Source organism: Marinobacter sp. E2 (assembly GCF_055755345.1).
The window spans coordinates 3380112-3436254 of the sequence record NZ_CM146911.1 but is presented as its reverse complement, the minus strand read 5'-3'; the positions used below and the strand labels follow the sequence as shown (position 1 = coordinate 3436254).

Here is a 56143-nt window from a genome sequence, read left to right as displayed (position 1 = left end):
CAGCTGCCCAAGGAATACGCCTACAGCCTGCACATGACACGCTGGCTGTTCGCGCTTGAATCCGCGCCCTCCGAGCGCATGCAGATTGCCTGCCGGGCCCAGCACATCGAGCGCTGGACCATGCCCCGCAGCGACTACCCGGAAGGTCGGAAAGCCTATTACCAATGGCGCCAGGCCTGCGGCCGGATGCACGGCAAGCGCGCTGCGGAGATCATGGCCGGCTGTGGCTACCCGCAGGAGGAGTGTCAGCGGGTAGAGACCATCCTGACCAAACGGGAGCTGCGCAAGGACGCCGATACCCAGCTGCTCGAAGATGTGGCCTGCATGGTGTTCCTGGAGAAGTACTTCGCGGATTTCTACGAGGAAAAGGCGGACTACGACCGCGACAAATGGCTGCGCATCGTGCGCCGCACCTGGGGCAAGATGTCGCCCCGTGGACATGAGGCCGCGCTAAAGTTGGCCGAGGGCATGCCGGCGCATCTTCTGGAACTTTTGCAGGAGGCTTTAGCTGAACCTGGGGCCTGATTGGAGTATGCAAGTCGGCGGGTAGAGCTTTCCAAAATACGCTGTGAATACCTCCCTGTACGCTCGGCTCCGCCCTTTAGCGCTTATTGCTCCTGCGTCGCGCTAAAGGTCCTGGGCAAGCCGTCCATGGCTTGCCCGTAAAGCCCTGCGGGCTTTACCCTTGGCTCCGCACGATTTTGGAAAGCTCTACCCGCCGACTCGCCCCATCTGATGGGGTCAGGCTGCGGGGAAAAACAGTTCCCGTAATTTTGAACCAGGCTCTTCTGCTCGCATAAACGATTCCCCCACAAGGAAACCGTAAATCCCGCGAACAGTCATCGCTTCTACGTCGCTGCGCGTCATGATGCCGCTCTCGGTGATGGTCAGCCGGTCCTGTGAAATCCGCTCGTGCAAGTCAAAGGTGGTGTCCAGGGACACTTCGAAGGTGTGCAGATTGCGGTTGTTGATGCCCACCAGAGGCGTCGTCAGCGTCAACGCATCATCCAGCTCCTCACCATCGTGCACCTCCACCAGCACATCCAGCCCAATCTCGTGGGCAATGCCTTCCAGCTCCTGCATCTGGTCTTTGGTCAGACAGGCGGCAATCAGCAAGATGCAGTCGGCGCCAATGGCCCGGCTTTCGTAGACCTGATAGGGGGCGACCATGAAGTCCTTACGGATGACCGGGAGGCCGCAGGCGTTGCGGGCGGCCACCAGATAGTCCTCGTGGCCCTGGAAGAAGTCGCGGTCGGTGAGTACCGAAAGACAGGCGGCGCCGCCGTTCTCATAGCTCTCTGCGATGACTGCCGGTTCAAAGGGATCCCGCAAGATGCCTTTGCTAGGTGAGGCTTTCTTGATCTCGGCGATAACGGCAGGCGTCTGCTGCTCAATTCGCTGACGAAGTGCGTTGGCAAAACCACGTGCCTGAGGTTGATCTCCGGCCATGGCTTTCAGGTCCGCAATGGAAACCTTCGGTTTCCGCTCGTCAATTTCTTCCCATTTCCGATCGACGATTTTACGAAGGATGGTCGGCGTCTTGTCTAAATGTCTGTCAGTCATATCAGGCCCGTATAAAGTTTGCGAGAGCCGGTGGGGCGTCCCTTCCGAAACTGTCTGCAGCCATGGATGGCTGCAGCCAAGCCCTACAGGGACGTATTCACGGGCGTGTTTCGGAAGGGACGCCCCACCGGCTCGTCCGGCACCGTAATCAACAGGCCGAAATTAAAAACACTGAGAAAAATCAGCCAGCTCCGACATCTTGCCGGCGGCGAGGCCTGACCCCATGGCGTCCAGGGCCAGCTCCACCCCCTCTTTCGGCGTCTTGGCCAGACCCGCCACGTAAATCGCGGCGCCGGCATTCAGGGCGATCAGGTCCCGGGCTTTCTCGGCCATTTCGTCGTGGCCACGGCCGAACGCGGCCCGAATCAGCTTCAGGGATTCTTCCGAGGAGTCCACGGTCAGACCCACCAGGCTCTGACTCTTGATGCCCAGATCCTCCGGCGTGATGTCGTATTCGCTGATGTTTCCGTCTTTCAGTTCAGCCACGTGGGTAGCGCTGGCCAGGCTGATTTCATCCAGTCCGTCCTTGGAATGCACCACCATGATGTGTTCTGCGCCCAGCCGCTGCAGTACTTCAGCCATGGGACGACACAGTTCCCGGGTGAACACGCCGATCAACTGGCGTTTAACGCCCGCCGGGTTGGTCATGGGCCCCAGGATGTTGAAAATAGTACGGCAGCCCAGCTCCTTGCGGGGGCCGATGGCGTGCTTCATGGCACCATGATGGGCTGGCGCAAACATGAAGCCGACGCCGATTTCCTCGATGCAGCGGGCCACCTCTTCGGGTTTCATGCCCAGATTGATACCGAGCTTTTCCAGCAGGTCGGCGCTCCCGCTTTTGGAGGAAACACCCCGGTTGCCGTGCTTGGCCACGAAACCGCCGGCGGCCGCCACCACGAACGACGCGGCCGAGGACACGTTGAACAGGTTGGCGCCGTCACCGCCGGTGCCCACGATGTCGATCAGCGGCTCAGCCTTCACCGTTACCCCGGTGGCCAGCTCGCGCATGACTTCGGTGGCGCCGGTAATTTCATCAATGGTTTCGCTCTTCAGGCGCAACCCCATGAGAAACGCGCCAATCTGGGCGTCGGTGGCCTCGCCGTTCATGACGATGCGCATCACATCCTTCATTTCCTCCCGGGACAGGTCCAGGTTGGAGGCAATGCGGTTGAGAGCTTCTTTCATGTCCATGTGTCGGCCTCTTCGTGTGTTCTCAGAAAGTTGCGCAGCAGCTCGTGGCCCTGTTCCGTCATAATAGACTCTGGATGGAACTGCACGCCCTCGATGGGCAGGGTCTTGTGGCGAACGCCCATGATTTCCTCAATGGACCCGTCGTCGTTGCGAGTCCAGGCGGTCACCTCCAGACAGTCGGGCAGGCTGGTCTTGTCGATCACCAGGCTGTGGTACCGGGTGGCCTGCAGCGGGTTGCTCAGCCCCCGGAACACGCCGGTGTCCTTGTGGAACACCGGGGACACCTTGCCGTGCATCACCCGACCGGCGCGGATGATGTCACCACCGTAGACCTGCCCGATGGCCTGGTGCCCCAGGCAGATTCCAAGAATGGGCAACTTGCCGGCGAAATGCCGGATGGCGTCCATGGAAATGCCGGCTTCGTTTGGGGTGCAGGGGCCGGGGGAAATCACCAGTCGCTCAGGGTTCAGTTCCTCGATCTGTTCGATGGTGATCTCATCGTTCCGGTAAACCTGCACATCCGCGCCTAGCTCCGCCAGGTACTGCACCACGTTGTAGGTGAAGGAATCGTAGTTATCGATCATCAGCAACATAATCCGTTCCTCCGCCTCAGTGGTCGAAATCGTTGTAGGTCATGGCCACCGCCCGGAAAATGGCGCGGCCCTTGTTCATGGTTTCCTTCCACTCGAGGCGGGGCACCGAATCGGCCACCACGCCCGCGCCGGCCTGGATGTGCAGGGTGTTGTCCTTGATCACGGCGGTACGGATGGCGATGGCAGTGTCCATGTTGCCGTTGAACGACAGGTAACCTACGGCGCCGCCGTAGACGCCGCGCTTCACCGGCTCCAGCTCGTCGATGATTTCCATGGCCCGGATCTTGGGCGCGCCGCTCAGGGTGCCGGCGGGCAGGGTGGCCCGCAGTACGTCCAGGCAGCTGGTGTTTTCCTTCAGTCTGCCGGTGACGTTGGAGACAATGTGCATCACGTGGGAATAGCGCTCGACGATCATCTTGTCGGTGAGCCGCACGGTACCGGTTTCCGACACCCGGCCGGCGTCGTTGCGGCCCAGGTCGATCAGCATCAGGTGCTCGGCAATTTCCTTCGGGTCGGCCAGCAGCTCCGCTTCCAGGGCCTTGTCCTCGGCATCGGTGGCGCCGCGTTTGCGGGTGCCGGCGATGGGCCGCACGGTAACCTCTTCGTCTTCCACCCGGGCCAGGATTTCCGGGGAGGAGCCCACGATGTGGAAGTCCTCCAGATCCAGGAAATACATGTAGGGCGACGGGTTCAGTACCCGCAGTGACCGGTACAGGTTCAGCGGTGGCGCCTCGAAGGGAATCGACATGCGCTGGGAAATCACGGTTTGCATCACGTCGCCGTCCAGCACGTAGCCCTTGATCTTGTCGACGGCAGCCTCGAATTTGTCCTGGCTGAAACCGGAGACAAAATCGCTCTCGTCGACGACGTTTCCACGCAGGTGTTCCGGCGTGCGCGGGGCATCAGCGGTCTGGCGGTGCAGTCGGCCCTCCAGTTCATCGATACGGATCTGGGCCTTGTCGAACGCGCCTTCCACGGCGGGATCGGCGTGGACGATCAGGTGCAGCTTGCCACGCAGGTTGTCGAACACCACGATCTCGTTGGACACCATCAGCAGGATATCCGGCGTGCCGATTTTGTCTGGCGGGCAGCTCTGGCGCAGGCGCTTCTCGATGTAGCGTACGGTGTCGTAGCCGAAGTAACCCACCAGGCCGCCATTGAACCTGGGCAGTTCGTCCAGGTCCGGGGCGTTAAAGCGTTTCTGATAGGCCTCGACAAAGGCCAGCGGGTCGTCCACGTCTTCGGCTTCGACGATCTCGCCGCCGCGGCTGATTTCAACCCGGTGGTCAAAGACCTTCAGAACTTCCTGGCTGGGCAGGCCGATAATGGAATAACGGCCCCATTTCTCGCCGCCCTGCACGGATTCGAACAGGTAGGAGTAGGGCCCGCTGGCGAGTTTCAGATAGGTGCTCAGAGGCGTGTCGAGGTCGGCCAGCACCTCGCGGTGCACGGGGATGCGATTAAAGCCGGCCTCGGCGAGCTCGGCGAATTGCTCGGGTGTCATGGTACGGATTCCTGAACTCTGATCTGCGTTGTGGACGCAAGCCTGCGCCTGCATCGGGTGCGAGGCTCAGCGGACAAACGCCGCCGTGCCTCCGGGCTTGTTCAGCCGGTGCGCCATCGCCACCATCGGGTTGCGCGGGTGGTCAGGATGCCTCGCGCTGCAGTCAGATTCAGTCCCTGCACGGCAGGAATCTCCCGTAATGAAGTACTCAATGTAATTTCCTTGTGAGATTACAAAAGCTCGGCCAGCGAATCAACAACCGCATCGGCCCCCAGGGTATCCACGGAAGGCCCGTAGTTGTAGCCATAACGAACGGCCACGCACGGGATGCCGGCAGCCCGGGCGGCGTTAATATCCGCCGCCGAGTCGCCCACCATCACCGTGGTACCCCGGGTCCCCCCGAGTTTCTCCATGGCGTGGACCAGCGGCGCCGGGTCCGGCTTCTTCACCGGCAGGGTATCGCCACCCACGCTCAGGTCAAACCAGTGGGCCAGGTTCATCTGATCGAGTAGCGGGGCAACAAACTGTTCCGGCTTGTTGGTCACGATACCCAGCCGACAACCCTGGTTCTTGAGATGGGTCAGGCAGGCCTCAACGCCGGCGTAGACCACCGAGTGCCGGCCATTGATGGTGCCGTAGGCGTGATAGAAGATCGCCAGGGCATCCTTGAACAGGGCATCGTCTTTCGGCCGGGCCGGCTCCCAGTCTACCTGGCCGGCCAGGGCCCGGCGCACCAGCACGCTGGCGCCATTGCCAACCCACTGCCGCACCCGCTCAAGCCCTGCGGGCGAGCGGCCCAGGTGCGCCAGCATCTGATCAACCGCTGCAGCCAGGTCTGGCGCGCTGTCCACCAGGGTGCCGTCCAGGTCGAACAGGGCCACGCCGGGCCAGCGCGGGCTGAACAGCCCCGCCAGGCTCATTGGCTGATCACCGTGCGGGCCTGCTCCAGCTCTTCGCGCATGGCGTCGATGGTGGCCCTGTAATCGTCCGTGTTGAAGATGGCGGAGCCGGCCACAAAGGTGTCGGCGCCGGCTTCGGCGATCTCGCGGATGTTGTCGGTTTTCACGCCGCCGTCGATTTCCAGCCGGATGTTGTAGTTGCTGGCGTCAATGCGCTTGCGGGCCTCCCGGAGCTTGTCCAGGGTGCCCGGAATGAACTTCTGGCCACCAAAGCCCGGGTTCACCGACATCAGCAGCACCATGTCGAGCTTATCCATTACATGGTCCATGTAGTGCAGCGGCGTGGCCGGATTGAACACCAGGCCTGCCTTGCAGCCGCCGTCCCGGATCAGTTGCAGGGAACGATCAATGTGGTTGGTCGCTTCCGGATGGAAGGTAATGTAGCTGGCACCGGCGTCGATAAACATGCGGATCAGGTCGTCCACCGGAGACACCATCAGGTGGACGTCGATGGGGGCGGTGACGCCGTGCTTGCGCAGGGCTTCGCACACCATGGGCCCGATGGTCAGGTTGGGCACGTAATGATTGTCCATCACATCGAAGTGCACCACGTCGGCGCCGGCAGCCAGTACGTTATCGACTTCCTCGCCCAGGCGGGCAAAATCGGCGGACAGGATGGATGGGGCAATCAGGTAAGGGTTCATGACAACTCTCTCGCAACAATGGACGATTGGGGTAATGGCGCGTGGCCCGGTCAGCGGTCCCTGCCGCAATTTCACAATGGCTGCTAGTCTAACAGCTCAATCGGCTTTTTTCGCAGGGGAAGGGTAAGCATCTGTGCACACGATCAGGAATCGGGCGGGGGGCGTGACGGCAGCCGGGGCGGTGATCCTGCTGTGGATTCTGGCGTCGCCGCTGCCGGCCCAGGAACCGAAGGTCGAGAGCGATACCGCACCGGACGCCAGTAGCACCGCGGAACGGTCTATGCTCTGGACCGGCTCGGGCGAACAGGCCCTGAGCCAGACCTTTCCGGAGTCGTCGGTCTGGCTTGAACTGGAGAACGAGGGGCGTGCGCTTGCCCTGTTTCACCCGGAGGACCGAGCGCCGGCCCTGGGCGCTGTGGTTGTACTCGCTGATACCGGCGAGACCGCCGCCTCCGGTATTACCAGGGCACTGGCGCAAGGCCTGAGCGCCAGAGGTTGGGCGGTGATGAGCCTTGGGCTGGAGGCGCCGTCCCCGGTGCTGCAGCAAATACTGACACGCTCACCGACACCGTCCGGGGAGAAAGAGGCTGCCTCTTCAGAGCCGCCGTCGACCCAGTCCGTGATGATCGACGTCATGGCCGCAGAGAAGGCCGAAGGTCTGGAGGAGCGATATCGGGGCCGCATCAGCCAGGCACTGTCCGCTGCGGTGGCTGAACTGGGTGGCAGGGGATACGATGCGGCGGCCTTGCTGGGTATTGGCCAGGCAGCGGTGCACGTGGCCAATCATGCCCTCGAGGCCAATGAGGTGTCGGCGCTGATCTGGGTGGCCCCCCGATTCTATCCCGTTGACCGGCAGGCCCTGCCCGAACGGCTGGAAGGGTTGGCGCCCAGGATGTTGGAGCTCTACCCGTCGGGGGGTGTAAGCGAGGCCTCGGACCCGGAGCAGACCATCGGCCTGACCTTGCGAAGGGCCGGCGTGGCCACCGTGGACCGGCAACCGGTGCCCTGGCTGAGTCCGCCGCTCGAGCCCCTCGGCGACTCGGTGGCCAGCCGGGTGTCGGCCTGGCTGCAATCGAGGTGAACCCGGCCCCGGGCGGTCGGGCTCAGCGCGGGCTATGGTGGCGCTTTATCAACTCCCAGGCCTGCTGATAGTGCAGCAGGCGTTCCTTGGCCAGCGACTGCTCACTGGCGCTGATTTGCTGCTGCGCCAGTTTGTCCGGGTGGCATTCGGACACTTTTTTCCGGTATGCCCGTTTGATGATCTCGAGGGAATCCCGCCGGGTCACGCCGAGAATTTCACAGGCCTGCTGGTAGCTGGTGGGGCGGGCCAGGTTCTTGCTTTGGCGGGCCCAGACCTTGCTCGCGTAACTGTCGAAGATTTCCTCGGTGACACCAACGGGCAGGCCAATCTGATCGATGGCGTCTTCGCAGCGATACCGTCGCGGTTTGGCCGGGCGGCCATGAAGCTGGCTGGCGTGGCAGAGACAGATGGCGGTTTTCAGGGCCGGGGCCGGCCAGAGTCGACGGGAGAGTCGAAGAGCCAGGCCCCGGAGGAAGGGGAGCCGGTCGGCGGATTTGCCCTGCTGGAACCAGCCAATGGCTCGCCGACGCTGGCGCCGGGACAGCTTCATGGCCTTGATCAGCGACTCGGCGTGGCCAATATCGGCTTCGGTCACACGCCCGTCGGCCTTGGCGATATAGCCCAGGAAAAAGAACAGCGGCCGGCGGCACCAGCGGGGCAGGCGAGCCCGTTCGATCAGAGCCGGCGCCTGGTGGCCGCAGGCGGAGAGCTCCTGCATCAGGCTCGAGAACTCGGCTTCCATGCGAGCCGGCAGAACGGAGCGAGTGTCAGTGCTGGCCATGGTGGTCGTATGTCCTGCCGTGCAGTTGTCGATCCAGGGTCCGCAGCCGCTCCGGCGTACCCACATCCACCCATTGCCCCGGGTGGAACAGGCCTCGCACCCGCTTCCGCGCCATGGCCCTGCGCAACACCGGGCCGAGTTTGCCGGCCTGGTCGTTCAGACCATCGAACAGACGGCGATGCAGCAGGCTGATGCCGGTGAAGGTGTGCCGGCCCCGGTCGTCGTCGGTCAGCAGGCCTTCCGCATTGAGATGGAAATCGCCGGACGGATGGTGCGAGGGGTTGTGGGTGACCACGAGCACGGCGTCGGTATTGGCGGGCGGGGTCACGGCCAACGGCAGCAGCGTCGAGAGGTCGAAGTCGCACCAGATGTCTCCGTTGATCACCAGGAACCAGTCACAGTCGGGGCCTGTAAGCATGGGCAGGGCCCGTACGATGCCTCCGGCGGTCTCCAGGGGCTCGCCTTCCCGGGAATACTGTATTGAAACACCGAATGATTGGCCGCCGCCCAGGGTTTCCTCAATCTGGTCTCCGAGCCAGGCATGGTTGATGACCACGTTCTGAATCCCCGCATCGTGCAGTCGCTCCAGATGATAGGCAATCAATGGTTTACCGCCGGCTTTCAGCAGCGGTTTCGGGGTGCTCAGGGTCAGCGGCCGCATGCGTTCGCCCTTGCCCGCGGCGAGAATCATCGCTTTCACGAACCAGGCCGCTCCCGGCCGGGCGCCTTGCCGATGCTGGCCTCAATGCGGGGCATCACCGTGTCGCTCAGCCATTCGTGGAAATGCCGCAGGGCCGGTTGCCGACTGCTGGCGACCATCAGGTAGTGCACCGTACGCGGGATGTCATTCAGGTAACCGTGCTTGCCGTCACGGATGGAAAGCCGGGCGAAAATGCCCGCCGCCTTGAGGTGGCGTTGCATGCCCATCAACTCGAACCACTGCCGGAAGGTGTCGGGATCGGCCCGATGCAGGCCGGCCTCGCGGCTCCTTTGCCGGTAGTGTTCGAGCCATTCGCAAATCCGCTGCTCCGGCCACTGGATGTAGCAGTCTTTCAGCAGCGAGACGAGATCGTAGGTCACGGGCCCGGTCACGGCGTCCTGGAAATCAATGACGCCGGGCCGCTCCTGGTCCGTGCGAACCAGCAGGTTGCGGGAATGGTAATCCCGGTGCACCGTCACTTCCGGCTGGGCCAGCGCACTTTCCCGGAGTATCGCGAACGTGGTGTCCAGCAGCGCTCGATCGCTGTTATCCAGGCTCATGCCCAGTTGCCGTTCCAGCAGCCAGTCCGGGAACAGCGCCATTTCGCGCTCCAGCAGCGTGGCATCGTAGGGTGGCAGCGGGTAATCCGTTGGGGATGACTGGCCGGCAATCAACAGCAACTCGTCCATGGCCGCCCGGTACAGGGCATCCGCCGAGTGGTCGTTGAGCTGTCCCAGCATCAGCCGGTCACCGAAATCCTCAAGCAGCAGGAATCCCTGGGCGAGATCGGCCTGGAGGATCCCGGGCACGGACACACCCTTGCGATGCCAGTGCCGTGCAATAGCCACAAACGGCACGCAGTCCTCATGCTCCGGGGGCGCATCCATCACGATATGGGGGATACGTTGCCCGGCCTCCTGCCAGACCCGGAAGTAACGCCGGAAGCTGGCGTCGCCGGAAACCGGCTCGGCCTGGCAGTGTTCGAATCCGGGAAACTGTCTGACCCACTCGGTCAGCATCTGCAGGCGGGTGTCCATAGATTGGGGTTCGATCCTGTGAAGAGAGCGATCCTGTGGGTGAATGTACTGTCACGCACAGCGAAAGTTAGCAGAGGAGTATAAAGAGGGTAAAACAGTTTTGCAGCGGAGTTTCCGTTAACAACCCTGCGGGGCACGTGTAAACTAGGCCGCTGTTGATAGGCCCGTCGTTACAGTCACCCGGAACAGGATCCTGCCACCGTGCCACGCCCCCAATACCCACTGCAATCGCCGAATCGTCGGTGGCAGAGCCGGTGCGGCCGATGGTTGCTGATGGGTACCCTGGGTGTTGCTGGCAGTGGTCACGCCCAGACGCCACCGTCCGCAGCCGAGATAGACTGGCGGCCGAGGGCCGAGTTGCCGGAGGCGGTACGCGCCGGTCTGCCGGTGTTCTGTGAAGGCGGCTACCTGCCCTCTGGTGCGGGCGAGACGCAGATCGATTTGTTGCCGGGCGTTGCGGACAGCGAGCAGCCCCTGCATGCCAGCGGCCTGAATGCCCGCTACGAAATCGATCGGGAATTGTTCCTCCAGGGCGACGTACGGCTGCGACAGGGTGGCTTCCAGGTTTCCGGAAGTCAGGCCCGCTACAACCAGGCCGAGGGTGCGGTGTCGGTGCAGGGCCCCCTGGTCAGCCGGGGCGAAGGCTTTCTGCTCACCGGCGAGACCGCCGACTACGACGTGGACAGCGGCCACCTGGACATCAACACGGCAACTTTCCTCCTGCACGGTCCGGAAATGCGCGGTCGCGCTGACCGGTTATCCCGAATCAGCGAGCAGCAGGTGGTTATCGAGGAGGGGCTGATTACCACCTGTGCCCCGGGGCAGAACGATTGGGCCGTTGTCGCCTCGGAGATCCGGCTGGATCGGGCGGAGGGTTTCGGCACGGCCAAACACCTGCGTCTGGAGGTGCTTGACGTGCCGGTGTTCTACTGGCCCTGGGCCAGCTTTCCCATCGACGACCGGCGCAAGACCGGTTTTCTCTATCCCCAGTTTGGCTCCTCCAGTGCCGGCAGCGGTGCATTCATTGCGGTGCCTTATTACCTGAATCTGGCGCCTCACTACGACGCGACCCTCACGCCCCAGTACATCCATGGCCGGGGCCTGTTCAATGAGGTGGAAGGCCGTTACCTGAGCAGTCTGGGGGAAACCACGCTGCAGCTGGGTTACATCGGAAACGACAGCGAGTTCGAGGAAGAGAACCCCGGCGAATCGGGCGAGCGCTGGGCGCTGGACGCCACTACCCGCGCCGAGTTTGGCAGCGGCTGGCGCGGCTACGGAGACTTCTCCGTGGTCAGCGACGAAGATTACCTGAGCGACCTGAACCGTAGCCTCGAGATCAATCAGGCCACTCACCTGCAGCGCCGCGGCGGGGTGACCTACCGTAGCGACCAGCAGTACCTGGACGCCTACCTCAATGATTACCAGACCATCAGCGACCGGATATCCAACGCCAACCGGCCCTATGCACAGCTGCCGGAGGTGATCTACGCCGGCGAGGCCCAGGCCGGTGTGGTGGAGGCCAATCTGGAAACCCAGTACACCAATTTCTACCGGGACAACGAAGGGCTCACCGGCCTGGACCGCGCCAACGGCCAGCGCCTGAGGGCGCGGCCGGAGCTGGCGTTGCCGATGCGGGCGCTGTGGGGCTTCAGTCGCCCCTCCGTGACCCTGGATTACACCCGCTATGAGCTGGAGGATTACACGCTCGGGGATGGCAGCCTGGATCGGACGGTGCCGGTGGCGGAGTGGGATAACGGCCTCTATTTTGATCGCCAGGGCAGCCTGTTCGATGTGCCTTACAACCAGACCCTGGAGCCACGGCTGTACTATGCCTGGGCCGATGCCGAGGCTGACCAGAACGATATCCCGGATTTTGACACCGGCCTGCAGACGTTCCGGTTTGACCAGCTGTTCCGCCCGGACCGGTTTACCGGGGGCGACCGGGTGGGCGACGCCAACCAGTTGACCGTCGCCGTGACCAGCCGTTTCAATGATCTGCTGACAGGGGCGGAGCGGGCCCGGTTCAGCATTGGTCAGGTACAGTATTTCGACGACCGGGAGGTTACCCTGTTTGGCCAGGGTGCCAGTACCCGTAGCCGCTCACCGCTGGCCGGTGAGGTGGTGCTCAATCCGCTGGAGAGTCTGGAGATCCGCTCCTCGGGGCTGTGGGATCCAGACACCGGAAACACCGAAGAGGGCCGCAGCCAACTGGTGTTCCATACCGACGATTACCGCTACCTGGCATCACTCGGACACACCTACAGCCGCAATGAGCTCGAGCAGTCCGACATTGCCACGGTGTTTCCGGTAACGGACAGTGTCAGCCTGATCGGCCGCTGGGTCTACGACTCGAACCTGGATCGTACGGTGGGGTCTCTGGCGGGACTTGAATACAATAACTGTTGCTGGAGCGTTCAGGTGGTGCATCAGAACTATCTGACCGATGATCGGCAACTGGAAGGGCGGATCCTGTTCCAGGTTCAGTTGAAGGGCCTGGGCGGCAGCGACGGTGCATCTTCCAGTATCTCCCAGGCTATTTACGGTTTCGATGAGCGTGAACGGCGCCGTTTTGGAACTCCCTGATTGAATCCGGGACTAAGGCCCCCACTACGCCAGGAAAGCTCACATTCAATTTGCAGAGGTGATTATGAAGGCGACTCTTCGCCAGGGTGTATACGTGTTACTGGTTCTCCTTGCTGCTCTGGCACCGCTGTCGGTTCAGGCCGAGCGAAAACTGCTCGACCAGGTGGTGGCCATCGTGGACGAGAGCGTCATTCTGCAAAGTGAGCTGGAAGCCCGCATTGGCACCATCACCAGCCGCCTGCAGGCCCAGGGCACCGGGTTGCCGCCCAGGCAGATCCTGGAGCAACGGGTGCTGGACCAGCTGATCACCGAATCGATCCAGATGCAGATGGCCGAGAGGGCCGGCATGCGCATCAGCGACAACGAACTGAACGAAACCATGGCCAACATTGCCGAGAGTAACGGCATGAGCCTGGCGGAATTCGAGAACCAGCTGGCCGCCGAGGGCGTGACCTACAACCAGGCCCGGGAGCAGATTCGCAAGGAAATGCTCACTAACCGCGTGCAGCAACGACAGGTGGGTAACCGGGTACGGGTGACTGATCGGGAAGTGCAGAATTACCTCGACAGCCTGGAGGCCCGTGGTGGTAACAGTGCCCAGTATCGACTGGCGTACATCCTGGTCAGCGTGGACGACCCCAGCGATGAGGCGCAGGTGGATGCGGCCCGGGAGAAGGCGGAACGTCTTCGCAACCAGATTGTGCAAGGCCGGGACTTCCGGGAAGTCGCGGTGGCCGAATCGGATGCCAGCAATGCCCTGGAGGGCGGTGACATGGGCTGGCGGGACGAAGGCCAGTTGCCTTCCCTGGTGGCACCGATCGTACCGGAGCTGGCGGTGGGCGAGCCTTCCCCTGTGCTGGAGAACAACAGCGGTTTTCACCTGGTAATGGTGATGGACAAGCGCGGTGGTGAGCGCCAGCAAATGATCCAGCAGCATCGCGTTCGCCACATTCTGATACGGCCCTCCGAGGCGGTGACCGACGCCCAGGCGGAAACCCGCATCCGTGAGCTTTACCAGCAACTGCAGGACGGGGCCAGCTTCAGCGCCCTGGCCCGCGAGTATTCCGACGATCCTGTTTCCGGTTCCGATGGCGGTAACCTGGGCTGGGTCAGTCCGGGCCAGATGGTGCCGGCCTTTGAGGAGGCAATGCTGGCCGCTGACGTGGGCGAATTCCGCGGGCCGTTCCGCTCCCAGTTCGGTTGGCACATCCTCCAGGTGCAGGAGCGCCGGACTCGTGATATCAGCGCCGAGGTGCGCCAATCAGAGGCGCGCCAGGCGATTTACCGTCGCAAGTTTGAAACCGAATTGCAGAACTGGCTCCGTGAGATCCGGGACGAGGCATTTATCGAATTCAAGGGCGAATACGCCAACGACAGCGCCTCTGCCGAGGAGCCGGTGTCCTGATGCGGTGGCGCCAGGAGTCTGCCCATGAATAACCCTGTAGTGCTGGCCCTGACTGCCGGCGAGCCCGCCGGTATCGGCCCCGAGCTCTGTCTGCAACTGGCCGGGGAAGAGCGCTCGACCGGTGTCGTGGTCGTCGCCAGCCAGGCGATGCTCGCCGAGCGGGCCCGTCAGGTCGGGCTGACGGTAACGCTGCACCCCTGGCAACCGGGGCAGCCGCCGCGTCTTGCCGCCGGAGAGTTGTCGGTACTGTCGGTGGATGGCTGTTTCAGTCATGTGCCCGGACAGCTCGAGCCCCGCAACAGCGCCTATGTTCTGCGGACTTTGGAAGTAGCTGCCAGAGGCTGCCTGAATGGGGACTTCGACGGCATGGTCACGGCGCCGGTGCACAAGGGCGTGATCAACGATGCAGGCATTGCCTTCAGCGGCCACACCGAGTTCCTGCAGGAGCTCTGTGGCGTGGAGCGGGTGGTCATGATGCTGGCCACCGAGGAACTGCGGGTGGCGCTGGTGACCACCCACCTGCCCCTGAAAGACGTATCCGCAGCAGTGACACCGGAGCGCCTTACCCAGGTTGCCCGAATCCTCAATGCCGACCTGAAGCGTTTCTTCGGCATTGCCCAGCCACGCATTCTGGTGGCAGGCCTGAATCCCCATGCCGGGGAGGGTGGCCACCTGGGCCGGGAAGAGATCGAGGTTATTGAACCTACCCTCAAGCAACTGAGGGCCGAAGGCCTGACGCTGACCGGTCCGTTGCCGGCCGATACCCTTTTTACGCCGCACTGGCTTGATCAGGCCGATGCGGCCCTGGCGATGTATCACGACCAGGGCCTGCCGGTACTCAAGTTCCAGGGCTTTGGTCGGGCCGTGAACATCACCCTGGGACTGCCGATCGTTCGGACCTCCGTGGACCACGGTACCGCTCTCGATCTGGCCGGAACCGGGCGCGCCGATGCCGGCAGCCTGCAAACGGCCATCCGGGTTGGATCGCACATGGCCCGCTGCCGCCAATCCGCCAACCAGGAGGCGTCGACGTGAGTAACAAAGCCGGGCACCAGGCACGCAAACGGTTTGGCCAGAACTTCCTGCACGATCCGGGCGTGATCGAGCGTATCGTTCGCTCCATCAATCCCCGGCCGGACGACGCCATCGTGGAGATCGGTCCTGGCCTGGGCGCACTGACCGAGGAAATCCTGGCGGTGAATCCGCGCTTGCAGGTGGTTGAACTGGACCGGGACCTGATTCCGGTATTGCGCACCAAGTTCTTCAACTACCCGGAATTCAGGATTCACGAGGCCGACGCCCTGAAGTTTGACTTCAGCCAGCTGGCCGCCGACCGGCCACTGCGGATCATCGGCAACCTGCCCTACAATATCTCCACGCCGTTGATCTTCCACCTGTTGGGACAGGCGGGTGTGGTGCAGGACATGCATTTCATGCTGCAGAAGGAAGTGGTGCAGCGCCTGGCCGCGGTACCCGGCGACAACAATTATGGTCGTCTGGGTATCATGGCCCAGTACTTCTGCAAGGTTCAGCCGCTGTTCGAGGTTGGGCCGGGCGCCTTCCGTCCGGCCCCGAAAGTGGATTCGGTCATCGTGAGACTGGTGCCTCACGCCACCCTGCCGCACCCGGCCAAAGATCTGTCGATCCTGCAGTCGGTGGTAAGGACGGCGTTCAACGCCCGCCGGAAAACACTGCGCAAGGCGTTGGGTGGTCTGGTGTCCGTGGCTCAGCTCCAGAGCCTGGGCATCGACGATGGCCTGCGCCCGGAGAACCTGGCCCTGGCCGACTACGTGGCCATCGCCGATCTGCTGGCGGACGACAAAAGCACAGCCAAACCGGCAAACGAGGTAAGTGATGACTGACTACGCCATTGGCGATATTCAGGGCTGTTACGAACGCCTGCGAGAAGTGCTGGCCAAGGTGGATTTCTCGCCTTCCCGGGACAGGCTATGGGTAGCCGGTGACCTGATCAACCGGGGGCCGTCGTCCCTGGAAACCCTGCGCTACGTCGAGAGCCTTGGTGATTCGGCGGTGGTGGTGCTGGGCAATCACGATCTGCACCTGCTGGCCGTAGCGCTCGGCGGCCACGAGCCCCGTCGCAAGGATACCCTGAAAGAGATCCTGGAGGCGCCGGACCATGACCGCCTGGTGCACTGGCTGCGGCACCAGCACCTGTGTGTCCACGACGCGGACCGCAATCTGGTGATGGCCCATGCCGGCCTGCCCCATATCTGGTCGGTCAGCCAGGCCCTGGAATGCGCGCGGGAAGTGGAAGCGGTTATCCGGGGTGATGACGCAAGGGAGTATTTCACTCATATGTACGGCAACGAGCCGGAGCGCTGGGATAACAGCCTCTCGGGCATCGGGCGCTGGCGGGTGATCACCAACTACTTTACCCGGATGCGTTTTATCGCCGCCGATGGCACGCTGGAGTTGGCCACCAAGGAGTCGGCTGGCAACGCGCCCGAGGGCTTCGAGCCCTGGTTCAGCTTTCCCCGCAACGACGATGTGCAGGTGGTGTTCGGTCACTGGGCCTCCCTGGAAGGGCGCACCGGTAGCGACCGGTTCGTCGGCCTGGACACCGGGTGCGTGTGGGGCGGTGCCCTCACCATGATGAACCTGGACTCGGGAGAGAAGATCCACTGTGACTGCTGAGCCCGTACAACACAGTCCAGCCCGGTTGCACGCGCTGCCTCTGGTGCTGGGCGGCGGCCTGGCGCTGCTTGCTGTGATGGCCGGCGCCTTCGGGGCCCATGGCCTGCGCAGCCTGGTCAGTGAGCGGGGTCTTGAAGTTTTCCAGACCGCCGTCACATATCAGATGTATCACTCCCTGGCGCTGGTGCTGGTGGCCGTCCTGGTCGGGCAGGGCCTTTCGGCCAGACTGCTTTGTTGGGCATCGGGCTTTTTCCTGGCCGGCATCCTGCTGTTCAGCGGCAGCCTGTACCTGCTGGTATTGACCGATATTCGCTGGATTGGCCCGATCACGCCCCTGGGCGGCACCTGCTTCATGGTGGGCTGGGCATTGATAATTGCCGCCGGTTTGCGCCGTGTGCGGTGAGCAAGATTGAGGTGAGAACACATGATGCAGGTTCAGGTAAATGGCGATGCGATGGAGCTCCCGGCAGGGGCAACCGTTGCCACGCTGATTGAAAAAATGGCCCTTGCGGGCAAAAGGCTGGCAGTGGAGGTTAACGAAGACATCGTGCCCCGCAGCCAGCACCCGGAATTTACACTGAGCGATGGCGACCGGGTAGAAGTCGTTCACGCCATCGGTGGCGGCTGAATACCCAAGTCGGCCACCTCTTCACCCGTTGCAGCGGTTTTCATTCTCCCGAATCCCGACGATCCAGGAACACTATGACAGACGCACCTGAAACACAGCTCCCCGAAGACAAACCCCTCGAAATTGCTGGGCGTATCTACAAATCCCGGCTGCTGGTGGGCACCGGCAAGTACCGTGACATGATGGAAACCGGCCACGCCATCGAAGCCAGTGGCGCCGAAATCGTGACCGTGGCAGTGCGCCGTACCAACCTCGGGCAGAACCCGGATGAGCCCAACCTGCTGGACGTGATTTCCCCGGACAGCTACACCATCCTGCCCAATACGGCAGGCTGTTACACCGCCAAGGACGCCGTGCGCACCTGCAAACTGGCCCGGGAACTCCTCGATGGCCACGATCTGGTAAAACTCGAGGTGCTGGGGGAGGAGAAAACCCTCTACCCGAACATGACCGAAACCCTGGTGGCCGCCGAGGAGCTGATCAAAGATGGCTTCAAGGTGATGGTCTATTGCTCGGATGACCCCCTGCTGGCCAAGCGCCTGGAGGAGATGGGCTGCGTGGCCATCATGCCCCTGGGTGCGCCCATTGGTTCGGGCCTGGGCATCCAGAACCGCTATAACATACGGCTGATTGTCGAGAACGCCAGCGTTCCAGTGCTCGTTGACGCAGGTGTTGGCACCGCGTCTGACGCCACCATTGCCATGGAACTTGGCTGCGACGGCGTTCTGATGAACACCGCCATCGCCCAGGCCAAGGATCCGATCCGTATGGCCAACGCCATGCGCCTGGCCATCGAGGCCGGTCGCGAGTCCTATCTGGCGGGCCGCATGCCCAAGAAACTCTACGCCAGCGCCTCATCACCCATTGATGGCACCTTCTTCTGATCTCGGGCACAATCCGGACTATCAATAACCGAGGGCCGGCGTAAACGACCGGCCCCGACAACGATAAAACAGAGCGCTGCTGTCCTGCCATGACTGACCAGAAACCCAGTCGCCGCGAGGCGATTCTGCATGCCCTTGTGGAACTCCTGGAGACGGACCCGGGAGCCCGAATTACCACCGCCGGCCTTGCCAAATCCGTCGGGGTGACGGAAGCGGCCCTATACCGCCATTTTCCCAGCAAGCGGAAAATGTTCGAGGCCCTGATCGAGTTTGCGGAAGAGGCCGTGTTCTCCCGCTGCCAGGTGATCCTGCAGGAGCAGGACGATGTGCGCGTGCGTCTGCAGCAACTGGTGCACCTGGTGCTGGTTTTCGCCGAACGCAACCCGGGCCTGTGCTGTGTACTGACCGGCGATGCCCTGATGGGCGAGGACGAAACCCTGCGCCGGCGGGCGTCACAGTTTTTCGAGCGCCTGGAAACCCAGGTGCGGCAGATCCTCAAGGAAGGCGAAATTCGCCAGGGGCTACGGCCCCGGACCACCTCGGCGCGGGGGGCGGATTTTGTGCTGGTGTTCGTGGAGGGGCGGATTCAGCGGTTTGTCCGGTCGTCGTTTTCCCGGGTGCCTTCTACGGATTTTGACGAGAGTTGGGGGTTGGTTTCGGAAGGAGTCTGGGGCTGAACGCGGAGTTGGCTTCTTAAGATCTTGTAGCCTGATGGTTCCGGTGGCGAGGCGGGGGCAGGAAGGCCCTTCCTGCCCCCGCCTATCTGGCCTTTCGATATCTCGCCCTAGAAACCAACCGTTTCTCTCGGGCCGGTGCTTCCAACTGGATGCTCTGAGCATTCTTTACCAAGCCGGATTACGACGTTGTCTAATCCGACCTACCAAGTTTTCTGTTATAGATTTGCAATATCACCGCAGCTCAGTCGGCAGGGGATGGGAACCTTCTTCCCGGAATGTCGACGGCCAAGGATGGCCGGCGTCAAGCGCACATGGATGTGCTCGTAGCGTTTCCGGGAAGAAGGTTCCCATCCCCTGCTAGCCCCGAAGCTATCAGGCTACGAAAACAAACTCCGCGGCCCGCAGGTTACTCATACCCTGAGGCCGACCGGAGGATAGCCCGAACTGGCTCCCACAGGGCCGGCGCCGAAATGAGGATGTCGCGTCCCCAGAGGTCGGCCGGGTAGCCGTCCGGTACCTCGCTGAAGTGGCCGGCGGTGGCGCCGGCTTCCAGGGCGATCAGGCGGGCGGCGGCGAAATCCCAGGGGCTGACGTTCTCGTAGTAGATGTCCAGACGGCCGCAGGCCACCCAGCAGATGTCCAGGGCCGCCGAGCCGATGCGGCGGAGGTCGCGGCATTGGTGGATCATGGCGTCCAGACGGCTGATCAGCGGTTCCAGGGCGTCCTTGGTATAGGGGAAACCGGTGGCAAACAGGGCCTCCCTGGGTACCGTGGCGCCGCTGTGGCGGATGGGGCGGTTGTTCAGGGTTGCGCCTTCGGAGCGGGTGGCCCGGAAGGTTTCGCCCGCAAAGGGCGCGTGTACCACACCCACCTGTACCTGTCCCCGTTCGGCGTAGGCAATGGAGACCGCCACCTGAGGGTGGCCGTAGGCGTAGTTTACGGTGCCGTCGATAGGGTCAACAATCCACAGTGGCGTGTCCAGTTCTTCGGCCTGGCTCAGGTCCGGCATGGTTTCTTCGGAGAGGATGCGGTGGCCGGCAAAGCGCTTGCGGATGGCGTTGGTGATGAACTCATCGGCCATCACATCGGCATGGGTCACCAGTTCGGTCTGGTGTTTGTAGTCGGTGCGCAGGGTCTGGCTGTCCCGTTCGCGGCGAATCAGCTCGCCGGCTTCACGGGCCAGGTTCTCGGCAAAATCGGTGATCTCGAGCAGAGAGACTTTGTCAGACATGGCGCCCCCATTGGTGTCTCGTCAGAGAATAAGAGCGCCAGTCTAACACGCCGGGATCAGAGGCTGTTGAGCCACTGCTCCATCTTGTCCATGGCGGCTACCAGTCGCGGACAGGCCTGTTTGACAAAATCGTCGCCCAGTTCCCGGTCTGCGTAGTCGCCACCGGCGAGGCGCAGGGACTCCGCGCCGTCAAAGTCCACGAACGCCAGGCGGGCGCCAAGGTGGTCCGGTACGAAGCCGAAATCGCTGGCCGGCAATATGGCGACGCCGGTGTTCTCCAGCAGGGCCTGGCAGAAGGCCTGGCTGGTCTTGATGTCCTTTTTCGCCAGCTTCTCCCGGAACCCGGAGAAATCCGGGAACAGGTAGAAGGCGCCTTCGGGTTTCTGGACCACGGCGCCCATGTCGCTCAGGCGGCGGTGCATGTACTCGCCCACCACCTTGAGCACCCGGCGGGACTGGTTCAGGTATTCCTCGATGTCGTCGCCGCCATTGAACGCGGCGATGGCCGCATGCTGGATGGGCGCACTGGTGGCGGTGTAGGTTTCGCTGGCAATGATGGCCATGGCATCCTGCAGCGGCCGCAGCTCGGGCGGGAAGATGAACGTGCCGAGGCGCCAGCCGCCGGCGCCGGCCCATTTGCTGAGGCCGGTACTGATGATGGTGCCTTCCGGATAGTACCGGGCAATGGATTTGTGCTTGCCTTCGAAATGCACCTCGCCGTAGATCTCGTCCGACAGCAAGATCAGTTTGTACTTGCGGGCCACGTTGGCGATGGCCAGCAACTGGTCGTCAGTGTAGGTACACCCGGTCGGGTTGGACGGGTAGTTGAGGATCAGGATCCGGGGCCGGGACGGGTCGTCGCGGCAGATGATGTCGAGCTCTTCGGCGGTCAACTGCCAGTTGTTCTCCGCGTGGGTCGGCAGCCAGTGCACCGAACGACCGATGATCCGAGCCTGGGGCGCGTAGGACACCCAGCTCGGGCGGGGAATCAGCAGGTCGCCGTAATAGGCCAGCTGCAGCATGAACAGCAGCTCCTTCGAACCCGGGCCAATCAGCACATCCTCCCAGGTGCAGCGCATGCGTTCGCTGCGATTGATGTAGCCGGCGATGGCCTCCCGCAGGCCTTTCAGGCCCTTCACCGGGAGGTAGTCTTTCTCGTGGGCATGCTCCTGGAGCGCCGCCACCACGCGATCGGGAACCGGGAACGGCGACTGGCCGAGCCCCAGTTTGATGATGTCTTTGCCTTCGGATCGAAGCTGGTTGCTCAGCTCGTTGATGCGAAGGGTGGCCGAGGGCTGGATGCCCCGTACATTCAGGTTGATCGCGTAACGGTGGTCGGTGTGGATGTTCATGGTCCCTGTCTGTTGGTTGGAAGTGACCTTCCCAGTATAGAAAACCCCACGGACTCTGTGAGCGCGGCATTGGTAGGTGATTGCCGCAGTGTTGGTCAGCGTTCCTTGATCCAGACTTCCACCCGGCCATTACGGGGGCTGCCCTGACCGCCCACGGGCATGTACTGACCGTAGCCGGTGTAGGCAACGTCTGGCACTCCGGTCTCCTGCAGCGCCTTGCGCACGGACAGTGCCCGCAGCTCGGAAATCATCTGCGCCCGGAGCTCATGGCTCTGGGTGTCGGCAAAACCGATCAGAAGCAGGTCGTCGGCCGAACGGCCCTGATCTGCAAGAAACTGCTGAAGCCGGGTCAGATCCCGCCGGGCCTTGTTGTCGAGTTTGGTGCGCCCCTCGGAGAACCGGAAGTTCACCGTCAGGCGTCGATAGTTGGCGGTCAGGTGCTGGAAGCTTTCGGGCGTGCCGGCATCAAACCGAGGTTTCACCGCCACCGGATTCTGGGATACGAAGCCGGAATCCGCCACCAGAGCCTGGCCATCCGGTCCCAGGGCAAATTCGACCAGTTCCCTCGCCATGGCGGGCGTACCGGAGCCGCCGGTGTACATGAACAGGCGCCTGGAGAGTGGGTAGTCCTCGCTGGCCACCGTCAGCTGGTTCGGTTTCAGTGCCGGTGCATTACCGTCGGAGACCGCCAGCAGTTTGCTGTCACGAACGGAGGCCAGCCCCGAGAAGCCGATGCCGGAGGGATCGCGGCTGACATCGTCCGACAGCTGGTCGTTCGACTCGTACCGTAACGCGTCCGGTTGGAGCGAGTAGGTTTCGCCCAGAACCAGGCTTTTGAAGGTGTCCCAGGTACCGGACCGGTCGTCCCGGGCGTACAGGCGGATGGGCCGATCCGGGCCGCCCAGCTCCGACCAGTTGCGGATCTGGCCGGAGAAGATCTGCCCCAGGGTGTCGATGCTTACCGCGTTGAGCGGGTTGGAAGGGTGCACCAGAATGGCCAGGCCATCGATCGCGATGACGTGCTCGCTGTCCGGGCTTGTCAGGTCGGCATGAGACCGCAACGCCTCGGCTTCCGAGGGTTTGACCGGGCGCGATGAGGCCCAGACATCCGCCTGCCCGGACGCCAGCGCCTTGAAGCCGGTGCTGGAGCCGTGGGCTGCTACCAGAACGCTCACCTTGCCGTTACCGGTTTGTACCAGGAGTTCCTTTTCGTTTTCCAGGCCGTTGCCCCTGGCCACGACCGGCCCGTCACCGATGCGCTCAAGGTAGCCACTCACCAGCATCGGCGCGAGGGTTGCGCCAACGGTGTTGGAGCCGTGGATTTCCAGTTCGTAGGCCTGGGCGACTGGGGCCAACAGGAAACCAGCCAGAAGGGCGTACAGGCCGACAGTTGTCGGTTTGGCTACTCGCATCGTATCGAAACCTTATGCAGGACAGTTGGTTAGGGAAGAGCTTGCTGGCTGACAAGAATGCTGCAGTTATATGACAGGCATGTTTCAGGAGTCCGGGTAGGCGTGCCAGAGGAGGCAGCTTTGTGTAAAAAACTGTTAAGCAGGCCGCGGCGCGGGCCCACGGGCTGCCTTATAGTGGAGGCGCCGCGGTAACAAAAACAAACACAGCGGGAAGAGGCACAGTATGCAAGCCACACCATCACGGCCAATGCCATCCGCGCGCCCGGAGCCGCCGTTGCCGCTGGGCAAGGTGCTGCTGGTTGATGACCACGCCCTGTTTGCCCAGGGACTGGCCGGTTTACTGAAACAGGAGAGCCTGGCTGCGGAGATTTTCACCGCCCCCACCGTTGAGGCGGCCACCCTTCTATTGGCGCGCCATCCGGACTTTCAGTTGATCCTCCTTGATGTTGCCCTGGAGGGAGAAACGGGATTGGCGTTGTTGCCAAGACTGGCGCCCAGCCCCCAGGCGCCTCCGGTGGTCATCATTTCAAGCAGTGATGACGCCGGCGCGGTTCAGGCTGCCCGGGCAGCCGGTGCCCGTGGTTTTCTGGCCAAATCCGCTGGTCGCGCAGCGCTGGTTCGCATGGTACGGGCCGTTATACGGGGCGACGGCTATTTCCCCGGGGGCGTTGCCCCGTTAGGGTCGGATATGCCGCTCACGCCCCGACAGCTGGACGTGCTTTTGCTACTGGCTCAGGGCTTTCCCAACAAACGCATCTGCCAGAGCCTGAACCTGACCGAGCACACCGTGAAAACCCATCTGAAAGCAATCTTCACCCAACTGGGCGTGCATAACCGGACGGAATGCGTGAATTTGGCTCGCGAGCGGGGCTGGCTGTAACGGCAGGCAGACGGACCCAGAAGATGGCGCCACCCTCCGGCCGTGACCTGGCGCCACAACTGCCGTGCATCAAGGCGATAAACTCCCGCACAATGGTCAGCCCCAGGCCCAGTCCCGGGCATTCGCTGGACCCGTGCCCACGCACGTAGGGCAGGAACAGGCTGTCCTTGAGTTCGGCTGGCAGCCCCCGGCCATCGTCCGAAACCTCCACAGTCACCTGGCCGGCTTCGACGCTGGCCTGCAGGCGGACCCGGCGACCACCGCTGTGCTCCAGCGCATTGAAGACCAGATTCTGCAGCACCCGGAACAGCAGGCTGGGGTCGGCCACCACCTGATGATGGCCTGACTCATGGTCGACCTCCAGAACCATGCTCTCTTGGCTTTGAGAGTCGGCGACCAGATCTTCGAGGTCCTGGTAGAGACCTGCCAGGCGAACCGGCTGCAGTTCCGCCGTGATCATGCCCTCGTTCAGCCGTGCACTGTCGAAGACGGTGCTCAGCAGTCGCCGGAGGTGCCGGACCCGGTCCCGCAACTGCCCGGCGACGGAGTCCGGTCCCGGGGCCAGCGTCTGCAGTGTGATGTCAATGACATTGAGAGGTTGCCGGAGATCATGGCTGGCGGCGGTGATCAGCTCGGTCTTGCGCTGGCTTTCCTCGCGGGCCGCGTGGTGCAGGTGTTTGAGCAGCTGGCGATCCAGAAAGTGTGCCCGGTGCCGGTACTCACTGGTCCAGGCCCCGATCATGCCGATCACGTTGGCAGTCGCCAGGAAAAACAGGTTGATGAGCAGGTCGCCGGCGGGCTCGGCGGTCCAGAGTTCTACCAGCAGGTAACTGGCCACCAGCACCCAGGACACCAGAGAGGCGCTGAGAAACGGCAGGCCCATGGCGAAATACCCGAACATCAGCATCAGAATCATGCCTTCGTACGGCAGCGGGAAAGCCATGGATCGGGCCACGCCGATGATGGCAACCACGCACAGCCCGCCGACCAGATACGCTGCCAGATAGATGTGCTCAAACACCCGGTCGGACGGCGTGGGTCGATAGGCCAGCCACACGACTATTGCGATCACAGGGCAGGTAATGGCCAGGCGAATGGATACCGTCACTCTGGCCAGGTCCGGGGGCAGGGTGACCAGATCCATGCCGGCGTAAACCAGGAACAGCAAAAATCCGGCGATAGACACCGGCCGGGCCCGCTGCCGAATCAGGGCGGCCCGGGCCAGCCGGTAGGGGGCTTCGAGCGCCGGCTCAAAACGCAGGTAGCCGAACCCGGACGCCTGCTGCTTTCTGATCTGCTCGGTATCCATGACCATTTCCGTGCCATCGTTACCGGGATTGTATCCGGCCGGCCCCGAGAGTTTCGGGAGTCCCCGCACATTCCTCAGCTGTTGCCGAGCATCTTCAGACGCGCCCAGGTCCGGTCCTGTTCATCCGGAAAATACTGCTCCAGAAGGTTTTCCCGATAGCGATCACGGTCGGCCGCCGAGAGACCGGAAGGGTCTTCTTCGTTCATGGCCTGCCGGAAGTCCTCGAACCGGCCTTCGAAGCGTTCCCGATTCTCGAGATAGTTCACCACGCTGGTGACTTCCTCGGCCGGCAGCCCCAGCTCGGCAAGGCGCTCGCCGGCATCGGAGGGTGAGCCAGCGGCGTCGATGGCCGCGACCCGGGCCTGCTGTTGACGGGTGCTGGCATGCAGGCGTTGTTCGGTGTTGCGGATTTGTTCCGGTAACTGGTTGCGATGCCATTCGATCAGTGCCTGTTTGCCCTGGCTGCTGAGGTCGTTCCGCTGCTGGATGGCCAGGCCGGCCAGGGTGTATTCACTGTAGGCTTCCTCCAGGCCGAAGAAGGCCTGGTGGGCTTCGGTATCGAAGGTGGTTTGTCGTAGCTGCTTGAGTCTGGCCAGTGCATCGCCCAGCGCACGCAGCTGATAGGAGGGGTCCTCCCGCAGGGCGGGATCCAGTTCGGTCTGCATCACAGAGAGCGCCGACTGCTTGTAGGCCAGGTACTGGTCGAGCAGTTCCAGGGCCCGGCTGGCGGCGGCCTCAGGCAGATGGGTGCGAGCCATTGACTCAATCTGGCCAATGGCGGTCTCCGGAGACACTTCCCCGACCGTGCTGAGGAAGTAATCAAAGAAATCGCGAACCCTCAGATCGACCACCAGTTGGCCGTTGACATCGGCCCTGAGCACACCGTCGATCTGGGTGCCCGCCAGGGACGGAGCGAAAGGCTCGGGCCCGAGGGACTGCGGTGTCTGGTATTGCTCTTCCTGTGTGGGTTCAGGGGCTGGCGCGGGCTGCAGTTGATCGTCGGTGCCGGCACTGGCATTCACCGGGGCAGATGATTGATCCGATGCCTGAGTGCCAGTGGTTGGCTGGTGATTGTCAGGGGGGAGGGTCGGCTGCATGTACCAGAAGGCACCGCCGACCAGAACGGTCGACAGTGCCCCGGCAATCAGCCATCGAGGAAATTCGATGGTTCTTGCTTTCATCGGAACCTCACAAGCCGCGGTTTTTCAGCCGGTTAGCCTGGGTGCGGTAGAGTGTGACGGGGTTGGTCCAGAGCGAACGGGCGCCCAGGAGGTGATTGATGGCATCCACGTGGTTCATGTCGTAGTGGGTGCCGATCACATTGCCCATCATGGTGGAGCAGACGCCGACCAGGCCATCGTTGGGCTCGCTGCCGAAGGCCAGCGAGGTGATGCCCAGGAACGGATCGGTGATGTCGAAGACGTTGGTCCAGACGCCCCGGCCTGTCCACGAGAAGAACTTGACGCGGTTACCGTTGATCCACACGTCTTCACTGGTACCGGCACAGTTGTAGCGGTTTACGCCTTTCCAGCCCAAGGCATTGTTCAGGCTGGTGGTGCCGGGTGTGGTGAGCGTTTCAAGGGCGGCCAGGCCATCCTGAGGGTTGCTGGCGCCAGACAGGGCGTTGATCAGCTCACCCAGGGCGTTGGCAATGGCATCGGCCCCGCCTTCAACGTAACTGCCCGGCGGAATGATGCCACGGATAACATCCGCCACTTTCGAGCCCTTGTTGACGCCGTCGATCGACGTAATCGAGGCGATCCGGTGGGGGATCAGGGCGGCGGCAACCCGGGAGGTGGGTGCCCCCTGGCTGTGGGCCATGAGGTTGACCTTGGAATGCCCCAGGGTATTGATGTAGTTGGCCAGTTGCTGGCCGCGCTGTTCACTGCTGTTCACGAAGGAAACGCTGGCGGAATACACCCTCGCGCCGCTTCGTTCGAGGTTCCAGGGAATGGTGTGGAAATAGTTGATCAGGCCGCCGATGGTGTTGAAACCGGTGACGCCATGAACCAGCACGATCGGATGTCGGGTCTGGGTGTAGCTGGCGTGACTGAAAAATGAGACTGACAGCAAGGCCAGCCCCAGCATGATTGCTGCGGTAAGTCGGGAACGCATGTTTGACTCCTGTTGTTTTTGTTGACGGCCACGTGAGGTGGCCGACGGTCGTCGATGCGTTGTCGATTATTCGTGCAGTTGCGGTGTTGAGAAATCGCCCAAATGGGGGAGGCCGGGTATCGGGGGAGTCAGGAAAACCGGTGTGGCTCCAGTTCCATGTGCTGGATGCGCTGTCCCAGCATGATGATGCGGCCGGTATAGCGTTCCTCACCGGTGGAGGTGAAATCGAACAGGAACCGCCGCCACACCCGAAGCCGGCCCTGTTCGTCGCGCTTGAACCAGAGCCCGCGCAGAAAGACGGCGTCGTCGAGCAGCATGACATCCATGCTCTTGCAGTAGCGGTGTGCGGCCTGGAGCACGAAATCCTTGATGGCCTTGGCGCGCCACCAGTACCAGACAGCGAAGCCGGCCACGAACAGCCAGAACAGGGTTCCGAGAGTCACAGCGTTGTTTTGCCTTTTTGCAATCGGGGTACAAAAAGCCCGGCACACAGAGTTGTGGCCGGGCCCTGATCCACCAGTCTAGTGTGCCGGAGCGGCTTTGTCCTGACTCTCTCCGCCGTTGCCATACTCTTCAGCGGCAGTGCCGTGATGATCACGGCCGAGCAGAATGTAGAACGCCGGCAGCACGAAGATGGTGAACAGCGTGCCAATGCCCAGGCCGGCACTGATGGTCAGGCCGATGGCGAAACGGCTCTCGGCGCCCGGGCCGATGGCAATCAGCAGCGGCACCATCGCAAAGATAAGCGCCAGCGAGGTCATGATGATGGGCCGCAGCCGGATGGCGGCCGCTTCCACCACCGCGTCAAACTTGTTGAGCCCCCGCTCTTTCTGCAGCTGGTTGGCGAATTCCACGATAAGGATGCCGTTCTTCGACACCACCCCGATCAGGGTAATGAGCCCCACCTGTGTGTAGATGTTCATGGAGGCGAACCCGAGCACAATGAACGCCATGGCACCGGCCACCGACATGGGGACGGACACCAGGATGATGAACGGATCACGCCAGCTTTCGAACTGCGCCGCCAGCACCAGGTAGATCACCAGCAGCGACAGGAAGAAGGTCACCATCAGGGCGCTGCCCTGCGTGGCCAGCTGCCGGGTCTGTCCGGTGTAGTCGTAGCCGAAGCCCTGGGGCAGCACCTCGGCCGCGGTCTGCTCCATGAAGTCCATGGCGGTCCCCGCCGCCACCCCGGGCATGACAACGCCCTGGAGCGTCAGCGAGTTCTGCTGATTGAACTGGGTTCGGTTCGATGGTTCCACGTCCCGGGTGAAACTGACCACGCTGCCCAGGGGCACCAGTTCGCCGTTATCGGCCCGGATGTAGTAATCGTTCAGCGCCTGAGCGTCCAGCCGGAACTGCTGGTCCACCTGTGGGATCACCTGGTACGAGCGGCCCTCCATGCTGAAGCGGTTGATGTAGCCGCCGCCGAGCATGCTCGACAGACTCTGGCCGACGTCCTGCATTGAAAGACCCAGGTCCGCAACCCGGTCCCGGTCGACATTGATGCGGGTAATGGGCCGGTCGAAGTTGATGGACTTCTGCAGGAACATAAAGTTACCGCTGGCCATGGCCTTGCCGAGCATTTCATCGGCCACCTGGTTCAGCTGCTCGTAGCTGCTGCCCGTGGTGATCACGAACTGGAACGGCAGGCCGCCGCCCGAGCCCGGCAGAGACGGACGGGGGAATACGGCGGTCTGCAGGCCGGTCACCTTCTTGAGTTCGGCATCGAGTAGCGGCTGGGCCTCAAACTGGCTGATCTCACGCTGGCTCCAGGGCGCCATCTTGAAACCGCCAAATACCGCATTGGGGCCGGTAATGCCGATGATCTGGAAATCCTCGTTGTAGCCCGGGACGGTTTCCATGCGCTCCTGGATCTCGTTGCCGTGCTCAAGCAGGTAATCCAGGGTAGAGGTCTGTGGCCCGAGGCCCTGGTAGAACAGGATGCCCTGGTCTTCGGTCGGCGCCAGTTCGTTCTGGCTCATGGTCACCATGAAGTAGATGGAGCCCAGAACCACCACGGCAAAGAAGATAACCACTGACTTGGTCTGCATCAGTGAGCTGAGCGCCCGCTTGTAGCTCGCTGCCAGGCCGTTGAAGGTTTTCTCCACCAGGCTCTCGAAGCGCCCCGGGTTGCCGTGGGGCTTGAGCACCTTGCCCGAGAGCATCGGTGAGAGGGTCAGTGCCGCGATCCCGGAAATCACCACGGTGCCGGCAAGGGTGAAGGCAAATTCGGTGAACAGGGAGCCAACCAGCCCACCCATGAAGCCGATGGGTGCGTACACTGCCACGAGGGTAGTGGTCATGGCGATGATCGGCACCGCCATTTCCCGGGCGCCGTGAATGGCTGCCTCGAAGCGGGATTCGCCCTGCTCGATGTGGCGATGAACGTTTTCCACCATGATGATGGCGTCGTCCACCACCAGGCCGATGGCAAGCACCATGGACAGCAGGGTCAGCAGGTTCAGGGAAAACCCGAACATCAGCATGATAAAGGCGCCGCCAACCAGTGACAGCGGCACCGCCACAGAAGGTACCACCGAGGCTCGAATGGACCCGAGGCACAGGAACACAACCACCAGAACGATCACCAGGGCCTCTAGCAGGGTCTTGATGACCTCGTTGATGGAGTCCTCGATGAAGTCGGACGCATCGTAGGCCAGGCGAACTTTCAGGCCGTCCGGCAGCTGGCTCTCAATGTCGGGAAGCTGGTCCTTCACCAGGCCAGCCACGGTCAGCGGGTTGGCTCCCGGGGCAAGCTCGATGGCCACGTAGGTGGCAGGCTGGCCCTTGTACAGCGCCAGCTGGTTGTAGGTTTCGGAGCCGAGCTCCACGCGGGCAATGTCCTGCAGGCGAATCTGGGTACCGTTGGCCTGTTTCACCACCAGGTTCCGGAACGCGTCCGGGTCGGCCACGTCAGTGTCGCTGGTCATGCTGATTTCGGTGTAGGTGCCTTTGGTGTTACCCACGGCCGCTTGATAGTTGTTGGCACGAAGCCGTGCCACCACTTCCTGCGGGGTCATGTCCACCGCCGCCAGGCGTTCCGGGTCCAGCCATACCCGCAGGGCAAACTTCCGGCCCAGCAGTTCCGCCTTGCCGACGCCGGACAGCGCCTGCAGACGGGGCTGCACCACTCGGGTCAGGTAATCGGTAATCTGGGGAACGGCCAGCTCTTCACTGTAGAACGCGATGTACATCAGCGCCGTGGAGTCGCCGGTGGTGGAGGTGATGACCGGATCCTGGGCCTCCGCCGGCAGCACGTTGCGCTGGCTGGCCACCTTGGCCTGAATCTCTGCCAGCGCCGCATTGGCGTCGTAGTTCAGGATCATCTTCGCTTCGATGGTCGAAGTGCCCTGGGAACTGGTGGACGTGAGGTAATCAATGCCGCTGGCCTCGGCAATGGCCTGCTGCAGCGGCGTGGTGATGAACCCCTTGATCAGGTCCGAGCTGGCACCGGGGTAGGCAGTGGTGACCGTCACCGTGGTGCTTTCAAGCTCCGGGTACTGCCGTATCTCCATTTCCATGGCGGCCCTGGCGCCAAGGAGCAGGATCAGCAGGCTGACCACCGTGGCCAGTACCGGCCGGTGGATGAAGATATCGGTGAAGCGCATTACTCAGACGCCTCCTGCTTGCTGTCCTGCGACTCGCTGCTCTCCTGGATGGTGACCTTCTGGCCGGCACGCAGACGCAGGAGGCCCTTGGAAACCACGGTTTCGCCGGCTTCCAGCCCGGACAGGATGGCCACGCGGGTGTTGCGGGTCTCGCCGGTAGTAACCGTGCGCCGCTGAACCACCAGTTCGCCGTTGTCGTTTTCCGCGACCACAAACACGAAATCGCCGTAGGTGTTGTAGGAGATGGCGGTGCGCGGCACAGTTACCACCTCATTATCTTTTGGCTGCTGGGTCAGCACCGTGGCAAACATACCCGGGCGCAGCAGATTGGCCGGGTTCTTGAGGGTTGCCCGGATGCGAACGGTACGGGTTTCCGGATTGACCGAGGTATTGATGGCGCTGACGGTGCCCTTGAACTGCTGCTCAGGCACGGCTGCGACCGTTGCGATCACCGGATACCCGGTGTCGATGTCCGGCAGATTCTTTTCCGACAGGGTGTAATCCACGTAAATCGGATCAAGCATGTTGATCTCGACAATCGGGGTGCCGGTGGCAATGTATTCGCCCTGATCCACCATACGGATACCGAGGGTGCCGTCGAAGGGAGCCCGGATGATCTTCTTGCTGAGCTGGGCTTCGGCTTCGTTGACCCGCGCGCGGGCAGCGTCGAAGTTGGCTTTGGCTTCGTCGTACTGGGACTGGGAAACGGCGCGTTTGGGCAGCAGGTCAGATACACGCTTGAATTCCTGTTCCGCCAGTTGCGCTTCGGCCCGTCGCGTGCGCAGCGCGGCTTCGTCGATGGCCGAATCGATCCGGATGAGTACGTCACCCTGCTTGACCACGTCACCGGACTCGAAATTGATGGTTTCAATCACGCCGGGCACTTCGTTGGCCACCTCGATGCCGTTGATCGCTTCCACACTGCCAACGGCCTTGATGGCAGGTGTCCAGCTCTCGGTGCGGGCTTCGGTGGCGGAGATCTGGGCGGGCGGCTGGGGCTGGGACATCTGCTCCTGCATCTGGCCGAACTGGTAGAACTTGTAGCCGAAGATGCCCCCAAGCACCACGCCAAGAAAGATAATGACAATCACAAAGCGGGAAGCAGTACGCATAGGTCGGATCCTGGAAATCTCTGTCCAGTCTGGGCGCTGCAACAGTGTCGGGCTTCAGGGGAGGCGGGTGATCTGCGTTCCCTTGCCGATCCATTACACGACAGACTGATTGAATACGGGAATCATTCACGTGTGACGAAACATAGCATCCTACAAAAATACGATTGCTATTGTCACCGGGTTGTAGGTATTTCTATCTAGTCTGGCCTGCCGATCTTGCCGTATTGCAAGGGGCTTTGGCCAGTACCGTTTTTCCACCGGGGTGCTGGTAATCTAATGGTTGTCGGTGACAGAATTACGACGGCATTCAGAGTAGGGATCAACCATGCAGTGGATTCTGGGAATCGCATTGGCCGCGGCGGTGTTTGTGATTCTTAAGCAGTGGGGCGCCTTGACGGCAGAAAAGAAGAAGGCGGCCATCTGGAAAATTGTCCTGGTGGTGGGCGGTGCACTGCTGGTCTTCATGGTGCTCACCGGCCGGGTTCACGTGCTGACAGCGGCCGTGGCAGCGGTCATTCCACTGTTGCGAAAGTTGCCGGCTCTCTTGAAGTACGCGCCTGCCATCAGCCGCCTTTTTGGCGTCGGGGACAGCGAGGGCGCCCGGGCAGAAGATCCCTTTGGCCGAAGGCAAGACTCCGGGGTTCCGGCAACCGACCGTATGTCGGTGCGAGAAGCCTGCGACATCCTGGGCGTAGACGAGGATTGTCCGGAGCAGGATATTGTCATGGCGCACCGGCGGTTAATGCAGAAACTCCATCCCGATCGCGGCGGCAACGATTACCTGGCGGCCAAGCTCAACGAGGCCAAGCAGGTGCTGCTGGCCCGGCGCAAAACCTGATCTCAGGGTAGGAGCTCCACTCTCACTTCAAAGCTGCGGTTGTCTGAGCGGCTGCTGTTCACCTGGTAGGTGATGCCGCTTCGTTGCTGAGATCTGCGGGTACTGGTGCTGCCGAGGCTGACCCATTGGCCCGGTTCCACCCTGCGAACGGTCACCAGTGCCTCGGTTTCATAGCCCTCGATCGATGCCGGGTCCTCCTCGAATGACACGATGCTCAGCTCCACCGCCTGGTCGGAAATGACCTGGGGGCTTACCAGGAAGCCGCTGCGTGTTTCCACCTGTTGCAGAAATGCCGCTGGATTTCTTCCGCCCTGAATGGCCACAGGCAGGGTGCGGATCTGGCCAGAGGTGATGTGGGCAGACTGGCCGTCCTGCATCACCAGGCTCCGCTCCTGGTTCTGTCCGGTAGTAGTCACCCGGCGTTCAGCGCCGATGCCAACCTGGTCGTTGGTCACCGATACGCCCGCGCCCGAGCGCTTGCCGCCGCTGTCGGTGCGGGAGCGAACAGTGATCCGCAGCTGCACCGGCGCCACGTCCAGGGTCTCCACCAGAGTGCCAATCTCGTCCAGCAGGTCCGGCTGACCGCGCACGATCAACTGCTGCCCCCGGGCAATAACGGTGACGGGCGATCCCTGGTAGAGGTCCTCAACCTGCCTGGCGACCTCCTCGCCAGCCCGGTTATTCAACTCGTAGGTCCGCGTTTCCGCCCGGGCCGTGGCCGGCCCGGTGGCCAGGAAGAGAGCCCAAACCAGAACCAGCAGTGAGATGAAACGTTGCGGTGAAACCATCAGTGTCTGCTCCCGATCTTGAGGGAAGAGGAAAAAAATCTCCGGCGCACGGGTTGCCAAGGGGAAAACCGGGGGTATATATTGAAAAGCATGAAGATCACACACGCGACCTGTCAATTGAATGTTTCGCAAGCTTTCGGCGCCAAGCCGGTGGCTGCGGTCGCTGCTGTGTTTTTCTGGTGGTTTGGTTATGGCTTTTATTTTAGCCAGAGCCAGGGCCGCCCATAGGATCTTCATCGAACGAACAACGAGGAAGGCAGCCCGGCAGAAAACCCAGGCTGCCACCGGACTCAGAAAGCCCCGACTGGTAGCCCAGCCGGGGCTTTTTTGATTCTGACCCAGGGAAACGGAAACACTGACATGAACATGCCGTTGAAAACCGAACTGACCCAGCAGGACAGCCAGGGCACGCCAGCCCACCGGGTTGAGACCAGACTGCCTACCCCGGCCGAACTCCGGCGGCAGATGCCGACGACCGATGCGCTGGCCGCCCAGGTGGCCGAACACCGGCAGGCTATCCGGGCTATCCTGCGGGGGGACGATCCGAGACTCCTGATTGTGATGGGCCCCTGCTCCATTCACGACGAAGTGGCGGCGCTGGAATACGCCGAGAAACTCAAAGTCCTGGCGGATACGGTGAGCGACCGGTTCCTGATTGTCATGCGGGCCTACCTGGAGAAGCCGCGCACCACCGTGGGTTGGAAAGGTCTGCTTTACGATCCGGAGCGTACCGGCGAGGGCAATCTGGGGGAGGGTTTGCTGCGATCACGACGCCTGCTGCTCAATCTCGCGGGCATGGGATTGCCACTGGCCACCGAGGCGCTCAGTCCGTTCGCCATGGATTATCTCGGTGATCTGATCAGCTGGACCGCCATTGGCGCCAGGACCACCGAATCCCAGGTGCACCGGGAGATGGTCAGCGGCCTGCCCATGCCGACCGGCTTCAAGAACGGTACCGACGGCGGCATTGCCGTGGCCACCAACGCCATGAAGTCGGCAGCGCATCCACATCACCACATGGGCGTTTCAGCCACCGGAGCACCGGTGATGATCACCACCCGCGGCAACCCCGACACCCATCTGGTGCTCAGGGGTGGGCGTGGCATTACCAACTACGACGCCGGGAGCATTGAGCAGGCGGTGGCTTCGCTTCGCAAGGCCTGCCTGTCTACCGCGGTGATGGTCGATTGCAGCCACGATAACGCCCGCAAGCAGGCGGAACGCCAGCTCGACATCGCCCGGGACGTGATGGCCCAGCGCCTTGCCGGCAACCATCACATCCGGGGGCTGATGCTGGAAAGTTTCCTGGAGCCGGGGCGCCAGGACGACGGCGAAGAGCTGCGTTACGGCTGCTCGATCACCGACCCATGCCTGGGGTGGGCCCAGACGGAGGCTCTGATCCGCTCACTGTAGAGAACAGGAGCTGGCCGGCAAGCAACAACAGCACGCCGCCCATCAACCGGTCGAGCCAGTGCCCGAACCGGTTAAAGCCCCGTCGGACCCGGGGCAGGGTGAAGAATACCGCCACCATGGCAAACCACAGTCCGGTCGCCAGCGCCATGTACAGGCCATAGCCCGCCTGCAGCGCAACCGGCGTGCCCGGGCTGATGACCACCGAGAACAGCGACACGAAGAACAGGGTCGCCTTGGGGTTCAGAGTGTTGGTCAGAAACCCCAGGCGCAGCGCCGCTGCACCGGATTGCCGGGTATCCGATTGCTGGCCAACGTGGATGCCCCCGGCCCGGGCTCTCAGGCACTGGACCGCTATCCAGGCCAGGTACAGGGCGCCCAGCACTTTCAGAATGCTGAACAACAGGATCGACTGCTGTATCAGCAGACCAATGCCCAGCAGCGAGTAGGTTACGTGCACCAGAATACCGGCGCCGATACCCACGGCACAGAGAAGGGCATTTCGACGGCTCTGGAACAGGGCCTGGCGCAGCATAACCGCAAAATCGGGCCCGGGGCTTGCCACGGCCAGCAGGTGCACCAGGGCAACCGTCAGAAATTCCGGCCAGTAAGTCTGCATGGTCTGTGTCTCCCCTCCCGCGCGTATCTGACTGGGTACCAATGATCGAAGCCTGACAGCATAGTGTGAAGCCGCGGGTTTTTCACGCGACGCGTGCACCTTGCCTGTGCTTCTATACTGAGGACACACCCGATCAAACCTTTCCTCCGTTCCCGGCTGTCGGGAGCGTCTGGCAGGAGGCAGTTCATGGATAAACGACAGGTTGATGTTGCCATCATCGGCGCCGGTACCGCGGGCATGGTGGCTTACCAGAGGGTACGGAAAGTCACCGACAAGGTGGTCCTGATCGAGTCCGACCAGTACGGCACCACCTGTGCCCGCGTGGGCTGCATGCCCAGCAAGCTGCTGATTGCAGCGGCGGAGAACGCCCACCAGGCCCGGATGGGTGAGCTGTTTGGCGTGTTCGCCCGGGAGGTTGCGATTGATGGCAAGCGGGTGATGGAGCGGGTTCGTTCCGAGCGCGACCGTTTCGTTGACGGCGTCATCCGGTCGGTTGAGAAATTTCCCCGGCAGCACCGGTTGATGGGGCATGCCCGGTTTGTCGGTCCTGATCTGCTGAAGGTGGGAGAAGACACCGAAGTGCAGGCCGACAGGATCATCATTGCCACCGGCTCCCGTCCCAATGTTCCCGGCTTCCTGAAAGACGCCAAGGATCGACTGGTGGTGAATGATGACATTTTCGAATGGCAGGATCTTCCCGGCTCTGTGGCAGTGTTCGGTCCTGGCGTTATTGGCCTTGAGCTCGGCCAGGCCCTCAGTCGGCTGGGTGTGCGCGTGCGCATGTTTGGCGTTGGCGGGAGTGTCGGCCCGATCCAGGACGACAGTCTCCGGGAATACGCGCTTGAAACGTTCAATGAAGAATTCCCCCTGGACCCGGATGCCGACGTCCGGTCGGTGGAGCGGGTAGAAGACGGCGTGGCCGTCACGTATATCGATAAAGACGCAGGCGAGACCCGGGAGGTGTTCGATTATGTGCTGGCGGCCACCGGGCGTCGTCCCAATGTCGACGGCCTGGATATCCAGAACGCCGAGCTCGAGCTGGATGACCGCGGCACGCCGGTCTACGATCCCCACACCCTGCGTTGTGGTCAGAGCCCGGTCTTCATCGCCGGCGACGCCAATAACCGCTTGCCACTGTTGCACGAGGCTGCCGACGAGGGACGGATTGCCGGCGACAACGCCGCAGCCTACCCGGAGGTGCGCGCAGGCCTGCGTCGGACACCCCTGGCGGTGGTCTTTACCGACCCGCAGATCGCGACGGTGGGGCTAACGATCAATCAGGTGAACGAACGCTGCCAGGGCTGCTTTGCGGTCGGCGAGGTGTCCTTTGAAGACCAGGGGCGGAGCCGGGTGATCGGCAAAAACCGGGGCTTGCTGAGGGTCTACGGAGAGCACGGCAGCGGCCTGTTCATGGGCGCCGAAATGTTCGGGCCGGCGGCCGAACACATTGGCCACCTGCTGGCCTGGTCGGCGCAGCGCCGGCTGACGGTGAGCGAGATGCTGGAGATGCCGTTCTACCATCCGGTCATCGAGGAGGGGCTGCGTTCTGCGCTCAAGGACCTGAACCGTAATCTCAGCATTGGCCCGGCCCCGGAGGAGGGCTGTACCGACTGCGGGCCGGGAGTCTGACACTGGCCAGTTGCCAGCTCAGCACGCCTGTGAAGACGGGTGTGGGGCGGGCGTCTTTCTGTCCAGTAATCCGCGCTGGCGCCTGGCCCAGATCTTCTCATGGAAGAAGTAGGCCACGGTGTTGATGGCCGGTTCCACCATGGCAATCAGACTGCCGATGATCAGGTCGCCGGTCAGCAGATACGCGACGGTGAACGCCACAGTGAAGTGGGTCAGGGCAAAGGTGACGGTCTTAATCAGCGACTGGTCGCCCCTGACACCGTGATGATGAACAAATAACTTCAACGCGCTCATGACCTGCTCCATTAACTAACTCCGAGAGGTTATTGAACAGGCTTGGGTGCTCATTGTTAAATAAATTGATTTCAGAAAAATGATAGGGAAGGGCTATATATTCCTCCCCGTCATTTCAGACAGCAGCTGACAGTGGCGGCACCTCCCGGTGCAGGAACCATTTTTCGGTGACTACCTTGCGGGTGAACCAGTGCGACCGCATAAGGGTGCTGGCCAGGGGCATCTTGACCCAGTCCGGCACCTGCCAGCCCTGGTCCGCGTCAGCGGCCCGGGTGCCGAATCGCTCGGCAATGGCATCGCCGTAAACCTGCAGTGACGAGGCCGAGTAATCGGCCGCGTTTCTGATGACGTCTGCCGCCATCAGGGCGGATTCGACGGCAGGTCGGATACCCTCGCCGCTCTGGGTATAGGCCAGGCCGGCCGCGTCACCGATCAGCATCACGCCGTCGTCAACCAGGGGCCTCTCGGCATGGGCATAGAGCAGGTATGCGTGACCTTTGAATCGCCCGGGCAGGTCTGCGGGAATGCGCCCCGCTGATTTCATTTCCTCGACAAACGCCTCCAGGTGACCAGTGAGTTTGTGATTGTCCTCCCGGCCCAGACCGATGTTCAGATAGTTGCCCTTGCGGAAAACCCAGGCGTAGCCCTTCAGGTCTCGGCAGAACCAGAGCTCCGGCGTGTCGCCCCGGGCCTGGCAGCTGGCTGCCTGATCCGGGGTCATTTCGAACTCAACCTCTTTGGCGGCCACCACGGTTTCATGGCCGCCGGGGCCGTCTCCCAGCAGCCGCGCTACCGGGCAGAAGTGGCCTCCCGCCCCGACCACCAGTGGCGCTTCCCAGGTGTCGTTGATCACCCAGTTACCGCCCCTGCGGACGATGGACTTGACGGGGGTGGCCAGCTGTTTCGGGCCCGCGACCCGCGCCAACAGGTAGTCATCGAACTCGCAGCGACGAATGCCGTAACTCACCACCTCGCCATGGTCGTTTTCCACGGCGGACTGACCCATCATGCCGATTCGGAACCGGCGAATGGGCTGAAGCGTCCGGCCGGTTCCGTAGTCTTTCTGATCAATACCGAGCGTTTCCATAACCGCGGGCGTCACCCAGCCCGCACAGGTCTTGTCCCGGGGGAAGTCCTGTTTGTCGATGATCAGTGCTTTCTTACCCGTGTCTTCCAGGGCTCTGGCCAGGGTGGAACCGGCGGGGCCGGCGCCAACGATGATCAGGTCGTAATAATCCATCAGGCCTCCTCGGGTGCGGCTGGAAAGGCATAGAGATCCTGGCGGCTCTGGGGCAGCCGGTTGTTGTCGCCGTGGGTAAATACCACCTGGAACAGCTGGAGCGATCCGGCCCGGAAGGCGGCGATGGAGCCGGCGAGATACATGCGCCAGGCACGGGTAAAGTGCTCGTCGTACATGGCGCTGACCTCGTCCTCCCGTGCTGTGAACCGTTCCATCCAATCGCTCAGGGTCTGGGCGTAGTGCAGGCGCAGGTTCTCCACATCGAGCACCGAGAAGTCGCTGTGCTCGCAGATTTCCATGAACTCGCCGATGCTCGGAGGGTAGGCGCCCGGGAAAATCCGTTTCTCGATCCAAGCGTTCATCAGCATCGGTCGGTTACGGCCGATGCTGTGCAGCAGGGCAATGCCGTCCGGTTTCAGGCTGCGCTTGATCAGCTCGGAAAGGGCCGGGTAGTTCTCCTTGCCCACATGCTCCAGCATGCCGATGGAAACAAAGGCGTCGTACTGGCCATCGATGTTGCGGTAATCGTCCTCAACGTACTCCACCAGATGGTCCAGCTCCTGCTTCCGGGCTTCTTCCCGGGCGTAGGCCAGCTGTTCCCGGGAAATGTTGTAGGCGTGCACCTTCACCCCGTAGTTGCGGGCCATGTAGCGGGCCAGTCCGCCCCAGCCACAACCGGCTTCCACAACGGTCATCCCGGGCTTGAGCCGGAGTTTTCGGCAGACATGCTCGAGTTTCGCCAGCTGCGCCTGTTCCAGGGTCAGATCGGCGGATTCGTAATAGGCGCAGGTGTATTGCATTTCCGACGTGTCGAGCCAGAGGCGATAGAACTCGTTGCCGAGGTCGTAATGGTGGTGAATGTTTTCCTTGGCCTCCGAGATGCCGGTTGAGCGCGGGTTGTGGTTGCGCCACAGCGCCTCAAGCCACTTCGGCCACTTCTGACGGGCCTGATGCACAGACCGGTACAGACATTCCATCAGCTCCGGCAGGTCACCTTCCACCTCCAGACGGCCGGCACTGTACAGATCGCCGAAAGCCAGGTTGGGGTTGGTAACCAGCGCGTACAGGGCCTTGGGATCGGTCAGCTTCAATGTGAACTGCGACTGCTGTCCTTCCGGCTCGATCACGTCGCCGTTCCAGAGCCGGAACCGTAGCGGCGGCGAGCCCGCCATGCGCATCAGCTTGGCAATCAGCCAGCGTTCGTAGGTGTGCGGTGACCGGTCAACGTGGGTGTCTTCCAGTGGCAGGGTCAGCACATGGGACTTGCCCGTCTGCTCGCTGTCCCGGGGTTTCTGGGCAGTACTCTGGTTCATGGACTCCGCTCTCCCTTGATAACCTTGCTTGCAGGCTTGTCAACATCACTGTTTTTGCACGATGTTCGCGTACCAGGGCTTCCCGACTACCATTCTGAGAATCGCCAGTTGTGTGTTCAGTATAGAAAACAGTGGCGTTTTGTCAGGTCAGGTGGAAAACGCGGGTTCAGAGAACGAACTGAGGGAGAGTTTGGCCGGATAAAAAAATACCGGGCCAGGGGCCCGGTATTTTCTGGGTTGCTGTTGCTTGTCAGTAGGATGAACTCATCCCGAACCACTCGGGGAAGATCACGATGAGGGCCAGCACCAGCATCTGCAACAGGATGAACGGTAACACCCCTCGATAGATGTCGGTTGTTCGCACCTCCGGTGGTGCCACTCCCTTCAGGTAGAAGAGCGAGAACCCGAACGGCGGCGTCAGGAAGCTGGTTTGCAGGTTCATCGCGATCAGGATGGCAAACCAGAGCATGTTGATGCCCAGGGCCTCGGCCACCGGCGCCAGAATCGGCACGATGATGAACGAGATTTCCACGAAATCGATGAAGAAGCCCAGCACCAGAATGACCAACATGGCCAGAATGATGAAGCCCCACTTCTCGCCCGGAAGCTGCAGCAGCCATTCCTCCAGCAGGTAGTCGCCGCCGGTGTAGCTGAACACCATGGAGAAGGCCGTAGCACCGATCAGGATGGCAAAAACCATGGCGGTGACTTTCACCGTGTCTTTGGAGGCATCCCACACCATTTTGAAGGAGAACTGGCGATAGATGATGGCCAGAACCACGGCGCCAACGCCGCCCAGGGCCGACGACTCGGTGGGTGTCGCAATACCGGTGAAGATGGAACCCAGTACCACCACGATGAGTGCCAACGGCGGAATAATGGCCAGCAGCGCGTCGAGGATTTCCTTCTTGCGGGACACGCTGTGGTCTTCCGGCATGACCGGCGCCGTTTCAGGCCGGAACCGGGTCAGTACCAGAATGTAGATGATGTACAGGCCGATCAGGACGACGCCCGGCCAGACCGCTGCCTTGAACAGGTCGCCCACGGGGAGGCCCAGTACGTCACCCAGGATGATCAGGATGATGGAGGGCGGGACAATCTGTCCGAGGGTGCCGGACGCACAGATGGTGCCTGTGGCCAGCCGCTTGTCGTATTTGTGTGCCAGCATCACCGGCAGGGAGATCAGGCCCATGGCAACCACACTGGCACCGACCACACCGGTGGAAGCTGCAAGCAGAGCGCCTACCAGGATGGTAGAGATGGCAAGACCGCCAGGCAAACCACCGAACAGGCGACCCATGGAGGTCAACAGCTGTTCTGCCAGCCGGGTCCGTTGAAGAACCACGCCCATGAAGATAAACAGGGGCACGGCCATCAGCACGGTGTTCTGCATCACGCTCATGATGCGGTAGGGCATGAAGGCAAACAGATCCATGCCTTCGGCGAAGATTCCGAAGAACAGCGCAACGCCCCCGAAGGTAAAGGCAACCGGGAACCCCAGCATGAGCATCAGCAGGGCCACCCCGAACATAATCATACCGATCATGACAGGCCTCCTGCGCTGTGTTCGCCTTCGTATTCCTTGTCGCCTGCCATGACCCGCAGGGCGTAGGTGATCATGTTAAGCCCGGCGATCGCGATGAAAACCGCGGTGACCGGAATCACCGATTTAATGATCCAGCGGTGCGGGAGGCCGCCCGGATCGCCGCTACCCTCGCCCATGTTGTAGGAGTCGAGGGCAAAATCGTAACCATAGATACCGATCAGGTAGGCGAACGGTATGACAAAGATCAGGGCACCGACCAGGTTGACCCATGCCTTGGCCTTGTTGCTCCATTTTGTGTAGAAGACGTCGACCCGCACGTGACCATCCGTGCGCAGCGCATAGGGAATGCCCAGCAGGAACACCACCGAATAGAGGTGCCACTCCATTTCCTGCATGCCGATTGAAACATTGTTGAACGCGTAGCGGGCCACCACGTCGTAAAAGACGTTGGCTGCCATCAGAATCATGGCAACACAGGCCACCCAGCCACAGAATGTGGACAGGCGCGCAAGCCCCTCATCCAGTTTGATAATCCACCGCATTGATGATCCTCCGCCAGCGAACTGGCGATTTTCGATTGCTCTAAACGACAAAACCGGGATCACTGCAAGAGCGATCCCGGCTCCGTTAAAGCCAATATCTTACTCGACTTCGGCCATGGTGTTGAGGTAGGCGCGCTCGGAAATGTTGGTGTAGGCGCGGCTCTTCTCCAGGTACTCCTGCTGGGACTTGATGATTTTTGCAGCCATCTCACTGCCTTTGGCAGCTTCGTCCAGCAGCTTGTTGTTGGCAGCGTACATGGCGTCGAACACGTCATCCGGGAACTGCTTGATCTGCACGTTCGGATACTCTTCCTTGATGTTGGCCCAGGCGTCGGCGTTGGCGTGCTGGGAGTGAACCAGCATGTCGTAGGACGCGGTCCGCATGGCCACACGCATGATTTCCTGCAGATCTGCCGGCAGCTTTTCCCATACCCGCTTGTTCACCAGGAACTGCAGCTCGGTGGCCGGCTCGTGCCAACCGGTGTAGTAGTAGTCAGCAATCTGCTGGAAGCCAAGACGCAGGTCCAGCGCCGGACCAACCCACTCGACCGCATCGATGGTGTTGCGCTCGAGGGCCGTGTAGAGCTCGCCCGGGGCGATGTTGGTCGGGCTTACGCCCACTTCGGCGAATACCTCACCCGCAAAGCCGGGGATGCGCATCTTGAGGCCCTGCAGGTCCTCCAGGGACTTGATTTCCTTGCGGAACCAGCCGCCCATCTGGACACCGGTGTTACCGCCGGGGAAGGACAGCATGTTGTGGGGCTCGTAGACCTCCTGCATCAGCTCCATGCCGCCGCCGTGGTAGAACCAGGCGTACTGTTCCATGGCATTCATGCCAAAGGGCATGCTGGTGAAGAACAGGGTTTCGGGAACCTTGCCTTTCCAGTAGTAGGACGCGGAGTGGCCCATGTCGTACTGGCCGGCCTTGACCATGTCAAACACGCCCAGGGGGGCCTTGTGTTTGTTGGCGGAATCGATACGGACTTTCAGGCGTCCGTCGGACATTTTTTCAACGTTTTCGGCGAAGCGCTTGGTGGTGTCACCGAAAATCGGGAAGTTTGGTCCCCAGGTTTCCGCCAGGCGGAGGGTGAAAGTCTCTTGGGCGAGCGCCTGTGTGGAGGCAAAGGTAGTTGCCACAGCCAGCACAGCCGCGGAAAGAACAGAACGGATCTTCATTGCTCTTCTATCCTCTTATCGTTTTTGTGGGTCGAGCGTCCCCCCCTTGTCAAGGGACTGAACTACTCTGAATGCTAGTTCATGTTAGCAATTATCGTTAACAAACTAAATCAAAAACCGCTGGTTGTACGACCTTGGTCTTACGCGGGATCAGAGATCTTCCATCCGGCCGATCTGACTCGAAAGTCGCATGGCCTCGTGTTCTTCCATGGACAGGAGGTCTTCCAGCAGGGCCTTGGCCTCGGAAATCTCGGCCTTGCCGATCAGGGAGTCGTAGAGGTCCATGACCTGATCATGGAACTGGAACACCTCGGCGGCGATGTCCCGGAAGGACATGGAGGCGTAATGGGTGTAGGAGTCGGCGCTGGGGCCAATCGGCTTGTGGTTCAGGTAGTCGTACAGGCGGGTGTCCATGGCCTTGCGGTCTGCCTGTTTCTCGAATTCGCCGACGGCCTTCTCCAGCAATGCCTCGTGGCCGGCGAGGTAGTCGAGCAATGCGCTGGCCCTCTCGTCGTTGTTGAGCTTGGCGGACTCGTGCAGGCATCTGGCGAGGTGGGCATGCAGCTGCCGCGTCCAGTCAATCAGGTCTTCAAAGGTTTTTATCTCCATCGCGCGCCTCCTTGAAGGGATCTGGCCATGCGGGACATGGATCGGTTTTCTGGTTGGCAATACTCACCAGTCTAGTCAAAATTGATGGTTATGGGTTGGTGAACCTCCAGCCCAGGAAACCGGAGGGGCGTGGCATCATGACAACGACACTGGGCATCATCGAAGGATTCTATGGCCCCATGTGGACCTGGGAAGAGCGCCGGCATCTGGTGCGAACCCTGGCCCCGCACGGTTATGGCTTTTACCTGTATGCGCCCAAGGCGGATCTTTACCTGCGACGAAAGTGGCAACAGCCGCACCCGCCGGCGGTAGCCGCCGAGCTTGCGGATTTCGCCCGTTTCTGCCGCCAACAGGGCATGCGGTTTGGCGTCGGGTTGAGCCCGTTCGAGGTTTTTAACCGGTTTGACGACGAAGCCCGTACCGCACTCGCACACAAGCTCGCGCTGCTGGAACGAATGGACATTGATGAACTGGCCATTCTGTTCGATGACATGACCGCCGACACGCCGGACCTAGCCCGCAGCCAGGTCGACATTGTCGACTGGGTGCGCGAAAGCACCGGCATCGCCCGCTTGAGTGTCTGTCCCAGCTACTATTCCGACGACCCGGTGCTCGACCGGGTGTTCGGCGAGCGGCCCGCTGATTACCTGGAGACCCTGGGGCGCAAGCTGGATCACTCGGTGAATATTTTCTGGACCGGAGAGGAAGTGTGTTCCCGGGAGATCTCGCCGGGACACCTGAAACGGGTGGGCGACCTGCTGGGGCGCAAACCAGTGCTGTGGGACAACTACCCGGTGAACGACGGCGACCGGATGTCGCAGCATTTGCACCTGCGGGCCTTTACCGGCCGGGCGGCGGCGAATGCGGCGCATCTGGCCGGACACGGCATCAATCCCGCCTTGCAACCGACGCTGACCGCCATCCCCGCGATCACGCTGGCGGAATCCTACCGACTGGGGCCGGCCTACCAGTACGGCCAGGCCTTCCGCAACGTCTCGCGGGAAGTGCTCGGGCGGGATCTGGCGGCGCAGCTGCAGGCGGATCTTCTGGTGCTGCAGGACGCCGGCCTGGGGCGTATCAGCGACGAAAAAAGACAGAGTCTGCAGCACACCTACGACGCGTTCGACCACCCCGCTGCCAATGAGATTCTGCGCTGGCTTGCCGGCGAGTACCGGGTGACCGATGAAATGGTGGCAACGCAGTAAGGCCACTCTTCAGCGCGGGCAGTATTCTAACGCAGGTAGTATTCCACCGTTGACACCACCCGGACGGTTTTCACTGGCTGCTGCTCTTCCATCACGCCTGGCGCCTGGTCCCGGGCCAATATCTGGAACACCCCCTGGTTCGCGCGCCGCAGCCCGCCGAGTTCGGTATTGGCATCCCTGGCAAACTGCGCGGCGGCTTTCCGGGCCGAGGCTGTGGCTTCGGCGATCATGTCTGGCTTGATGTCGTTCAGGCCGTTGAACAGGTAGGTGGGGCCGGAAGGCCCGTAGTCAGACGACAGCACCACGCCCGAGTCCACCAGTTCACTGACGCCCTGGGCGGCCTGGCGGATTCTGTCGATATCGGTGCTGCGCACCATCAGCGTCTGGTTGATGATGAACTGCTGCCCGCCGTTTGAGTTCTGGTAAGGGTTGGCGCGGGTATCGGTGACGTCCAGGCGTTGCAGCTCCACCGCGTCCTGGCTGATTGCCTGCAGCTTGAGGAACGCCATGATGGCATCCCGGCTGCTTCGGGCCTTTTCCTGGGCCGCGTTCAGGGAATTGCCGGTAGCCACAAACCGGATAGGCCAGAGCGCGAGATCGGCGGTCACCTCCCGTTCCGCCACGCCCTTGACGGTGACATACCGGTCGCCGGTGCGCAGGTCGGTGAGGCCATCACCAATCAGCGCGGCGGCAATGATGGCGCTGATGCCCAGGATCAGTGCGGAGATCGCTTTCATGACGTGTCCCTGTGTGCTGTCGCAATCGGCCCGGGCAAGTGCCGGTGGTCGACTGCTATGCTGAAAACAGCCATCAAGATTAGCGTTTCGCCGCTGCGGCGAAAAGGGAGGAATCATGACAGACAGGACAGCTTCGGTGAGGGTGGAGTGCGTGCAGGGCAATATCGCCGCACAGCCGGATATGGATGCCATCGTCAATGCCGCCAACGGCGAGCTGATGCCGGGTAGCGGTGTGGCGGGCGCCATTCACGGCGCCGCCGGGTCGGAGCTCGCCGAGGAGTGTCGGCCCCTGGCTCCGATCCAGCCCGGTCAGGCGGTGATCACCGGGGCTCACAAGCTGCCAAACCGGCACGTCATCCACTGCCTGGGGCCTGTCTATGGGGTGGATGAGCCTTCGGACCGGCTGCTGGCAGAGTGTATCCACAATGCGCTCCGGTTGGCCGACCATCATGGCCTGGCCTCGATTGCGTTCCCGGCGATATCCACGGGCGTGTTCGGGTACCCGCGGGAACAGGCCGCGGAGGTAGTCATGGAGGCGGTGGCTGACACGCTCGACGAGCTGCGAACCGTCCGGACCATCCGCTTTGTGCTCTTCAGTGATGATGATCTCGCGGTGTTCGAGAGCGCGCGAAAGGACCAGTCCAGGCTGTCCGGTGATTGACTGAGTGTGTTCAGTCACATTCCGTGCGGGCGGAACGACTGAAGCGCTCGGTCATGGCCTTGCGTGCGCGCTCCGGGTCGCGGAATTCCTCCGGCAGGGGCTGGATCAGGTAGAGATAGTCGCCACGGGTAGGGTTCTCTGCCAGGGGTGGGGTATCGGCTTCCCCGGGCCAGACAACCGGGCTGATCACCGCAACGGAGATCGCCGGCGCCCGTTGCTTCAGCAAGGCGACCGTTCCCAGATCCTGCTCGCTGTGGAAGGTGCCGGTGATGTGCAGGATCTGGTGTTCCGGATACTGTGAGCGTGCCTGGAGAATGCGCTCGGCCATGGTGTTGTCCCGCAGCAGCTGGGCCTTGTAGGTATTGCTCATGCGCTCCTCCATCGTGCTGTCTGCCCGGTGGCTGGCGCCGATGGCGGCCATGAACTTCTCCCGGTAGGCGGGAATGTCGAGGAAGGGCTTGGCTGGCAGGGAGTGTCTGACTGGCTCAGGCAGATTGTCGAGATACTCTGTCCCCTGTCGGCCCACGCAGCGAACCACATGGGCCGGGGCGTTGGCAGCGATCACCGGCAGGTCATGCAGGCGCGCAAACTCCACCAGGGGCCGGTAGGCGCCGCGGTAGTTGTCCCAGGCCTCTGCGTCTTCCATCATTTCGGCTTCGCCGATGTCGCCGGTCAGGTATCGGTTCAGGGCATCCTGGTGGTCAAGGTCGAACTGCTCCATGGACAGGACCTGCCGCGGGTGCTGCCGGTACAGGGCTTGCTGGAGGCGTGATTGCAGGAGATGCGAGGCATGATGGCCGTGATATTCTCCGACAACCACCACGTCGGTACCGGCCAGTCGTTCGGCCAGTTCTTCGATACCAAGGGGCCTTGTGTCAGGCGGCGCCACGACTCGGGCATCGTATTGGGTCGTGGGCGCTGAGAGCGGTTCCGGGGCCGGAGCATCGGGCATGGCGGCGCATCCATTCATCAACAGGAAAGTGGAAACCAGCAGTGTCAGATTAACCAGAGTAACTTGATTCATAATAAGCCATACGCTTCCGCGGCCCGATTGGCCGAGCCTATAATTCCACCGGTTGCGAAGCAACTGTCTTGCCGTCAGCAAAAGAGTCCACTATGCCGCACCGCGCCCATCTGTTTTCTCTTCGGCTGGCTCACGCCGTTCGCGAAGCCTGCCTGGATGAGCGTTACCGGGGCCGGCGTTTGCTGCGTGACCTGATGGCCGGCGTTACCGTGGGCATCATTGCCATCCCACTGGCCATGGCGCTGGCCATCGCCAGTGGCGTGGCGCCTCAGTACGGGCTTTATACCGCGATTATCGCCGGCTTTGTCATTGCCCTGACCGGCGGCAGCCGGTTCAGCATCTCCGGCCCAACCGCCGCCTTCGTGGTGATTCTCTACCCCATCGCCCAGACCTACGGCCTGGGCGGGTTGCTGATCGCCACCCTGATGTCCGGTGTGCTGCTGGTGGCCATGGCCCTGATGCGCCTGGGGCGACTGATCGAGTATATCCCCGAGTCCGTTACCCTGGGCTTTACCGCCGGCATCGCCGTGGTGATTGCCATCCTCCAGGTACCGGATTTTCTCGGGCTGCCCATCGGCGACCTGCCCGGGCACTTCTGGCAGAAACTGGTGACACTGGCTGGCGCGCTGCCGCAGATGGACCGGGTCAGTGCGCTCGTTGCCGGCGTGACCCTGGCGGTGATGTTGCTCTGGCCCCGCCTGAAAACGCCGGTGCCGCCCCACCTTCCCGCCCTGGTGATTGGCAGCCTGCTGGCGCTCTGGTGCAATGCCCGGGGCGCCAATGTCGCAACCATTGGCTCAAGCTTCACCTATCTGCTTCCGGATGGCTCCGAGGGGGCAGGCATTCCGCCGTTCCTGCCCGAGTTTGTCTGGCCCTGGCAGCAGGCGGGTGCATCTGGCGAGGCCATCGGCTTTTCATGGTCGCTGTTCCGGGATCTGCTACCCGCCGCCTTTGCCATAGCCATGCTCGGTGCTATCGAATCGCTGCTGTGCGCGGTGGTGCTGGATGGCATGACCGGCAAGCGTCACAGTGCCAACAGTGAACTGATGGGGCAGGGTCTGGGCAACATTGTCACCCCGTTTTTCGGGGGGATCACGGCAACCGCCGCGATTGCCCGCTCGGCCGCCAACTACCGGGCTGGAGCCGAATCACCGGTCTCGGCCATGGTGCACTCGGTCGTGGTGCTGCTGGCGCTGGTAACCCTGTCGGGCGTCCTGGCGTACCTTCCCATGCCCGCCATGGCGGCCCTGCTGGTGATGGTGGCCTGGAACATGAGTGAGGCCCCCAAGGCCGTGCACCTGCTGAAAACGGCCCCTCGCAGTGACATCCTCGTGTTTCTTACCTGCTTCTCCCTGACGGTGCTGCTGGACATGGTGATTGCAATCACCACCGGTGTGTTGCTGGCGGCGGTACTGTTCATGCGTGAGATGGCGCGGATGACGCGGGTCACGGACATCACTGCTGGCAGTCGGGTCGCCGGCAGGGGGCTGCCCGAGGGGTGGCGGGTGTTCAAAATCAATGGTCCGCTGTTCTTCGCGGCGGCAGACCGCATCTTCGGTGAACTGGCCGTCATGTCCCGCGATGCTCGCGGGTTTATCCTCTATATGGACGGAGTCACCGTTCTCGACGGCGGCGGCCTGGCGGCCCTGAACAAGCTGATTACCACGTGTCAGCGGGAAGGAACCGAGGTAGTCATTGCCGATCTGCAGTTTCAGCCCCTCCGGACCCTGGCCCGTGCCGGTGTGGCACCCATCGAGGGCGTGAGCCGCTATACTTCGTCTCTGGACGAGGCCCTGCGGCTTGTCAGTGCAGAAACACCCACATAACGAGGAACGCCATGCTGCCATTCCGGCTTATCGACAGACTGAAATTCATCGTGGAGAGGCAACTGGTCAAGGGCGCCGGATTCCAGCTCCTGGTGGTAGCCGTGTTCATCGGCCTGATCTCGCTGGTGGGCGGGCTGCTGGTGGTGCCCCAGGGCGGCGACTTCGAGGATCCGGGGTCCGCCATCTGGTGGGCGTTTCTGAGGCTGACCGACCCCGGTTACCTGGGGGACGATGTGGGCACCTGGCAGCGGTTCGTCTCGACCCTGCTGACCATCAGCGGCTACGTGGTGTTCATGGGTACCCTGGTGGCCATCCTCACCCGTTGGTTGATTGCCAAGATGGCCGACCTGGAGCGCGGCCTGACGCCGGTGACACTGAAAAACCACATAGTGGTGCTGGGCTGGACCAGCCAGACCCTGCCGCTGCTGTCGGAACTGCTCGGCTCCAGTGGACGAATGCGGCGCTTCCTGGAAAAACACGACGCCCAGAAACTGAACCTGGTGGTGCTGTCCGAAGATGCCTCGGCAGCCCAGGTACACGAAATACGAAGCGAGCCCGGGATCGGGCGTCGGGCGCGGCAGGTGATCCTGCGTTCGGGCTCGGCGATCCAGCCGGATGCATTGCATCGGGTTGCCTGCCTGGATGCCGCGGCGGTGATTGTGCCCAGTGCCGCCCATGAGGCGGGCAGCCTGGTCACCTCGGATGTGGAAACGGTCAAGGCGCTGCTGTCCATCGCCGCCCAGGCCCGCTACCTGAAAACGTCGCTGCCGTTCGTGGTGGCGGAAATCCAGGATGTCCGCAAGCTGCCGGTAATCGAGCGCGCCTATCCCGGCGCGGTGGAAGTGGTCGGTGGCGACGCCACCATCAGCCGTCTGATGGTGCAGAACATCCTCCACCCGGGGCTTTCGGAGGCTTTCAACGAGCTGCTCACGGCCGGGGAGGGTAATGAAATCTACATCCGTGGCGGTGAGTCCCTGGCCGGTATGACCCTGGCCGAGCTGGCGGCGGCGCGCCCGGAGGTCATTGTCCTGGGCCTGCTCAAGCCCCGGGAAACCGGTTGGGAAGTGTGCCTGCTGGCGCCTTCGGACACCCCCATCGGCCCGAAAGACCGGGTAGTGATCATGGCCCGGGATTATTCCGAAACCGAGCCCGACGCCAAGCGCACGCCTTTGCCTGTCATCGAGCGGGGCCCCGCGGTTCGGGTCAGCCCGCCGGCCGACCGGATTCACCACCGGGTCCTGGTGATGGGCTGGAACCGGCGCGTGCCCAGTCTGGTGGCCGAGTTTTTGAGCTACAGTCACCGCCGGTTCGAGGTGGATCTGGTGTCCGTGGTACCCAAGGCAGAGCGGGAACAGGCCATTGCCCGGTATGTCGACGACGATGGTCGCGTGGTCTGTCGCCATATCGAGGCGGATTACATGGTCGAGGGCGAGCTGAGGCGGATCGGGCCGGCCAATTACGACACGGTGATCCTGCTCAGCAGCGACCGCCTGGCCTCGGGCGAGGAGGCAGACGCCAGGGCCATGGTGGGCTACCTGCAACTGGAGGATATCCTTACCGAGTCGTCGCACCGGCCGCAACTGATCATGGAGCTGAGTGATCCGGACAACCGGCATTTGCTGGAGGGCCATCAGAGCGAAATGCTCATCAGTCCGATGATTCTCAGCCACATTCTGGCCCAGGTTGCCCTGCGCCGGGAATTGCGCGTGGTGCTGGATGAGCTGTTCACCGTGGGCGGTGCGGAAATCCAGTTCCGCAACCCGGAGAACTATCCCCTGCCGGCAAGCGCCACCTTCCAGACCCTGGAAAAAATTGTCGCCGCCGAGGGTGAGCTTGCCCTGGGCGTATTTCGCGCCAGCCCCGATTCACGGGGCCGACATCTGCAACTGAATCCTGCCCGCCAGGACTACCTGGAACTCCAGCCTGAAGACCAGCTGGTGGTGCTCTGCCTGACCTGAATGCCTGCCCCAGAGTGCGTCAGGTCGGCCGTTTGGCCGGCCTGATCAGCATTCACCGAAAAAATGCCGAAAATAGATGATATAAATTTCAATTATAAAAACGAAACCACTAAAGTAACCGTCAACGTCAGCGCTTAGCTCAAAAAGTGAGCAGGTTGTTGGCTTCGGAAGTCGCAGTTAGCTTTTCCGTACCTACTTAGAAAACCAACGTAGAAAGGATTGAGACCATGCCCTACGCAAAAGACGTTGACCAGATTGCTTCCCTGTTGAAGCAGCACCCGACCTGGAACGCCATCAACCCGAAGCACGCCGCTCGCATGCGCGCCCAGAACAAGTTCAAGACCGGTCTGGACATCGCCAAGTACACCGCCAAGATCATGCGCGAAGACATGGCGAACTACGACAAGGACAGCTCCCAGTACACCCAGTCCCTGGGCTGCTGGCACGGCTTCATCGGTCAGCAGAAGCTGCTGTCCATCAAGAAGCACTTCGGTACCACCAAGCGTCGTTACCTGTACCTGTCTGGCTGGATGGTTGCCGCGCTGCGTTCCGAGTTCGGCCCGCTGCCTGACCAGTCCATGCACGAGAAGACTGCCGTATCCGGTCTGATCGAAGAGCTGTACACCTTCCTGCGTCAGGCGGATGCCTGGGAACTGAACCACCTGTTCCGCGCCCTGGAAGAAGCCGAGAAAGCCGGCGACAACGCCAAGGCTGAAGAGCTGATCAAGCAGATCGACAACCACGAAACTCACGTTGTTCCGATCATTGCCGACATCGACGCTGGTTTCGGTAACGCGGAAGCGACCTACCTGCTGGCCAAGCAGATGATCGAAGCCGGTGCCTGCTGCATCCAGATTGAAAACCAGGTATCCGACGAGAAGCAGTGTGGTCACCAGGACGGCAAGGTTACCGTTCCCCACGCCGACTTCCTGTCCAAGATCAACGCCGTTCGTCTGGCGTTCCTGGAGCTGGGCGTGGACGACGGTGTGATCGTTGCCCGTACCGACTCCCTGGGCGCCGGCCTGACCCAGAAGCTGGCCGTTACCGACGAGCCGGGCGACCTGGGCGACCAGTACAACAGCTTCCTCGACGGTGATTACATCGAGGACGCTTCTGAAATCAACAACGGCGACGTGGTCATCAAGTCCAACGGCAAGCTGATGAAGCCGAAGCGTCTGGCGTCTGGCCTGTTCCAGTTCCGTCCGGGCACTGGCGAAGACCGTGTTGTTCTGGACTGCATCACCAGCCTGCAGAACGGCGCTGACCTGCTGTGGATCGAAACCGAGAAGCCCCACGTTGGCCAGATCGCCGGCATGGTAAACCGCATCCGTGAAGTGGTGCCCGATGCCAAGCTGGTTTACAACAACAGCCCGTCGTTCAACTGGACCCTGAACTTCCGTCAGCAGGTATTCGACGCCTGGAAGGAAGAAGGCAAGGACGTATCTGCCTACGACCGTGACAAGCTGATGAGTGAAGAGTACGACAACACCGAGCTGGGTCAGCTGGCTGACCAGTGGTGCCAGAACTTCCAGCGTGACGCGTCTCGCGAAGCGGGTATCTTCCACCACCTGATCACGCTGCCGACGTACCACACAGCGGCCCTGTCCACCGACAACCTGGCCAAGGGCTACTTCGGCGACGAAGGCATGCTGGCCTACGTTGCGGGTGTACAGCGCAAGGAAATCCGTCAGGGTATCGCCACCGTCAAGCACCAGGATATGGCGGGTTCCAACATCGGCGACGACCACAAGGAATTCTTCGCTGGTGACGCGGCCCTGAAGGCCGGTGGTAAAGACAACACCATGAACCAGTTCGGCTAATCGACGGTTCGGATGTTGCCAGGGCGCGCCAGACCCGCCCTGAACCAGAAACCCCGCAGACGCGGGGTTTCTGCTTTTCTGACACCATCGGTTTGCCTTACCTGACTGTTTTTGAAGGATAAAGCACAGCGCAGTCAGAATATCCCTTCCCGCGTGTTTCATCACTGAAACAGATTGCCCCGCCAAAACCGGCGTCCTGCTGGTGCTCTGCTCGAGAAAAGCCCGCAAAAACAAGCACCCAGCATCGCCAGGACGATTCTGGCACGGGAATCGCTCCGTTCATCAGGCGGGTCTGAACCTTGGCTTACCCGATAACGGACGGGGTGGGTCGGATCCCTTCAAAGCCAATAACTCAAAGGAAATGACGTCATGAACACCAAGAAAGCACTGCTAGCTGCTGCCATCGCAATGACCATGGGTATTTCCGGCCTGGCCTACGCGGATCAGGGGGGTGATGGAGATCCCAACACCAATGCGGACAACACCTCCACTGCCAATAACGGTTACTCCGGTAATACCGATTCGGCAAACGATAACTCCACCAACACGGACAACTCGAACAACTCGGATAACTCCGATAATTCCGACAGCTCCGACAACAGCACCAACGTGGCGGATTCGTTCAAGATTGCCGAAAGCGGCAATGACATGTCGGATAACTCCGATAATTCAGACAACTCTGATAATTCGGACAACAGCACCAGCGTGAACGACTCGTTCAAGATCGCTGATAGTGGCAACGACAACTCGGACAATTCCACCAGCGTTGCCGACAGTGCGAACGACAGTTCCGACAATTCCATCAACACCGCGATCACTGACAGTGGCAACGACAGTTCCGACAACTCCACCAATGTGGCGGACAGCGGTAATGACAGTTCGGACAACTCCACCAACGTGGCGGACAGCGGCAACGACAACTCGGATAATTCGATCAACGTTGCCGACAGTGGTAATGACAACTCGGATAACTCGACCAACGTCGCTGACAGCGGAAACGACAGCTCCGACAACTCCACCAACATTGCGGACAGTGGCAACACCACAGTGTCTGGCAGTGGCAACGACAGCTCCGACAATTCCGTGGTGCTGGAGCTGGATGTGTTCCTGAACAACGCCGATCTGGACGGTTCCGTCTCCGGCGTGTCTGCGAACTACGGCGATGCCAACGGGCGCCGCTCCTACACCGAAGCCCGGGCCTCCAATGAAATCTCCGGAGGTTCTGCGAACTTCACCGGTGTCGGGGCCTTTGCCCAGAATGCCGGCGTGGGCAGCGTGACCCAGGCTAATGTGAGTGTCATGTCCAATCTGTCTACTCAATAGCCGAGGGAAGCCGGCCGCATCCTTTCCGGGGTGCGGCCAGCTCTCAGCAAGGAGGCATGCCATGACGAGGATTCCCGGAATGGCATTCGCAATTGCGTTGATTCTGGTCGGCGATCCACGGCCTTCCCAGGCGGAGGAGCTGCTTGGCCTGACCCCCATGAGTGCGGAACAGCTCGAGCAGTCCAGCGGCCGACAGGGCTTGCCGGTGCAGTGGCAGCTGAACGATACCGAGCAGAATGCCATCGTCAGTGACAACGTGTTGAGCGGCAACGTCGCCACCGGTGACAACCGGATCATGGACCAGGCGTTCCAGAACATGAGTGGCATTGCCACGGTGATACAGAACACGGGCAATCAGGTTGTGATTCAGGACAGCACCCAGATCAACGTGCACATAAACCAGTAGCAGGGAGGTGGGCCATGGCGTCCAAGGTCTTGATGGCGGCAGGCCTGGGGGCTTTGCTGGCGCTCTGGCCCCCGGCCCACGGGGGAACCGTCGCGGTGCCGGGTATTGCCGGCAGCCTGGAGGTGCCGGTTACCAGCTTTCAGGCTCAGCGATTCCGCTCCGTCATGCGTCAGCAGTTCGATTTCAGCTGTGGATCTGCCGCTCTCGCCTCCCTGTTGACCTACCACTATAACGACCCGGTGTCGGAGCAGGACGTGTTCACGGGCATGTTTGAGGTTGCCAACCTCGAGAAGGTCCGGCAGGAAGGTTTCTCCATGCTCGATATGAAACGGTATCTGGAACAGCGTGGGTACAGGGCGGATGGTTTCCGGATGCCGCTCGAGGGGCTGCGCACGAAAGTCCGGTTGCCGGTCATCGTGCTGGTCAGTTTTGACGGCTACCGCCACTTCGTGATTATCAAGGGCATCAGTGACAACGCGGTGCTTGTGGGTGACCCGGCCCGCGGTCTCAAGGAGTACAGCAAAACGGAATTTCTGGAACACTGGGATGGTGCTGCGTTTGTCATACGCAGTCACCTTGAGCAGGGACGAGCCAGTTTCCTGCTGGCTGGTGACTGGTCAGGCATCGCCCGAGCGCCGCTCTCCAGCGCCCAGGAACCGTCAACGATTGGCCATAGCTTGCCGTATTGGCCCTCATCCAGGGAGTGGTGACGATGAATATCGGCTTTTCTTCAAGAATACTGTCAGCGTGGGTTCTTTCATGTGCCATCGCCGGAGGCGCCAATGCAACCTGGCCGGAAGACGCGGGTTCGCCCCTGTCCGACACGGAGCTCGCCATGCTTCGCGGCGGGTTCGTGGGCCTCGACAATCTGCAGATCAGCATCGGGCTTGAGCAACGGGTCGCCATTGATGGGAAGACTCTGATCCTCAACCGGCTGACCATTCCAGACCTGAATAAGGCGGTGGACGCCGGCCGGATCGCCGCAAGAGTGGAGCAGGCCCTGGCAAACGCGCTGCCGACGGGTAACGCCGCCATCGTGACCTCTTCGCAGCCAGGCACGCCTTCCCCCGCGGTGGGAGCAGGTTCGCGTGTCTCCAGCCAGGTGAATGCCGGTCAGTGGATGACGGTGATCCAGAACCGCGTCAACGGTACCGTTATCCAGAGCCTGCAGCAGCTGAACATTGAGCTGAATAACCTGGGCGCCATGTACAGATTGCCCCATGGTATCCGTGATTCCATTCCGGTCATGCCCTGAGTAGCCCTCAGAGGCTG

General features: G+C 61.8%; 54 protein-coding genes (2 of these 54 only partly in view). 24 read left to right on the top strand and 30 right to left on the bottom strand.

All coding sequences use genetic code 11. From position 1 onward, the window contains the following. Positions 1 to 525, top strand: the 3' portion of a protein-coding gene (locus AC0J1C_RS15720; protein ID WP_473044720.1) for a DUF4202 domain-containing protein. The gene continues 93 nt to the left of window position 1, outside the view; 525 of the gene's 618 nt are visible here — the last part of the coding sequence; the start codon falls outside the window, past its left edge; its stop codon occupies positions 523 to 525. A gap of 216 nt (positions 526 to 741) precedes the next feature. Here AC0J1C_RS15720 and trpC read toward each other — a convergent pair whose 3' ends face one another. The 6 genes from trpC to rpe all read right to left on the bottom strand — a co-directional run bounded on the left by trpC (position 742) and on the right by rpe (position 6454). Next, positions 742 to 1563: an indole-3-glycerol phosphate synthase TrpC gene (trpC, locus tag AC0J1C_RS15715; RefSeq protein WP_473044719.1), complete on the bottom strand. Its 822-nt coding sequence runs from the start codon at positions 1561 to 1563 to the stop codon at positions 742 to 744. 162 nt (positions 1564 to 1725) lie between these two features. Next, positions 1726 to 2754, bottom strand: a complete 1029-nt coding sequence (trpD, locus tag AC0J1C_RS15710) for an anthranilate phosphoribosyltransferase (RefSeq protein ID WP_473044718.1) — start codon at positions 2752 to 2754, stop codon at positions 1726 to 1728. Beyond that, positions 2745 to 3347 carry an aminodeoxychorismate/anthranilate synthase component II gene (locus tag AC0J1C_RS15705; protein ID WP_473044717.1) on the bottom strand — a complete coding sequence of 201 codons (603 nt, stop codon included), beginning with the start codon at positions 3345 to 3347 and terminating at the stop codon, positions 2745 to 2747. The genes trpD and AC0J1C_RS15705 overlap by 10 nt, the downstream gene beginning before the upstream one ends. 16 nt (positions 3348 to 3363) lie before the next feature. Further along, the gene (trpE, locus tag AC0J1C_RS15700; protein ID WP_473044716.1) at positions 3364 to 4851 is read right to left on the bottom strand and encodes an anthranilate synthase component I; all 1488 of its coding nucleotides are present in this window, start codon (positions 4849 to 4851) and stop codon (positions 3364 to 3366) included. 230 nt (positions 4852 to 5081) lie between these two features. Beyond that, a complete protein-coding gene (locus AC0J1C_RS15695; protein WP_473044715.1) occupies positions 5082 to 5771 on the bottom strand; it encodes a phosphoglycolate phosphatase in 690 nt (229 codons plus the stop codon). Beyond that, the gene (gene rpe / locus AC0J1C_RS15690; RefSeq protein ID WP_473044714.1) at positions 5768 to 6454 is read right to left on the bottom strand and encodes a ribulose-phosphate 3-epimerase; all 687 of its coding nucleotides are present in this window, start codon (positions 6452 to 6454) and stop codon (positions 5768 to 5770) included. Before rpe ends, AC0J1C_RS15695 begins: the two co-directional genes overlap by 4 nt. Positions 6455 to 6617: 163 nt before the next feature. Between rpe and AC0J1C_RS15685 the strand changes: the two genes are divergently transcribed. Then, on the top strand, positions 6618 to 7535 hold the full coding sequence (locus AC0J1C_RS15685) for a DUF3530 family protein (RefSeq protein WP_473044713.1): 918 nt from the start codon (positions 6618 to 6620) through the stop codon (positions 7533 to 7535). 22 nt (positions 7536 to 7557) lie between these two features. Here the strand turns inward: AC0J1C_RS15685 and AC0J1C_RS15680 are convergent, their stop codons facing one another. Genes AC0J1C_RS15680 through AC0J1C_RS15670 form a run of 3 tightly spaced genes read right to left on the bottom strand, consistent with a single transcriptional unit; the run spans position 7558 to position 10053 of the window. Next, positions 7558 to 8316 (bottom strand): DnaJ domain-containing protein, encoded by a 759-nt coding sequence (locus tag AC0J1C_RS15680; protein ID WP_473044712.1) that lies wholly within the window; start codon positions 8314 to 8316, stop codon positions 7558 to 7560. Then, the gene (gene murU / locus AC0J1C_RS15675) at positions 8303 to 9016 is read right to left on the bottom strand and encodes an N-acetylmuramate alpha-1-phosphate uridylyltransferase MurU (protein WP_473044710.1); all 714 of its coding nucleotides are present in this window, start codon (positions 9014 to 9016) and stop codon (positions 8303 to 8305) included. Before murU ends, AC0J1C_RS15680 begins: the two co-directional genes overlap by 14 nt. Next, a complete protein-coding gene (locus tag AC0J1C_RS15670) occupies positions 9013 to 10053 on the bottom strand; it encodes an aminoglycoside phosphotransferase family protein (RefSeq protein ID WP_473044709.1) in 1041 nt (346 codons plus the stop codon). Before AC0J1C_RS15670 ends, murU begins: the two co-directional genes overlap by 4 nt. A gap of 273 nt (positions 10054 to 10326) precedes the next feature. Here AC0J1C_RS15670 and AC0J1C_RS15665 point away from each other — a divergent pair, with 273 nt between their 5' ends. The 9 genes from AC0J1C_RS15665 to slmA all read left to right on the top strand — a co-directional run bounded on the left by AC0J1C_RS15665 (position 10327) and on the right by slmA (position 18885). Then, positions 10327 to 12636 carry an LPS-assembly protein LptD gene (locus tag AC0J1C_RS15665; protein ID WP_473046571.1) on the top strand — a complete coding sequence of 770 codons (2310 nt, stop codon included), beginning with the start codon at positions 10327 to 10329 and terminating at the stop codon, positions 12634 to 12636. Positions 12637 to 12700: 64 nt separating this feature from the next. Further along, entirely contained in the window at positions 12701 to 14041 is a 1341-nt protein-coding gene (locus AC0J1C_RS15660) for a peptidylprolyl isomerase (protein ID WP_473044708.1), read from the top strand. Between the two features lie 24 nt (positions 14042 to 14065). Then, positions 14066 to 15076 carry a 4-hydroxythreonine-4-phosphate dehydrogenase PdxA gene (gene pdxA / locus AC0J1C_RS15655; RefSeq protein WP_375192700.1) on the top strand — a complete coding sequence of 337 codons (1011 nt, stop codon included), beginning with the start codon at positions 14066 to 14068 and terminating at the stop codon, positions 15074 to 15076. Next, positions 15073 to 15903: a 16S rRNA (adenine(1518)-N(6)/adenine(1519)-N(6))-dimethyltransferase RsmA gene (gene rsmA / locus AC0J1C_RS15650; RefSeq protein WP_473044706.1), complete on the top strand. Its 831-nt coding sequence runs from the start codon at positions 15073 to 15075 to the stop codon at positions 15901 to 15903. The genes pdxA and rsmA overlap by 4 nt, the downstream gene beginning before the upstream one ends. Beyond that, complete coding sequence (locus AC0J1C_RS15645; RefSeq protein WP_375192702.1) at positions 15896 to 16696, top strand: symmetrical bis(5'-nucleosyl)-tetraphosphatase; 801 nt, start codon at positions 15896 to 15898, stop codon at positions 16694 to 16696. The genes rsmA and AC0J1C_RS15645 overlap by 8 nt, the downstream gene beginning before the upstream one ends. Positions 16697 to 16772: 76 nt before the next feature. After that, positions 16773 to 17099, top strand: a complete 327-nt coding sequence (locus tag AC0J1C_RS15640) for a DUF423 domain-containing protein (protein ID WP_473046570.1) — start codon at positions 16773 to 16775, stop codon at positions 17097 to 17099. Positions 17100 to 17123: 24 nt separating this feature from the next. Next, on the top strand, positions 17124 to 17324 hold the full coding sequence (gene thiS, locus AC0J1C_RS15635) for a sulfur carrier protein ThiS (protein ID WP_375192749.1): 201 nt from the start codon (positions 17124 to 17126) through the stop codon (positions 17322 to 17324). A gap of 74 nt (positions 17325 to 17398) precedes the next feature. Next, the gene (locus AC0J1C_RS15630; protein WP_375192703.1) at positions 17399 to 18208 is read left to right on the top strand and encodes a thiazole synthase; all 810 of its coding nucleotides are present in this window, start codon (positions 17399 to 17401) and stop codon (positions 18206 to 18208) included. Positions 18209 to 18297: 89 nt separating this feature from the next. Beyond that, on the top strand, positions 18298 to 18885 hold the full coding sequence (slmA, locus tag AC0J1C_RS15625) for a nucleoid occlusion factor SlmA (protein WP_473044704.1): 588 nt from the start codon (positions 18298 to 18300) through the stop codon (positions 18883 to 18885). A gap of 406 nt (positions 18886 to 19291) precedes the next feature. Here the strand turns inward: slmA and AC0J1C_RS15620 are convergent, their stop codons facing one another. From AC0J1C_RS15620 to AC0J1C_RS15610, 3 genes are all read right to left on the bottom strand, one after another. Continuing rightward, positions 19292 to 20116, bottom strand: coding sequence for an inositol monophosphatase family protein (locus tag AC0J1C_RS15620; protein WP_473044702.1), 825 nt, complete (start codon positions 20114 to 20116; stop codon positions 19292 to 19294). A 56-nt stretch (positions 20117 to 20172) separates the two neighbouring features. Continuing rightward, positions 20173 to 21468: a pyridoxal phosphate-dependent aminotransferase gene (locus tag AC0J1C_RS15615; protein WP_091988223.1), complete on the bottom strand. Its 1296-nt coding sequence runs from the start codon at positions 21466 to 21468 to the stop codon at positions 20173 to 20175. 95 nt (positions 21469 to 21563) lie between these two features. Continuing rightward, positions 21564 to 22880: a substrate-binding domain-containing protein gene (locus AC0J1C_RS15610; protein ID WP_473044701.1), complete on the bottom strand. Its 1317-nt coding sequence runs from the start codon at positions 22878 to 22880 to the stop codon at positions 21564 to 21566. Positions 22881 to 23103: 223 nt separating this feature from the next. Here AC0J1C_RS15610 and AC0J1C_RS15605 point away from each other — a divergent pair, with 223 nt between their 5' ends. Then, positions 23104 to 23760, top strand: a complete 657-nt coding sequence (locus AC0J1C_RS15605; RefSeq protein WP_375192708.1) for a response regulator transcription factor — start codon at positions 23104 to 23106, stop codon at positions 23758 to 23760. Here the strand turns inward: AC0J1C_RS15605 and AC0J1C_RS15600 are convergent. The 6 genes from AC0J1C_RS15600 to AC0J1C_RS15575 form a co-directional block, all read right to left on the bottom strand. After that, complete coding sequence (locus AC0J1C_RS15600; protein ID WP_473044699.1) at positions 23693 to 25069, bottom strand: sensor histidine kinase; 1377 nt, start codon at positions 25067 to 25069, stop codon at positions 23693 to 23695. The genes AC0J1C_RS15605 and AC0J1C_RS15600 overlap by 68 nt on opposite strands. Before the next feature lie 74 nt (positions 25070 to 25143). Continuing rightward, a complete protein-coding gene (locus AC0J1C_RS15595) occupies positions 25144 to 26250 on the bottom strand; it encodes a lipase secretion chaperone (protein WP_473044698.1) in 1107 nt (368 codons plus the stop codon). Positions 26251 to 26257: 7 nt separating this feature from the next. Beyond that, a complete protein-coding gene (locus AC0J1C_RS15590; protein WP_375192711.1) occupies positions 26258 to 27184 on the bottom strand; it encodes an esterase/lipase family protein in 927 nt (308 codons plus the stop codon). A gap of 128 nt (positions 27185 to 27312) precedes the next feature. Further along, positions 27313 to 27627, bottom strand: a complete 315-nt coding sequence (locus AC0J1C_RS15585) for a DUF3301 domain-containing protein (RefSeq protein ID WP_091988210.1) — start codon at positions 27625 to 27627, stop codon at positions 27313 to 27315. A gap of 78 nt (positions 27628 to 27705) precedes the next feature. Further along, on the bottom strand, positions 27706 to 30795 hold the full coding sequence (locus AC0J1C_RS15580; RefSeq protein WP_473044696.1) for an efflux RND transporter permease subunit: 3090 nt from the start codon (positions 30793 to 30795) through the stop codon (positions 27706 to 27708). After that, positions 30795 to 31907, bottom strand: a complete 1113-nt coding sequence (locus AC0J1C_RS15575) for an efflux RND transporter periplasmic adaptor subunit (RefSeq protein ID WP_473044694.1) — start codon at positions 31905 to 31907, stop codon at positions 30795 to 30797. The genes AC0J1C_RS15580 and AC0J1C_RS15575 overlap by 1 nt, the downstream gene beginning before the upstream one ends. A gap of 325 nt (positions 31908 to 32232) precedes the next feature. Here AC0J1C_RS15575 and AC0J1C_RS15570 point away from each other — a divergent pair, with 325 nt between their 5' ends. After that, positions 32233 to 32745, top strand: a complete 513-nt coding sequence (locus AC0J1C_RS15570) for a DnaJ domain-containing protein (RefSeq protein ID WP_473044692.1) — start codon at positions 32233 to 32235, stop codon at positions 32743 to 32745. A 2-nt stretch (positions 32746 to 32747) separates the two neighbouring features. Here AC0J1C_RS15570 and AC0J1C_RS15565 read toward each other — a convergent pair whose 3' ends face one another. Further along, entirely contained in the window at positions 32748 to 33533 is a 786-nt protein-coding gene (locus AC0J1C_RS15565) for a secretin N-terminal domain-containing protein (protein WP_473044691.1), read from the bottom strand. 360 nt (positions 33534 to 33893) lie between these two features. On the opposite strand from AC0J1C_RS15565, the gene AC0J1C_RS15560 reads away from it, so the two are divergent. Then, positions 33894 to 34946, top strand: a complete 1053-nt coding sequence (locus AC0J1C_RS15560) for a 3-deoxy-7-phosphoheptulonate synthase (protein WP_473044689.1) — start codon at positions 33894 to 33896, stop codon at positions 34944 to 34946. Here the strand turns inward: AC0J1C_RS15560 and AC0J1C_RS15555 are convergent. Then, positions 34891 to 35562 (bottom strand): LysE family translocator, encoded by a 672-nt coding sequence (locus tag AC0J1C_RS15555; RefSeq protein ID WP_473044688.1) that lies wholly within the window; start codon positions 35560 to 35562, stop codon positions 34891 to 34893. The two genes, AC0J1C_RS15560 and AC0J1C_RS15555, sit on opposite strands and share 56 nt — an antisense overlap. Before the next feature lie 186 nt (positions 35563 to 35748). Between AC0J1C_RS15555 and AC0J1C_RS15550 the strand changes: the two genes are divergently transcribed. Further along, positions 35749 to 37191 (top strand): dihydrolipoyl dehydrogenase, encoded by a 1443-nt coding sequence (locus AC0J1C_RS15550; RefSeq protein ID WP_473044686.1) that lies wholly within the window; start codon positions 35749 to 35751, stop codon positions 37189 to 37191. A gap of 18 nt (positions 37192 to 37209) precedes the next feature. On the opposite strand, the gene AC0J1C_RS15545 is transcribed toward AC0J1C_RS15550, so the two are convergent. From AC0J1C_RS15545 to AC0J1C_RS15515, 7 genes are all read right to left on the bottom strand, one after another. Further along, complete coding sequence (locus AC0J1C_RS15545; protein WP_375192720.1) at positions 37210 to 37485, bottom strand: DUF2061 domain-containing protein; 276 nt, start codon at positions 37483 to 37485, stop codon at positions 37210 to 37212. A gap of 115 nt (positions 37486 to 37600) precedes the next feature. Next, positions 37601 to 38725, bottom strand: coding sequence for an NAD(P)/FAD-dependent oxidoreductase (locus AC0J1C_RS15540; protein ID WP_473044685.1), 1125 nt, complete (start codon positions 38723 to 38725; stop codon positions 37601 to 37603). After that, positions 38725 to 40038 (bottom strand): class I SAM-dependent methyltransferase, encoded by a 1314-nt coding sequence (locus tag AC0J1C_RS15535; RefSeq protein ID WP_473044684.1) that lies wholly within the window; start codon positions 40036 to 40038, stop codon positions 38725 to 38727. Before AC0J1C_RS15535 ends, AC0J1C_RS15540 begins: the two co-directional genes overlap by 1 nt. A gap of 250 nt (positions 40039 to 40288) precedes the next feature. Further along, positions 40289 to 41584 carry a TRAP transporter large permease gene (locus AC0J1C_RS15530; RefSeq protein ID WP_473044683.1) on the bottom strand — a complete coding sequence of 432 codons (1296 nt, stop codon included), beginning with the start codon at positions 41582 to 41584 and terminating at the stop codon, positions 40289 to 40291. Further along, entirely contained in the window at positions 41581 to 42126 is a 546-nt protein-coding gene (locus AC0J1C_RS15525) for a TRAP transporter small permease subunit (protein WP_473044682.1), read from the bottom strand. Before AC0J1C_RS15525 ends, AC0J1C_RS15530 begins: the two co-directional genes overlap by 4 nt. 99 nt (positions 42127 to 42225) lie before the next feature. Next, positions 42226 to 43302 carry a TRAP transporter substrate-binding protein gene (locus AC0J1C_RS15520; protein WP_375192725.1) on the bottom strand — a complete coding sequence of 359 codons (1077 nt, stop codon included), beginning with the start codon at positions 43300 to 43302 and terminating at the stop codon, positions 42226 to 42228. Between the two features lie 150 nt (positions 43303 to 43452). Then, the gene (locus AC0J1C_RS15515) at positions 43453 to 43911 is read right to left on the bottom strand and encodes an ATPase (RefSeq protein WP_375183272.1); all 459 of its coding nucleotides are present in this window, start codon (positions 43909 to 43911) and stop codon (positions 43453 to 43455) included. Positions 43912 to 44048: 137 nt separating this feature from the next. On the opposite strand from AC0J1C_RS15515, the gene AC0J1C_RS15510 reads away from it, so the two are divergent. Then, positions 44049 to 45116, top strand: coding sequence for a beta-N-acetylglucosaminidase domain-containing protein (locus AC0J1C_RS15510; RefSeq protein WP_473044681.1), 1068 nt, complete (start codon positions 44049 to 44051; stop codon positions 45114 to 45116). Positions 45117 to 45142: 26 nt separating this feature from the next. Here AC0J1C_RS15510 and AC0J1C_RS15505 read toward each other — a convergent pair whose 3' ends face one another. Continuing rightward, positions 45143 to 45853, bottom strand: a complete 711-nt coding sequence (locus AC0J1C_RS15505; RefSeq protein WP_473044680.1) for an SIMPL domain-containing protein — start codon at positions 45851 to 45853, stop codon at positions 45143 to 45145. Positions 45854 to 45968: 115 nt separating this feature from the next. Here AC0J1C_RS15505 and AC0J1C_RS15500 point away from each other — a divergent pair, with 115 nt between their 5' ends. Continuing rightward, entirely contained in the window at positions 45969 to 46514 is a 546-nt protein-coding gene (locus AC0J1C_RS15500) for a macro domain-containing protein (protein ID WP_473044679.1), read from the top strand. A 10-nt stretch (positions 46515 to 46524) separates the two neighbouring features. On the opposite strand, the gene AC0J1C_RS15495 is transcribed toward AC0J1C_RS15500, so the two are convergent. After that, entirely contained in the window at positions 46525 to 47466 is a 942-nt protein-coding gene (locus AC0J1C_RS15495; protein WP_473046569.1) for a ChaN family lipoprotein, read from the bottom strand. A 164-nt stretch (positions 47467 to 47630) separates the two neighbouring features. On the opposite strand from AC0J1C_RS15495, the gene dauA reads away from it, so the two are divergent. The 7 genes from dauA to AC0J1C_RS15460 all read left to right on the top strand — a co-directional run bounded on the left by dauA (position 47631) and on the right by AC0J1C_RS15460 (position 56126). Next, positions 47631 to 49364, top strand: coding sequence for a C4-dicarboxylic acid transporter DauA (gene dauA, locus AC0J1C_RS15490; RefSeq protein WP_473044678.1), 1734 nt, complete (start codon positions 47631 to 47633; stop codon positions 49362 to 49364). An 11-nt stretch (positions 49365 to 49375) separates the two neighbouring features. Then, positions 49376 to 51322 (top strand): CASTOR/POLLUX-related putative ion channel, encoded by a 1947-nt coding sequence (locus tag AC0J1C_RS15485; RefSeq protein ID WP_473044677.1) that lies wholly within the window; start codon positions 49376 to 49378, stop codon positions 51320 to 51322. A gap of 227 nt (positions 51323 to 51549) precedes the next feature. Then, positions 51550 to 53142: an isocitrate lyase gene (locus AC0J1C_RS15480; RefSeq protein WP_091988150.1), complete on the top strand. Its 1593-nt coding sequence runs from the start codon at positions 51550 to 51552 to the stop codon at positions 53140 to 53142. A 369-nt stretch (positions 53143 to 53511) separates the two neighbouring features. Further along, entirely contained in the window at positions 53512 to 54465 is a 954-nt protein-coding gene (locus tag AC0J1C_RS15475) for a dentin sialophosphoprotein (protein WP_091988147.1), read from the top strand. Positions 54466 to 54544: 79 nt separating this feature from the next. Beyond that, on the top strand, positions 54545 to 54871 hold the full coding sequence (locus AC0J1C_RS15470) for a hypothetical protein (protein ID WP_228143577.1): 327 nt from the start codon (positions 54545 to 54547) through the stop codon (positions 54869 to 54871). A 14-nt stretch (positions 54872 to 54885) separates the two neighbouring features. Beyond that, positions 54886 to 55581: a C39 family peptidase gene (locus AC0J1C_RS15465; protein WP_473044676.1), complete on the top strand. Its 696-nt coding sequence runs from the start codon at positions 54886 to 54888 to the stop codon at positions 55579 to 55581. 2 nt (positions 55582 to 55583) lie between these two features. After that, positions 55584 to 56126 (top strand): hypothetical protein, encoded by a 543-nt coding sequence (locus AC0J1C_RS15460; RefSeq protein ID WP_473044675.1) that lies wholly within the window; start codon positions 55584 to 55586, stop codon positions 56124 to 56126. 7 nt (positions 56127 to 56133) lie between these two features. Here the strand turns inward: AC0J1C_RS15460 and AC0J1C_RS15455 are convergent, their stop codons facing one another. After that, positions 56134 to 56143 carry the end of a transporter gene (locus AC0J1C_RS15455; RefSeq protein WP_473044674.1) on the bottom strand. The gene runs 1067 nt beyond the window's last position, so 10 of the gene's 1077 nt are visible here — the last part of the coding sequence; its start codon lies off the right edge, out of view; it ends in the stop codon at positions 56134 to 56136.

Excerpts from the sequence above, each read along its gene's own strand:
- trpD (WP_473044718.1), bottom strand. The coding sequence starts at position 2,754 with ATGGACATGAAAGAAGCTCTCAACCGCATTGCCTCCAACCTGGACCTG.
- AC0J1C_RS15540 (WP_473044685.1), bottom strand. The coding sequence starts at position 38,725 with ATGGATTATTACGACCTGATCATCGTTGGCGCCGGCCCCGCCGGTTCC.
- AC0J1C_RS15460 (WP_473044675.1), top strand. The coding sequence starts at position 55,584 with ATGAATATCGGCTTTTCTTCAAGAATACTGTCAGCGTGGGTTCTTTCA.
- AC0J1C_RS15615 (WP_091988223.1), bottom strand. The coding sequence starts at position 21,468 with ATGAACATCCACACCGACCACCGTTACGCGATCAACCTGAATGTACGG.
- slmA (WP_473044704.1), top strand. The coding sequence starts at position 18,298 with ATGACTGACCAGAAACCCAGTCGCCGCGAGGCGATTCTGCATGCCCTT.
- rpe (WP_473044714.1), bottom strand. The coding sequence starts at position 6,454 with ATGAACCCTTACCTGATTGCCCCATCCATCCTGTCCGCCGATTTTGCC.
- AC0J1C_RS15555 (WP_473044688.1), bottom strand. The coding sequence starts at position 35,562 with ATGCAGACTTACTGGCCGGAATTTCTGACGGTTGCCCTGGTGCACCTG.
- AC0J1C_RS15670 (WP_473044709.1), bottom strand. The coding sequence starts at position 10,053 with ATGGACACCCGCCTGCAGATGCTGACCGAGTGGGTCAGACAGTTTCCC.
- AC0J1C_RS15640 (WP_473046570.1), top strand. The coding sequence starts at position 16,773 with ATGGCCGGCGCCTTCGGGGCCCATGGCCTGCGCAGCCTGGTCAGTGAG.
- AC0J1C_RS15465 (WP_473044676.1), top strand. The coding sequence starts at position 54,886 with ATGGCGTCCAAGGTCTTGATGGCGGCAGGCCTGGGGGCTTTGCTGGCG.
- AC0J1C_RS15580 (WP_473044696.1), bottom strand. The coding sequence starts at position 30,795 with ATGCGCTTCACCGATATCTTCATCCACCGGCCGGTACTGGCCACGGTG.
- pdxA (WP_375192700.1), top strand. The coding sequence starts at position 14,066 with ATGAATAACCCTGTAGTGCTGGCCCTGACTGCCGGCGAGCCCGCCGGT.
- AC0J1C_RS15515 (WP_375183272.1), bottom strand. The coding sequence starts at position 43,911 with ATGGAGATAAAAACCTTTGAAGACCTGATTGACTGGACGCGGCAGCTG.
- AC0J1C_RS15575 (WP_473044694.1), bottom strand. The coding sequence starts at position 31,907 with ATGCGTACTGCTTCCCGCTTTGTGATTGTCATTATCTTTCTTGGCGTG.
- AC0J1C_RS15500 (WP_473044679.1), top strand. The coding sequence starts at position 45,969 with ATGACAGACAGGACAGCTTCGGTGAGGGTGGAGTGCGTGCAGGGCAAT.
- AC0J1C_RS15475 (WP_091988147.1), top strand. The coding sequence starts at position 53,512 with ATGAACACCAAGAAAGCACTGCTAGCTGCTGCCATCGCAATGACCATG.
- thiS (WP_375192749.1), top strand. The coding sequence starts at position 17,124 with ATGCAGGTTCAGGTAAATGGCGATGCGATGGAGCTCCCGGCAGGGGCA.
- AC0J1C_RS15480 (WP_091988150.1), top strand. The coding sequence starts at position 51,550 with ATGCCCTACGCAAAAGACGTTGACCAGATTGCTTCCCTGTTGAAGCAG.
- AC0J1C_RS15545 (WP_375192720.1), bottom strand. The coding sequence starts at position 37,485 with ATGAGCGCGTTGAAGTTATTTGTTCATCATCACGGTGTCAGGGGCGAC.
- AC0J1C_RS15525 (WP_473044682.1), bottom strand. The coding sequence starts at position 42,126 with ATGCGGTGGATTATCAAACTGGATGAGGGGCTTGCGCGCCTGTCCACA.
- AC0J1C_RS15645 (WP_375192702.1), top strand. The coding sequence starts at position 15,896 with ATGACTGACTACGCCATTGGCGATATTCAGGGCTGTTACGAACGCCTG.
- AC0J1C_RS15660 (WP_473044708.1), top strand. The coding sequence starts at position 12,701 with ATGAAGGCGACTCTTCGCCAGGGTGTATACGTGTTACTGGTTCTCCTT.
- AC0J1C_RS15605 (WP_375192708.1), top strand. The coding sequence starts at position 23,104 with ATGCAAGCCACACCATCACGGCCAATGCCATCCGCGCGCCCGGAGCCG.
- trpC (WP_473044719.1), bottom strand. The coding sequence starts at position 1,563 with ATGACTGACAGACATTTAGACAAGACGCCGACCATCCTTCGTAAAATC.
- AC0J1C_RS15600 (WP_473044699.1), bottom strand. The coding sequence starts at position 25,069 with ATGGATACCGAGCAGATCAGAAAGCAGCAGGCGTCCGGGTTCGGCTAC.
- AC0J1C_RS15595 (WP_473044698.1), bottom strand. The coding sequence starts at position 26,250 with ATGAAAGCAAGAACCATCGAATTTCCTCGATGGCTGATTGCCGGGGCA.
- AC0J1C_RS15665 (WP_473046571.1), top strand. The coding sequence starts at position 10,327 with ATGGGTACCCTGGGTGTTGCTGGCAGTGGTCACGCCCAGACGCCACCG.
- AC0J1C_RS15620 (WP_473044702.1), bottom strand. The coding sequence starts at position 20,116 with ATGTCTGACAAAGTCTCTCTGCTCGAGATCACCGATTTTGCCGAGAAC.
- dauA (WP_473044678.1), top strand. The coding sequence starts at position 47,631 with ATGCCGCACCGCGCCCATCTGTTTTCTCTTCGGCTGGCTCACGCCGTT.
- AC0J1C_RS15610 (WP_473044701.1), bottom strand. The coding sequence starts at position 22,880 with ATGCGAGTAGCCAAACCGACAACTGTCGGCCTGTACGCCCTTCTGGCT.
- AC0J1C_RS15705 (WP_473044717.1), bottom strand. The coding sequence starts at position 3,347 with ATGTTGCTGATGATCGATAACTACGATTCCTTCACCTACAACGTGGTG.
- AC0J1C_RS15495 (WP_473046569.1), bottom strand. The coding sequence starts at position 47,466 with ATGCCCGATGCTCCGGCCCCGGAACCGCTCTCAGCGCCCACGACCCAA.
- AC0J1C_RS15565 (WP_473044691.1), bottom strand. The coding sequence starts at position 33,533 with ATGGTTTCACCGCAACGTTTCATCTCACTGCTGGTTCTGGTTTGGGCT.
- AC0J1C_RS15520 (WP_375192725.1), bottom strand. The coding sequence starts at position 43,302 with ATGAAGATCCGTTCTGTTCTTTCCGCGGCTGTGCTGGCTGTGGCAACT.
- AC0J1C_RS15590 (WP_375192711.1), bottom strand. The coding sequence starts at position 27,184 with ATGCGTTCCCGACTTACCGCAGCAATCATGCTGGGGCTGGCCTTGCTG.
- AC0J1C_RS15570 (WP_473044692.1), top strand. The coding sequence starts at position 32,233 with ATGCAGTGGATTCTGGGAATCGCATTGGCCGCGGCGGTGTTTGTGATT.
- AC0J1C_RS15680 (WP_473044712.1), bottom strand. The coding sequence starts at position 8,316 with ATGGCCAGCACTGACACTCGCTCCGTTCTGCCGGCTCGCATGGAAGCC.
- AC0J1C_RS15695 (WP_473044715.1), bottom strand. The coding sequence starts at position 5,771 with ATGAGCCTGGCGGGGCTGTTCAGCCCGCGCTGGCCCGGCGTGGCCCTG.
- AC0J1C_RS15535 (WP_473044684.1), bottom strand. The coding sequence starts at position 40,038 with ATGAACCAGAGTACTGCCCAGAAACCCCGGGACAGCGAGCAGACGGGC.
- AC0J1C_RS15530 (WP_473044683.1), bottom strand. The coding sequence starts at position 41,584 with ATGATCGGTATGATTATGTTCGGGGTGGCCCTGCTGATGCTCATGCTG.
- AC0J1C_RS15470 (WP_228143577.1), top strand. The coding sequence starts at position 54,545 with ATGGCATTCGCAATTGCGTTGATTCTGGTCGGCGATCCACGGCCTTCC.
- AC0J1C_RS15630 (WP_375192703.1), top strand. The coding sequence starts at position 17,399 with ATGACAGACGCACCTGAAACACAGCTCCCCGAAGACAAACCCCTCGAA.
- AC0J1C_RS15550 (WP_473044686.1), top strand. The coding sequence starts at position 35,749 with ATGGATAAACGACAGGTTGATGTTGCCATCATCGGCGCCGGTACCGCG.
- AC0J1C_RS15485 (WP_473044677.1), top strand. The coding sequence starts at position 49,376 with ATGCTGCCATTCCGGCTTATCGACAGACTGAAATTCATCGTGGAGAGG.
- trpE (WP_473044716.1), bottom strand. The coding sequence starts at position 4,851 with ATGACACCCGAGCAATTCGCCGAGCTCGCCGAGGCCGGCTTTAATCGC.
- AC0J1C_RS15505 (WP_473044680.1), bottom strand. The coding sequence starts at position 45,853 with ATGAAAGCGATCTCCGCACTGATCCTGGGCATCAGCGCCATCATTGCC.
- AC0J1C_RS15510 (WP_473044681.1), top strand. The coding sequence starts at position 44,049 with ATGACAACGACACTGGGCATCATCGAAGGATTCTATGGCCCCATGTGG.
- AC0J1C_RS15560 (WP_473044689.1), top strand. The coding sequence starts at position 33,894 with ATGAACATGCCGTTGAAAACCGAACTGACCCAGCAGGACAGCCAGGGC.